At 60.9% G+C, this 56,358-nt stretch carries 57 protein-coding genes; 29 read left to right on the plus strand and 28 right to left on the minus strand.

Going from position 1 to position 56,358, the window contains the following annotated elements; all coding sequences use genetic code 11:
* Positions 1-123 precede the first annotated feature (123 nt).
* From EGI20_RS01280 to EGI20_RS01370, 19 genes are all read right to left on the minus strand, one after another.
* Positions 124-1,869: a FimV/HubP-related protein gene (locus tag EGI20_RS01280; protein ID WP_498628999.1), complete on the minus strand. Its 1,746-nt coding sequence runs from the start codon at positions 1,867-1,869 to the stop codon at positions 124-126.
* Positions 1,866-4,205: a motility hub landmark protein FimV gene (locus tag EGI20_RS01285; protein WP_498629001.1), complete on the minus strand. Its 2,340-nt coding sequence runs from the start codon at positions 4,203-4,205 to the stop codon at positions 1,866-1,868. Before EGI20_RS01285 ends, EGI20_RS01280 begins: the two co-directional genes overlap by 4 nt.
* A 164-nt stretch (positions 4,206-4,369) precedes the next feature.
* On the minus strand, positions 4,370-5,383 hold the full coding sequence (locus EGI20_RS01290; RefSeq protein ID WP_498629003.1) for an aspartate-semialdehyde dehydrogenase: 1,014 nt from the start codon (positions 5,381-5,383) through the stop codon (positions 4,370-4,372).
* 76 nt (positions 5,384-5,459) lie between these two features.
* Positions 5,460-6,572 (minus strand): aspartate-semialdehyde dehydrogenase, encoded by a 1,113-nt coding sequence (gene asd / locus EGI20_RS01295; RefSeq protein ID WP_498629004.1) that lies wholly within the window; start codon positions 6,570-6,572, stop codon positions 5,460-5,462.
* 114 nt (positions 6,573-6,686) lie between these two features.
* Positions 6,687-7,757, minus strand: a complete 1,071-nt coding sequence (gene leuB, locus EGI20_RS01300; RefSeq protein ID WP_498629087.1) for a 3-isopropylmalate dehydrogenase — start codon at positions 7,755-7,757, stop codon at positions 6,687-6,689.
* A gap of 22 nt (positions 7,758-7,779) precedes the next feature.
* On the minus strand, positions 7,780-8,418 hold the full coding sequence (gene leuD, locus EGI20_RS01305) for a 3-isopropylmalate dehydratase small subunit (protein WP_498629006.1): 639 nt from the start codon (positions 8,416-8,418) through the stop codon (positions 7,780-7,782).
* A 10-nt stretch (positions 8,419-8,428) separates the two neighbouring features.
* Positions 8,429-8,563, minus strand: a complete 135-nt coding sequence (locus EGI20_RS01310) for an entericidin A/B family lipoprotein (protein WP_249614691.1) — start codon at positions 8,561-8,563, stop codon at positions 8,429-8,431.
* Positions 8,560-9,975 (minus strand): 3-isopropylmalate dehydratase large subunit, encoded by a 1,416-nt coding sequence (gene leuC / locus EGI20_RS01315; protein ID WP_498629009.1) that lies wholly within the window; start codon positions 9,973-9,975, stop codon positions 8,560-8,562. Before leuC ends, EGI20_RS01310 begins: the two co-directional genes overlap by 4 nt.
* Positions 9,976-10,147: 172 nt before the next feature.
* The gene (locus tag EGI20_RS01320) at positions 10,148-11,308 is read right to left on the minus strand and encodes an MFS transporter (RefSeq protein WP_498629011.1); all 1,161 of its coding nucleotides are present in this window, start codon (positions 11,306-11,308) and stop codon (positions 10,148-10,150) included.
* A 242-nt stretch (positions 11,309-11,550) separates the two neighbouring features.
* Positions 11,551-11,904 carry a DsrE/DsrF/TusD sulfur relay family protein gene (locus EGI20_RS01325; protein ID WP_124735299.1) on the minus strand — a complete coding sequence of 118 codons (354 nt, stop codon included), beginning with the start codon at positions 11,902-11,904 and terminating at the stop codon, positions 11,551-11,553.
* Positions 11,905-11,930: 26 nt separating this feature from the next.
* Entirely contained in the window at positions 11,931-12,746 is an 816-nt protein-coding gene (locus EGI20_RS01330) for an energy-coupling factor ABC transporter ATP-binding protein (protein WP_498629013.1), read from the minus strand.
* A complete protein-coding gene (locus tag EGI20_RS01335; RefSeq protein ID WP_498629014.1) occupies positions 12,739-13,584 on the minus strand; it encodes an energy-coupling factor ABC transporter ATP-binding protein in 846 nt (281 codons plus the stop codon). Before EGI20_RS01335 ends, EGI20_RS01330 begins: the two co-directional genes overlap by 8 nt.
* A complete protein-coding gene (locus EGI20_RS01340) occupies positions 13,575-14,282 on the minus strand; it encodes an energy-coupling factor transporter transmembrane component T (RefSeq protein ID WP_498629016.1) in 708 nt (235 codons plus the stop codon). The genes EGI20_RS01335 and EGI20_RS01340 overlap by 10 nt, the downstream gene beginning before the upstream one ends.
* Entirely contained in the window at positions 14,282-14,857 is a 576-nt protein-coding gene (locus tag EGI20_RS01345; protein WP_124735303.1) for an ECF transporter S component, read from the minus strand. Before EGI20_RS01345 ends, EGI20_RS01340 begins: the two co-directional genes overlap by 1 nt.
* Complete coding sequence (locus tag EGI20_RS01350) at positions 14,854-15,333, minus strand: PPC domain-containing DNA-binding protein (protein ID WP_498629018.1); 480 nt, start codon at positions 15,331-15,333, stop codon at positions 14,854-14,856. Before EGI20_RS01350 ends, EGI20_RS01345 begins: the two co-directional genes overlap by 4 nt.
* A gap of 124 nt (positions 15,334-15,457) precedes the next feature.
* Entirely contained in the window at positions 15,458-15,724 is a 267-nt protein-coding gene (locus EGI20_RS01355; protein ID WP_124735304.1) for a hypothetical protein, read from the minus strand.
* An 81-nt stretch (positions 15,725-15,805) separates the two neighbouring features.
* On the minus strand, positions 15,806-16,216 hold the full coding sequence (locus EGI20_RS01360) for an RNA-binding S4 domain-containing protein (protein ID WP_498629019.1): 411 nt from the start codon (positions 16,214-16,216) through the stop codon (positions 15,806-15,808).
* The gene (locus EGI20_RS01365) at positions 16,216-16,866 is read right to left on the minus strand and encodes a fumarylacetoacetate hydrolase family protein (RefSeq protein ID WP_498629021.1); all 651 of its coding nucleotides are present in this window, start codon (positions 16,864-16,866) and stop codon (positions 16,216-16,218) included. The genes EGI20_RS01360 and EGI20_RS01365 overlap by 1 nt, the downstream gene beginning before the upstream one ends.
* 67 nt (positions 16,867-16,933) lie before the next feature.
* On the minus strand, positions 16,934-17,350 hold the full coding sequence (locus EGI20_RS01370) for an OsmC family protein (protein ID WP_160795256.1): 417 nt from the start codon (positions 17,348-17,350) through the stop codon (positions 16,934-16,936).
* A gap of 148 nt (positions 17,351-17,498) precedes the next feature.
* Between EGI20_RS01370 and tsaD the strand changes: the two genes are divergently transcribed.
* Positions 17,499-18,524 (plus strand): tRNA (adenosine(37)-N6)-threonylcarbamoyltransferase complex transferase subunit TsaD, encoded by a 1,026-nt coding sequence (tsaD, locus tag EGI20_RS01375; RefSeq protein WP_498629089.1) that lies wholly within the window; start codon positions 17,499-17,501, stop codon positions 18,522-18,524.
* Between the two features lie 94 nt (positions 18,525-18,618).
* A complete protein-coding gene (locus EGI20_RS01380; protein ID WP_498629023.1) occupies positions 18,619-20,532 on the plus strand; it encodes an ATP-binding cassette domain-containing protein in 1,914 nt (637 codons plus the stop codon).
* Positions 20,533-20,757: 225 nt separating this feature from the next.
* Here the strand turns inward: EGI20_RS01380 and cadR are convergent, their stop codons facing one another.
* Positions 20,758-21,189 (minus strand): Cd(II)/Pb(II)-responsive transcriptional regulator, encoded by a 432-nt coding sequence (gene cadR, locus EGI20_RS01385; protein WP_124735318.1) that lies wholly within the window; start codon positions 21,187-21,189, stop codon positions 20,758-20,760.
* An 80-nt stretch (positions 21,190-21,269) separates the two neighbouring features.
* On the opposite strand from cadR, the gene EGI20_RS01390 reads away from it, so the two are divergent.
* Positions 21,270-23,513, plus strand: coding sequence for a heavy metal translocating P-type ATPase (locus EGI20_RS01390; RefSeq protein ID WP_498629026.1), 2,244 nt, complete (start codon positions 21,270-21,272; stop codon positions 23,511-23,513).
* Positions 23,514-23,726: 213 nt separating this feature from the next.
* Here the strand turns inward: EGI20_RS01390 and EGI20_RS01395 are convergent, their stop codons facing one another.
* Positions 23,727-24,089 carry a hypothetical protein gene (locus tag EGI20_RS01395; protein WP_498629028.1) on the minus strand — a complete coding sequence of 121 codons (363 nt, stop codon included), beginning with the start codon at positions 24,087-24,089 and terminating at the stop codon, positions 23,727-23,729.
* Between the two features lie 378 nt (positions 24,090-24,467).
* Between EGI20_RS01395 and EGI20_RS01400 the strand changes: the two genes are divergently transcribed.
* On the plus strand, positions 24,468-25,046 hold the full coding sequence (locus tag EGI20_RS01400; RefSeq protein WP_498629029.1) for a flavodoxin family protein: 579 nt from the start codon (positions 24,468-24,470) through the stop codon (positions 25,044-25,046).
* Positions 25,047-25,135: 89 nt separating this feature from the next.
* Entirely contained in the window at positions 25,136-25,852 is a 717-nt protein-coding gene (locus EGI20_RS01405; protein ID WP_498629031.1) for a pirin family protein, read from the plus strand.
* A gap of 281 nt (positions 25,853-26,133) precedes the next feature.
* Here the strand turns inward: EGI20_RS01405 and EGI20_RS01410 are convergent, their stop codons facing one another.
* Positions 26,134-26,628, minus strand: a complete 495-nt coding sequence (locus EGI20_RS01410; RefSeq protein WP_498629033.1) for a disulfide bond formation protein B — start codon at positions 26,626-26,628, stop codon at positions 26,134-26,136.
* Positions 26,629-26,699: 71 nt separating this feature from the next.
* The gene (pmbA, locus tag EGI20_RS01415; protein WP_498629035.1) at positions 26,700-28,043 is read right to left on the minus strand and encodes a metalloprotease PmbA; all 1,344 of its coding nucleotides are present in this window, start codon (positions 28,041-28,043) and stop codon (positions 26,700-26,702) included.
* A 96-nt stretch (positions 28,044-28,139) separates the two neighbouring features.
* On the opposite strand from pmbA, the gene yjgA reads away from it, so the two are divergent.
* The 14 genes from yjgA (at position 28,140) to EGI20_RS01485 (ending at position 39,431) form a co-directional block, all read left to right on the plus strand.
* Positions 28,140-28,679 carry a ribosome biogenesis factor YjgA gene (gene yjgA / locus EGI20_RS01420; protein WP_498629037.1) on the plus strand — a complete coding sequence of 180 codons (540 nt, stop codon included), beginning with the start codon at positions 28,140-28,142 and terminating at the stop codon, positions 28,677-28,679.
* An 8-nt stretch (positions 28,680-28,687) separates the two neighbouring features.
* On the plus strand, positions 28,688-29,653 hold the full coding sequence (locus EGI20_RS01425; protein ID WP_498629039.1) for a YheT family hydrolase: 966 nt from the start codon (positions 28,688-28,690) through the stop codon (positions 29,651-29,653).
* Positions 29,654-29,680: 27 nt separating this feature from the next.
* Positions 29,681-30,475 carry an indole-3-glycerol phosphate synthase TrpC gene (gene trpC, locus EGI20_RS01430; protein WP_498629041.1) on the plus strand — a complete coding sequence of 265 codons (795 nt, stop codon included), beginning with the start codon at positions 29,681-29,683 and terminating at the stop codon, positions 30,473-30,475.
* A 93-nt stretch (positions 30,476-30,568) separates the two neighbouring features.
* Positions 30,569-31,006: a c-type cytochrome gene (locus tag EGI20_RS01435; protein ID WP_498629043.1), complete on the plus strand. Its 438-nt coding sequence runs from the start codon at positions 30,569-30,571 to the stop codon at positions 31,004-31,006.
* A gap of 71 nt (positions 31,007-31,077) precedes the next feature.
* Positions 31,078-31,509: a c-type cytochrome gene (locus tag EGI20_RS01440; RefSeq protein ID WP_498629044.1), complete on the plus strand. Its 432-nt coding sequence runs from the start codon at positions 31,078-31,080 to the stop codon at positions 31,507-31,509.
* Positions 31,510-31,789: 280 nt separating this feature from the next.
* Positions 31,790-33,103, plus strand: coding sequence for an NAD(P)/FAD-dependent oxidoreductase (locus EGI20_RS01445; RefSeq protein ID WP_498629046.1), 1,314 nt, complete (start codon positions 31,790-31,792; stop codon positions 33,101-33,103).
* Positions 33,100-33,852: a DUF1365 domain-containing protein gene (locus EGI20_RS01450; protein ID WP_498629048.1), complete on the plus strand. Its 753-nt coding sequence runs from the start codon at positions 33,100-33,102 to the stop codon at positions 33,850-33,852. Before EGI20_RS01445 ends, EGI20_RS01450 begins: the two co-directional genes overlap by 4 nt.
* 3 nt (positions 33,853-33,855) lie before the next feature.
* Positions 33,856-35,073: a class I SAM-dependent methyltransferase gene (locus tag EGI20_RS01455; protein WP_498629050.1), complete on the plus strand. Its 1,218-nt coding sequence runs from the start codon at positions 33,856-33,858 to the stop codon at positions 35,071-35,073.
* On the plus strand, positions 35,042-35,569 hold the full coding sequence (locus tag EGI20_RS01460; protein WP_498629052.1) for a chalcone isomerase family protein: 528 nt from the start codon (positions 35,042-35,044) through the stop codon (positions 35,567-35,569). Before EGI20_RS01455 ends, EGI20_RS01460 begins: the two co-directional genes overlap by 32 nt.
* Positions 35,569-36,804, plus strand: a complete 1,236-nt coding sequence (locus EGI20_RS01465; RefSeq protein WP_498629054.1) for an MFS transporter — start codon at positions 35,569-35,571, stop codon at positions 36,802-36,804. The genes EGI20_RS01460 and EGI20_RS01465 overlap by 1 nt, the downstream gene beginning before the upstream one ends.
* A complete protein-coding gene (locus EGI20_RS01470; RefSeq protein WP_498629055.1) occupies positions 36,801-37,334 on the plus strand; it encodes a DUF3833 domain-containing protein in 534 nt (177 codons plus the stop codon). The genes EGI20_RS01465 and EGI20_RS01470 overlap by 4 nt, the downstream gene beginning before the upstream one ends.
* A complete protein-coding gene (locus EGI20_RS01475; RefSeq protein WP_498629057.1) occupies positions 37,331-38,098 on the plus strand; it encodes an SDR family NAD(P)-dependent oxidoreductase in 768 nt (255 codons plus the stop codon). The genes EGI20_RS01470 and EGI20_RS01475 overlap by 4 nt, the downstream gene beginning before the upstream one ends.
* On the plus strand, positions 38,095-38,508 hold the full coding sequence (locus EGI20_RS01480) for a nuclear transport factor 2 family protein (protein ID WP_498629059.1): 414 nt from the start codon (positions 38,095-38,097) through the stop codon (positions 38,506-38,508). The genes EGI20_RS01475 and EGI20_RS01480 overlap by 4 nt, the downstream gene beginning before the upstream one ends.
* Before the next feature lie 29 nt (positions 38,509-38,537).
* On the plus strand, positions 38,538-39,431 hold the full coding sequence (locus tag EGI20_RS01485; RefSeq protein WP_498629061.1) for a MerR family transcriptional regulator: 894 nt from the start codon (positions 38,538-38,540) through the stop codon (positions 39,429-39,431).
* Positions 39,432-39,448: 17 nt separating this feature from the next.
* Here the strand turns inward: EGI20_RS01485 and EGI20_RS01490 are convergent, their stop codons facing one another.
* The gene (locus EGI20_RS01490) at positions 39,449-40,108 is read right to left on the minus strand and encodes a cytochrome b/b6 domain-containing protein (protein ID WP_498629063.1); all 660 of its coding nucleotides are present in this window, start codon (positions 40,106-40,108) and stop codon (positions 39,449-39,451) included.
* 169 nt (positions 40,109-40,277) lie between these two features.
* Between EGI20_RS01490 and tyrS the strand changes: the two genes are divergently transcribed.
* From tyrS to ahpF, 3 genes are all read left to right on the plus strand, one after another.
* Complete coding sequence (gene tyrS / locus EGI20_RS01495; protein WP_498629091.1) at positions 40,278-41,552, plus strand: tyrosine--tRNA ligase; 1,275 nt, start codon at positions 40,278-40,280, stop codon at positions 41,550-41,552.
* A gap of 311 nt (positions 41,553-41,863) precedes the next feature.
* On the plus strand, positions 41,864-42,427 hold the full coding sequence (gene ahpC, locus EGI20_RS01500) for an alkyl hydroperoxide reductase subunit C (RefSeq protein ID WP_124735338.1): 564 nt from the start codon (positions 41,864-41,866) through the stop codon (positions 42,425-42,427).
* A gap of 102 nt (positions 42,428-42,529) precedes the next feature.
* Positions 42,530-44,083 (plus strand): alkyl hydroperoxide reductase subunit F, encoded by a 1,554-nt coding sequence (gene ahpF, locus EGI20_RS01505; RefSeq protein ID WP_498629065.1) that lies wholly within the window; start codon positions 42,530-42,532, stop codon positions 44,081-44,083.
* Positions 44,084-44,154: 71 nt separating this feature from the next.
* On the opposite strand, the gene cysN is transcribed toward ahpF, so the two are convergent.
* Together cysN and cysD are read right to left on the minus strand one after the other, a co-directional pair.
* The gene (gene cysN, locus EGI20_RS01510; protein WP_498629066.1) at positions 44,155-45,588 is read right to left on the minus strand and encodes a sulfate adenylyltransferase subunit CysN; all 1,434 of its coding nucleotides are present in this window, start codon (positions 45,586-45,588) and stop codon (positions 44,155-44,157) included.
* Positions 45,589-45,692: 104 nt separating this feature from the next.
* Positions 45,693-46,619 carry a sulfate adenylyltransferase subunit CysD gene (gene cysD / locus EGI20_RS01515; RefSeq protein ID WP_498629068.1) on the minus strand — a complete coding sequence of 309 codons (927 nt, stop codon included), beginning with the start codon at positions 46,617-46,619 and terminating at the stop codon, positions 45,693-45,695.
* Positions 46,620-46,825: 206 nt separating this feature from the next.
* Between cysD and EGI20_RS01520 the strand changes: the two genes are divergently transcribed.
* From EGI20_RS01520 to EGI20_RS01530, 3 genes are read left to right on the plus strand one after another with little or no spacing between them, the layout of a single operon-like run.
* Complete coding sequence (locus EGI20_RS01520) at positions 46,826-47,929, plus strand: LD-carboxypeptidase (RefSeq protein WP_498629070.1); 1,104 nt, start codon at positions 46,826-46,828, stop codon at positions 47,927-47,929.
* Positions 47,930-47,953: 24 nt separating this feature from the next.
* Positions 47,954-48,712, plus strand: a complete 759-nt coding sequence (locus EGI20_RS01525; RefSeq protein ID WP_498629072.1) for a nitroreductase family protein — start codon at positions 47,954-47,956, stop codon at positions 48,710-48,712.
* A gap of 48 nt (positions 48,713-48,760) precedes the next feature.
* The gene (locus EGI20_RS01530; RefSeq protein ID WP_498629074.1) at positions 48,761-49,693 is read left to right on the plus strand and encodes an esterase/lipase family protein; all 933 of its coding nucleotides are present in this window, start codon (positions 48,761-48,763) and stop codon (positions 49,691-49,693) included.
* A 139-nt stretch (positions 49,694-49,832) separates the two neighbouring features.
* Here EGI20_RS01530 and EGI20_RS01535 read toward each other — a convergent pair whose 3' ends face one another.
* Complete coding sequence (locus tag EGI20_RS01535; protein WP_498629076.1) at positions 49,833-51,815, minus strand: SDR family oxidoreductase; 1,983 nt, start codon at positions 51,813-51,815, stop codon at positions 49,833-49,835.
* A 179-nt stretch (positions 51,816-51,994) separates the two neighbouring features.
* Between EGI20_RS01535 and EGI20_RS01540 the strand changes: the two genes are divergently transcribed.
* The 4 genes from EGI20_RS01540 to EGI20_RS01555 all read left to right on the plus strand — a co-directional run bounded on the left by EGI20_RS01540 (position 51,995) and on the right by EGI20_RS01555 (position 55,310).
* A complete protein-coding gene (locus EGI20_RS01540) occupies positions 51,995-52,600 on the plus strand; it encodes a phasin family protein (protein WP_498629077.1) in 606 nt (201 codons plus the stop codon).
* Positions 52,601-52,667: 67 nt separating this feature from the next.
* Entirely contained in the window at positions 52,668-53,840 is a 1,173-nt protein-coding gene (locus tag EGI20_RS01545) for a patatin-like phospholipase family protein (RefSeq protein WP_498629079.1), read from the plus strand.
* 39 nt (positions 53,841-53,879) lie between these two features.
* Positions 53,880-54,521, plus strand: coding sequence for a TetR/AcrR family transcriptional regulator (locus EGI20_RS01550; protein ID WP_498629081.1), 642 nt, complete (start codon positions 53,880-53,882; stop codon positions 54,519-54,521).
* A 12-nt stretch (positions 54,522-54,533) separates the two neighbouring features.
* The gene (locus EGI20_RS01555; protein WP_498629083.1) at positions 54,534-55,310 is read left to right on the plus strand and encodes a hypothetical protein; all 777 of its coding nucleotides are present in this window, start codon (positions 54,534-54,536) and stop codon (positions 55,308-55,310) included.
* Positions 55,311-55,315: 5 nt separating this feature from the next.
* On the opposite strand, the gene EGI20_RS01560 is transcribed toward EGI20_RS01555, so the two are convergent.
* Positions 55,316-56,358: WS/DGAT domain-containing protein (locus EGI20_RS01560; RefSeq protein WP_498629085.1), on the minus strand; the 1,043-nt coding region annotated here is incomplete at its 5' end.

Here is a 56,358-nt window from a genome sequence, read left to right on the forward strand (position 1 = left end):
CGCCAGAGCAGGCCTGCCGCCAGCACGGCTGTCAAGCCGCTCAGCCATAAGGGCGGCATCACCGCCAGCAGCAAAACCAGCGCCAGCCAGGCACACAGCCAGGCACCCGGTGCTAAAAACCACTCAGTCCGCTGCACGTACATCCCGAGCCAGATCTGCAGCCCCGTCACGCTCACCCATTTCGGCAAACAGGCGCGCCAAAGCCAGCTCGGCCGAATCGGCCTGTGCGGTCTGTTCAGCTGCAGCCACATCAGGCTCGGCCATACGGTACAAGGCATTCTCAGGATCCAGCCCCTGTCCCATGCGCACAACGGCGCCCCACGCCTCACCCTGACCCGCGCTATCGGCCAGCACTTCGTGCGCCAGCGCAGCAAAAGCGGCGCGTTCACCATTTAACGCCAGTTGCTGCAACTGCTGCAGCCGCGCATCAGGCACCGACTCCGGCGCAGCGGCAATATCCGGCTCTGGCTCTTCAGGGCGGCGCGGCGCGGCCTGAACTGCCGCCGGCACGCGCCCGCCCAGCCTTGCACGATTGCGGCGCGCCAATTGCCAGGCAAGCAGGCTCATCACGGCAATACCACCTGCCCCACCGGCAAGCCAGCGAGCCAGTTCCTCGTCCAGCGACGCATCCTCCACGACGCCGCTATCCTCAGGCACAAGCAGCGCAGACAGGCGCACGACCTCCTTTTCCAGCGCAGCCAGACGCGCCTGCGCCTGTTGCAGCTGTACAAGCTTGTGCTCGGCCAACGCCTTGTCCGCCGCGACTTGCGCCTCGATGTCCGCCCGCACAGCCACAGGGCCAGGGCCAGGTGCGGGTGCGGGTGCGGGTGCGGGTGCGGGTGCGGGTGCGGGTGCGGGTGGAGCAAGCTTAGCTGCGACAGCCGGTGAAGGCGCCGCTGCGCGCGTACTGATATCAGGCAGGCGTAATAACGCCCCTGCCCGCAAACGGTTGGCATTGCCTGCCACAAAAGCCTGCGCATTGGCCGCCAGCAGCGCGCGTACCGCAGTGTCCGGCGAGCGCGCCGGATAAAAGCGTCGCGCCAGCGCAAAAGCGCTGTCCCCGGCAACTACGCGATAATGCAAAGGCCGGGCAGCGGCAGTCGCCGGCAAAACAGAATAGCGGCGACCGGCCTTCGCCCCTTCAAATACGGCATCCAGCTCGAACGACAACGCATGACGCCCCATAGGGTGCGGGCTTGTCAGCAATAGAAAATGCTGTGCATCCTCCTGCCCCACTTCAAGGCGAACCCCGTTCAATACGGTACGCGCCGCAGCATCAAGCCCGCGCACGCTGAAAACCGCCTGCGTACGCGCCTTGTCGCTGGCCAAAGCGCCCAGCAACTCGATTTTCAGCGCCAGCGCCTGCGCAGGTTCTGACAAGCGGAACAAACGCCCTAGCGCCGGATCGGATGGGGTGTCGATAAAAGGCAGGGACGGGCTGGACAGATCGGCATCCGCCGGCTGCGGCCGTGCCGGCAGGTTGTAGCCATAAAGCCGGTATTCGCGCACCCAGCGCCCGCCCGGCCAGACATATTCGATGGCAAAGCGCAGTACATCGGTGCCCGCCAGAGCCGGCCCGGCCAGCTGCACCACTGGCCGGCCATTAGCATCGCTCTTGATCTCAAAGCGCAAGAGCGATGCATTAGCGCTATAAGGCTGCAACAGCGGATAGTCATGCAGGGCGGCTAGCCGCACCACGCCACCCTCTGCGCCCTCAGGCAGATCCAGCGCGACTTCTGCCTGCAAGGGTTCGCCCTGGGCGGATAAAGGCTTAAGCGCGCCCATTCCGGCCTGAGCCAGCGGCGCCGCCAAAACACCCAATGCCAGCGGCAGAGCCAGTGCCAGCTCAGAAAACGCCAAACGGTTCATAGTGTCGCCAGCAGTTTCCCGGCTTCGTCACGCAACGCACCTTCGGTTTCGCCAAGCAGTTCCAGCAGCACTTCGCGCGCGCCCTCCTTGTCCCCCATATCGAGATAGACACGGGCAAGGTCAAGCTTGGTGGAAAGCGGGTCATCCGACACACTCATGCCCTCGGTCGACACCGGCGCAAATTCGGCTTCAAGGTCGGCTGTCAGCGCATCAAACGCCGTATCCCCTCGTGCATCTGTGCTCGGCTCGGCCTGATCAAACTCGAACAGGCTGTCAAAATCGTCCGCAGCAGCCGCAGCAAGCGGTGCTGCCACAGGAGCCGGCTCGGACGCTGGCATCCCCATCTGGAAATCAAAGTCCAGCAAATTGCCATTGTCGGCATGATCAGCCGGCTGTTCCGCCTCAGCCTCGCTGACGGCCTTTACCACAGGCGCCGGTGTACCCAGGCCGCCCAGCATGGCATCCATATCGAAGTCCAGCATATTGCTGTCGTGCGCTACGACCGGCTCAGGCTCGACAGCGGCGGGCTCTTCACCAAACAGCGCGGCGCGCAGCGGATCATCCGCATCATGGTCAGCCATTGATGGGGGCGCAAGCGGCGCCACGGGGGTGACTGCGGGTGCAGGCATGGCGAAGTCAACATCCGCTGCCATTTTCTGCGAGGGCAGGGCATCAGCCACACCAGACAGTTCGGCATCCAGATCAATCGGCCCCGCCGCTATGGCAGGTGCGCCACCCAGCGCCTCTACGCTGGACGACTCATCGGCATACAGGCTGTTTTGCGGATCCAGCGCCAAGCCCAATGCTGCGGCCTTGGCCCACAAGACACCCCGGCCATCCTGCGCCAGCTTGAGTTCACGGGCATGGTGCTCAAACGTATCCTTATCGGCACGCGAGGCGTAAATCTCGAGCAATTTAAGCCTGACCTCATGTCGGGTCGGATCTTTTTGCAAGGCATCCAGCAGAATGTCTTCGGCCTGCTGGTCACGGCCATAAGCCAGATACACTTCAGCCTCAGCCACCGGATCCACCTCGCCCGCATCAATCGAACCCATACCGGAACGGGTAAAATCGGTCAGGAAGGAGTTGCCGCCCGCACCTTCGGTCTGCTGGGTACGCATCAAAGCGCCATGCTGCAAGGCGCTGGCCGCGCCCAGCGGTCTTCCTGCCAAAGCCGCATCGACACGCCCTGACTCGCGACGCTTGCGCACCCAGGTCACGCCAAGCAAAGCCAGCGCCAAAGCCGCTAGCCCGCCACCGATCAAAGGCAGTTGGGCAAACACGTCATCCAGCAGCGACGTCGTGTCTTCGTCCGGATTATTCAGCTGAGTACTTGCTGGAGCAGCCTGCATGGCTTTCAAGCGCGCCTCAAGCTGGACAATTTTCTCTTGCGTCTGGGCCAGCGTGCGATCGCGCGCTTCAAGCTCCTGCTCCAGCACCGACAAGCGCGCATCCGCCTCAGGACCGCCAGACTCTGGCGCGCTTAGCTTAACGGTCGGATTCGAGACCGGCGCTTGCACCTCGGTCAGCGGCTTGGCCGGCGCAGGGGTGGCTGCATCCGGAGCGGACTTAAGCTTAGGGGTCGGTATTGGTGCCGGGGCCGGAGTCACCGCCGCGACCTTGGCCGGCGGGATGCTGGCAGGCACCTCAGATGCTACCGCCCCGCCCGCTAACAAGCGCGACGCTTCAAGCGGATTGATCGCCCGGATACGGGCCGCACCCGGAATGGCCAGACGCGCGCCAGCCATCATCCGTTCAGGATTACCGGCAATAAACGCATGCGGGTTGGCTTTGAAGATCGCCGCCATGGCCTGGTTCAAACTGGCATCGGCTGGACGCGCACTGCGTGCCAGCGACATCAGCGTCTGACCCGGTGCTACCTCTACCATGCCCGGCTGCATGGGTTTGGCACGCGCCGCACGTGGTGAAGTCTTGGCAAGTAGTGGCAGATCCTGCTCCAGCACGGGCTGGCGCAAAGGATAATCGGCCGGATCCAGTAAAACGGTGTATTCACGCAGACTGCGACCGGCAGGACTACGCGCTTCGATCACAAAGCGCAGATACGGATCATGAATGGCTTGCGAAGATATCACCCGGATATAGGGTTTGCCGCCCTGATTGACCACGGCAAAGCGCAAAGAACCCAACACGGGCGCATAGTCGATATTCAAATCACGAAAGGCATCGGGACTGGCCAGGCTGACACGCAGCTTATCGGCATCCTGGGCATCCGCACCACTTAAGGCAATATTGGCGCGCAGACTCTCGCCCAGACTGGAGCGGACCTGAATCCCGCCAAGACCCGCCCAAGCCGATGAAGCAAAGACTAAAGACACCAGTACTACGCTTAGTTTTTTTGTATTACGCCTGGTCACAATCTGCCTTCCGGTCATTTAGTTTGGGTGCTTACGTTCAGGCACGACGTCCCCTTACCTTGCCTGCCCGCCCCGATAAAATCAAACAGCATGAATATTTGTCAAATATAACCCGAATCAATCACTCAGGCCAAATACCCCTTGGCGAGCATAGACTCGGCCAATTTGACAATATTCAATGCCGCCCCCGCGCGCACATTGTCGGCAGCCAGCCAGAACTGCACCCGCGCACCCTCTACCCGCAAGCGGCTGACCCAGACCAGATCATTACCGGTAGCTTCCATCGGCGTCAGATACGGACCAAAACTGTCGCTTTCTGTCACCACACGCAAGCCGGCCTGCTCCAGTTGCAATGCAACTTCATCACGATTCAGGGGCTGTTCCGTTGCCAGCGCCACCGACCAGCCATGACCGAAGAACACCGGCACCCGTACACAAGTCGCCTCGACTTCCAGACCTGGCAGCGCCAGCACGCGACGCAACTCATGCTGCACCGAGCGCTCTTCCTCGCTGACACCTGCCGTATCTACATCGCCGATTTGCGGCAGCACATTAAACGCGATGCGCTTGGCGAACACATTGACTTCGGTCTCGCGCTGGGCAAACAACGATGTTGTCTGAGTCGCCAGCTCTTCCATCGCAGCCTGACCGCTACCGGAGACCGACTGGTAAGTCGATACCGTCACCCGCGACAAACCCTTGGCCGCAAAAACAGCCAGCGCCTGCGCCAGTGGCGTCACCGTGCAATTAGGCACGGCAACCAGGCCAGTTTCGCCAGCATCCAGCAGCAAATTGTCATTAATACCCGACACCACCAGCGGCACGCCTTCGTCAGCGCGAAAAGCAGCACTGAAGTCGAGCACCACACAACCTGCCGTACGCGCATCCGGCACATAGCGGCGCGCCACTTCGCTACCCGCGACAAAGATGGCCAGCTGCACGTTTTCAAAGGCGAAATCCGCCAGCTGATGCACTTCCAGCTCGCGGTTACCGAAGGCGGCCACATCGCCCTCATAGTCTTCACCATCTACCGCATAGACCCGCCGGGCGGGAAAACGGCGCTGGGCCAGCAGTTCAAGGACGGCTTCGCCGATCAGGTTTTTGGCGCCGATTACGGCTACATTGATGGATTGTTGCATTTTCTGTCTTCCGAAATGACAAAAGGCGCCGTAGCGCCTTTTGTGGATAAATAGCGTTGACCGCCATTCTACCGTTTTATCGTTCGATCAGGATACGCAGCATGCGACGCAAAGGTTCGGCCGCGCCCCACAGCAACTGGTCACCCACGGTAAAGGCCGACAGATAATCGCCGCCCATCGCCATCTTGCGCAGACGGCCAACCGGCGTCACCAGCGTGCCGGTAACGGCCGCCGGCGTCAGATCCTTCATCGACGCTTCGCGTGTGTTCGGCACCACCTTGGCCCATGGATTGGCTGCAGCCAGCATGTCCTCGATCTCGGAGAGCGGAATATCGTTCTTCAGCTTGATGGTCAGCGCCTGGCTGTGGCAGCGCATGGCGCCGATGCGCACGCACAGGCCATCCACCGGCACAGGGTTCGCGCTGCGGCCGAGGATCTTGTTGGTCTCGACCCCGCCCTTCCATTCTTCCTTGGACTGGCCGTTACCCAGATCCTTGTCGATCCAAGGGATCAGACTGCCGGCCAGCGGCACGCCGAAGTTCTGGCTAGGGAAAGCATCGGAGCGCAGGAAATCGGACACCTTGCGGTCGATATCCAGAATCGCCGAGGCCGGATTGGCCAGCAGGTCTTTCACTTCGGCATTGACCGCGCCCATGCCCGAGAGCAGTTCGCGCATATTCTGCGCACCGGCACCGGAGGCCGCCTGATAGGTCATCGAGCTGACCCACTCGACCTGGTCGTTCTGGAACAGGCCGCCCAGCGCCATCAGCATCAGCGATACAGTGCAGTTGCCGCCGACGTAGTCCTTGACACCGCGCACGATGGCATCGTCGATCACCTTGCGGTTAACCGGGTCGAGAATGATCACCGCGTCGTCGGCCATGCGCAGCGTCGAGGCGGCATCAATCCAGTAGCCCTTCCAGCCGGCCGCACGCAGTTGCGGATAGACTTCACTGGTATAGTCGCCGCCCTGGCAGGTGACGATCACGTCCATAGCCTTAAGCTCGGCTATGTTTTTCGCGTCTTTCAGTGCCGGTACATCGCGACCGATGTCGGGGCCTTTGCCGCCGACATTGCTGGTGGTAAAGAACACCGGCTCGGTAATCACGGCGAAGTCGTTCTCTTCGCGCATGCGCTGCATCAGTACCGAACCCACCATCCCGCGCCAACCTACAAAACCTGCTCTCATCGTCGTTCTCTCTATCTCAATGAATTCTTATATCGTGCCGGTGGGTGACGGTTGCCTTGTCCGCCGGCAGCGTAGGGTGGGTTAGGCCGCAGGCCGTAACCCACCACGAGGTGATCACAGCGCCGCGATCACCGCGTCGCCCATGGCCGAGCAGCTCACCTTCTCGCAACCGGCCTCATAAATGTCGGCGGTGCGCAAGCCCTGGGCCAGCACCTTCTTCACCGCGCTCTCGACACGCACGGCTTCAGCTTCGGCCCCCAGACTGTAACGCAGCATCATCGCCACTGACAAAATGGTCGCCAGCGGGTTGGCCAGGTTCTGCCCGGCAATGTCCGGCGCCGAGCCATGAGACGGTTCGTACAAGCCCTTGTTGTTTTCGTCCAGCGAAGCCGAAGGCAGCATGCCGATCGAGCCGGTCAGCATCGACGCCTCGTCCGACAGGATATCGCCGAAGATATTGCCGGTCACCATCACATCAAACTGCTTGGGACGGCGCACCAGCTGCATCGCGGCATTGTCGACATACATATGTGTGAGCTCCACTTCCGGATACTCGCGCGCCACGTCGATCATGATCTCTTTCCAGAACTCGGTGGTCTCCAGCACATTGGCCTTGTCGACCGAGCACAGTTTCTTGCCGCGCTTCATCGCGGTGGCAAACGCCACATGCGCGATACGGCGGATCTCGCTCTCGCTGTAGCGCATGGTGTTGTAGGCTTCGCGCTCGCCCAGTTCGTTGACCGCGATACCGCGCGGCTGGCCGAAATAGATGTCGCCGGTCAGCTCGCGGATGATCATGATATCCAGCCCCGCCACCACCTCGGGCTTGAGCGTGGACGCATTGGCAAGCTCGGGGTAAAGAATCGCCGGGCGCAGATTGGCGAACAGGTTCAGATCCTTGCGAATCGCCAGCAGGCCGCGCTCGGGGCGCAGCGGACGATCGAGCTTGTCGTACTGCGGGCCGCCGACGGCGCCAAGCAAAATGGCATCGGCTTCGCGCGCCAGATTCTGCGTCAGCGACGGATAGGGCGAACCAAACGCGTCAACTGCCGCGCCGCCCAAGGGCGCAAACTCCCAATCAATGGCCAGACCATCGGCCTTGAGTACTTCCAGCACGCGCACCGCCTGCGCGATGATCTCGGGACCGATGCCGTCACCCGGTAATACTGCGATTTTCTTCATGATTTCTCTCTTGTCTTGTTATTTTTCAGGCAAACAGCCACGGCTGCGATGCGCGGCGCTTCGTTTCATAAGCGCGGATTTCGCCTGCGTGCTGCAGGGTCAGGCCGATTTCGTCCAGCCCGCCCAGCAGGCAATGCTTGCGGTGCTCGGTGATGTCGAACGTGAAGGCGGTACCGTCCGGCGTAGTGACCGTCTGCGCCGGCAAGTCGATATTCAGGCTGTAGCCTTCGTTCGCCTCGCACTCGGCAAACAGCCTATCCACCACATCGGCAGAGAGCACGATAGGCAACAGGCCGTTCTTGTAGCAGTTATTGAAAAAGATATCGGCGAACGACGGCGCAATCACCACGCGGAAGCCCTGGTCTTCCAGCGCCCATGGCGCATGTTCGCGGCTGGAGCCGCAGCCGAAATTCTCGCGTGCCAGCAGCACTTCGGCACCGGCATAGCGCGGGAAATTAAGCACAAAATCGGGGTTCAGCGGGCGCACGCTATTGTCCATGCCCGGCTCGCCATGATCGAGGTAGCGCCATTCATCGAACAGATTGGGGCCGAAACCGGCGCGTTTGATCGATTTGAGAAACTGCTTGGGAATGATGGCGTCGGTGTCGACGTTGGCCCTATCCAGCGGGCACACCAGCGCGTTCAGGCTATTAAATGCTTTCATTTCGTATCCGTCAGAATTTGTTGGCCACATCGCGGGCGGTATTGCTGATCACCTGCCCGCCCTTCTGGATATCCTGCCCCATGCCCTGCATGGTATTGCAGCCAGCAAGCAGGCCCAGTGTCAGGACAGTCAGCAGTGCTCTCATACCGCCTCCAGCTTGCGTACATCGGCAAAATGCCCGGTCACGGCAGCCGCCGCCGCCATCGCCGGGCTGACCAGATGGGTGCGTCCGCCCTGCCCCTGACGGCCTTCGAAGTTGCGGTTGGAGGTCGACGCGCAACGCTCGCCCGGCAACAGACGGTCGGCATTCATCGCCAGACACATTGAGCAGCCCGGTTCGCGCCACTCGAAACCTGCCGCGACAAACACCTTGTCCAGTCCCTCGGCCTCGGCCTGTTGCTTGACCAGACCCGAGCCTGGCACCACCAGCACCTGCTTGACGTTGGCCGCTTTCTTGCGGCCACGCGCTACGGCGGCAGCCTCGCGCAAGTCCTCGATGCGCGAATTGGTGCACGAGCCGATAAACACCACATCAACCGGAATATCGGTCATGGCGGTATTGGCGGTGAGGCCCATATATTCCAGCGCACGGATGGCACCGGCTTTTTTCACCGCATCGGTTTCCTGTGCCGGGTCGGGTACACGACCGTTGACATCGACCACCATCTCCGGCGATGTGCCCCAGGTCACCTGCGGGGCCACTTCTTCGGCCTTGAGTTCCACCTCGGCGTCAAAATGCGCGCCCTCGTCCGAATGCAGCGTATTCCAGTACGCTACCGCCGCATCCCACTGCAGAGCGCTTGGCGCGAGCGGCCTGTCCTTGACATAGGCAATGGTCTTGTCGTCAACCGCAACCAGGCCCGAGCGCGCACCGGCCTCGATCGCCATATTGCACAGCGTCATCCGCCCTTCCATGGAAAGGCCGCGAATGGCCGACCCGGCAAACTCGATGGCGTAGCCGGTGCCACCGGCGGTGCCTATCTTGCCGATAATCGCCAGCGCCACATCCTTGGCGCCCACGCCGGCGCCAAGCTGCCCCTCGACGCTAACGCGCATATTCTTCGACTTCTTGGCCACCAGGCACTGGGTCGCCATCACATGCTCGACTTCGGAAGTGCCGATACCGTGCGCCAGCGCGCCGAAAGCACCGTGGGTCGAGGTATGGCTGTCGCCGCACACCACGGTCATGCCCGGCAAGGTCGCGCCCTGCTCCGGCCCCATCACATGCACCACACCCTGGCCGATATCCTTGAACGGGAAATAGGCCAGCGCGCCGAAAGCCTTGATATTGGCGTCCAGCGTCTCGACCTGCAGGCGCGAGATCGGATCCTGGATGCCCTGGTCCCAGTGGTCGGTCGGGGTGTTATGGTCGGCGGTCGACACCACCGAATCCTTGCGCCACAAGGGGCGGTTAGCCAGTTTCAGGCCTTCGAAGGCTTGCGGACTGGTGACTTCATGCACCAGATGGCGGTCGATATACAAAAGGCAGGTGCCGTCGCTCTCTTCGCGCACCACGTGGGAGGCCCACAACTTGTCGTACAGGGTTTGTGCCGTCATGGTTTTTCTTGCCAGTGTTTGCAATAGGGATGATTCCATTCTGTCATATCGTCCGACCTTGTTACAAGCGGTGCATGCTGCAACGCGAAAGCCGGACATAAAAAACAGCAAAGCCTCGCAGCACAAGGCTTGCGAGGCTTCGGACAGAGCGTCCAATTATCGGACAAAGCGTCTAAACGACAGCGGGCTGTTTAACGGAACGCAAAAACAGCAAGGCCAATATCACACCGCCAAGCGCGGCCAGCGTCGACATGCCGAACACGGCCAATGCTCCGCCCATGGGCCAGAGCAAGCCGCTGATCAGCCCGCCGCTACTGCCCCCCAGCCCGAAGCCGGCAATGATGTAAAAGCCTTGCGCGCGCGCCTGATGGGCCGGCGCAAAATAGCGGTGCAACAAGGCCACGGCCGCCGCATGGTGCACGCCAAACGTGAGTCCATGCAGCAATTGGGCCAGCACCGCCAAGGCCGCTGTTTCCAGCGCCAGCGCGAGCAAGGCAAAGCGCGCCACCGCCGCCAGCAGCGACACCAGCATCAGGCGCTCGGCCGAGGCGCTACGCATCAGGCGCGGCATAAACCAGAACGCCGCCACCTCGGCCATCACCCCGATAGCCCACAGCCAGCCTATGCTGTCGCGTGCATAGCCCGCGTTTTTCAATGCAATCGAATAGAACACATAATACGGCCCGTGCGCGTAAGCCATCAAAAAGCAGCAGGCAAACAGCGCCAGCACCACCGGCTGGCGCAAGGTCGCCATAATCGGCTCTGGCGAGTCCGTCGCCCTTTCCGGCACCACATCCGGCACGGCCAGCGCGGCAAACACGATCAACACCAGCGTCGCAGTCACCACCCAGGGCATGATGGCAATCGACAGCCAGTCAAACAGATAGCCGCCGGCCACCGATGTCACGACAAAACCGACCGAGCCCCACAGCCGGATTCGGCTATAGCGCCCGGGTGTTGCGCGCGTTAAGTGGGCGCTGCTGGCCTCCACCAGCGGCAACGCCGCGGCCCAGAAAAAATGCGACAGCGCGAGAAAGGCAAACATCCACCAGAAAACCGGGCTAAGCCCGACCATGGAAAAAGCTGCTGCCGACACGATGGAGGTGCCAATCACGATGGGACGGCGCCGGCGCATATGGTCGGCCAGCCAGCCCCACAGCCCCGGCGCGGCAATACGCGCAAGCGTGGAAAGCGACATCAGCAGGGAAATTTGCCAGGCGCTGAACGACAGCGATTCGAGATACAGCCCCCAGAACGGGCTGAACAGGCCGAAAAAAGCGAAATAGCAGAAATAGAACGCCGCCAGCGGCGCGAAGGGAAGAGAAAGTTTCATGGGGGCGGATTATACGGAATCGCAACCCGCCACGTCTTAGCGCCTGTTCACAAGCTGCTGCGCACAGGCCGATGCAGATATACCCCCATTGCACATGGGTATTGATGGAATATGCTTCGCACTAGCCATGCATCAGCCCCCTTCACGGTGAAAGCTCCTGCCAGTGCAAAGCATGCAGACGGTTTGATTCCCCATGCTTCTGGCGTGGTGTCCACATGACAAGACCCCATGCCGGACCCTACTCAGAAGCTGAGCACCTTGTCCGCCGCCAGCGTCAGCGCAGCCAGAGACGGCATGGTACCGATCTCGACCCCAGGCAGCAGTTGTGCCGCGCCGATACCGCGCGCGTCCAGACAAGTGCGGCAAGCCTGCACGGTCACGCCTTGTGCCAGCAACTCTTCCAGCATCTGCCCCAGCGCCAGACCGGCAGCCACCTGCTGGCCGGACTGTGCGACCACGACGGCATCGGACAGCAAAAACAGGCTGAGCCTGGGCTCAGCGGCGTCGGCCGCCAGCGTAGTCGCCAGACGCAGCGCCGACAAGGTGCGCTCGCTGCCGTAAGGTGCCGCATTGAGAATAAACAGGATGTTCTGCATTCATGACTCCAAAGAAATAGAAAAAGCTATCCGCGCAGCCGCGCAAGCCAGGCGGCATCAAAAGCGTCCGCATCGGCAGTGGGCGGCAGACCCAGCGCCTGGCACAAGGCCGGCAAGGTCGGCGCCGGCAGCGCATCGGGCGCTTGCAGCGCCGGATGCAGCAATACCCGGCACGGCGGGCCATCCGCCACGATGGCACCACCGTCCAGATGCAGCACGCGGCTGGCGTGGCGGGCAATAAAGTCAAGATCGTGGCTGATAAACAGCAGCGCCCGCCCCTCGCTGCGCGCCAGCGCCAGCCATGCCTCGAAACACGCCAGCTGCGCAGCGTCAAAGTCGCGCGTCGGCTCGTCCAGCAACACCAGCGGCGTGTCCTGAGCAATCAGCGCCGCGAGCGTCAGCAAGCGCCGCTCGCCGGCGTTCAGATCGAAAGGATGGCAGCGCGCGTGCCCGGCAAGACCGGTCAGCTCCAGCGCACGCGCCACCTTCAGCGCCAGCTCGCTATCGTCCAGCCCGGCCAGACGCGGTGCGAAAGCGACCTCGGCCTCGACCAGGTCATGGCAGATCTGGCGCTCGGCCTCCTGGAACATCAGCGCGACCTGTCGCGCCAGTTGCGGCGCGCGCGCCTGCACCGTATCCAGCCCGCCTACCGTCACCTGTCCGGCCGCAGGCTTGAGCAGACCGCAGGCGAGCTTGAACAGGGTCGACGTGCCGGCACCGTTGCGCCCTACCAGCGCCAGGCACTCGCCGGGCGCGACGCTCAGGTTCAGGCCTGACAGCAAGGGCGCCGCATCCGTCCAGGAAAATGCGACATCGCGAAACTGCAAAACGGGTTCAGCCATGTAATACCTCGCCAAAACGGGCAGCCACGGTCGCAGTCGTCACCGGCGGCGGCACCTCGGCATGCCAGGCGCCAGCCTGACGCGCCCGGTGCGCAGCCCGCAGCGCGTCGCAGGCCCTCACCTGCGTCAGCGCCACATCGAACAATTCGACCGCACCACCCAAAGCCACCTGCTGCCCGCCATCGAGCAGCAGGATGCGCCCGGCGTGACGCGCGGCCAGATCGAACTGCTTGTCGAACAGCACCAGCGCCATCCCGTCGCGGCACAGATCATGCAAACGGCCCAGAAGGCTCGTGGCCGCCGCCGGCGTCAGCCGGCTGAACGCCTCGTCCAACAACAGCAGCTGTGGCTGCATCGCCAGCGCAGCCGCAATCGCGACGCGCTGCGCCTCTCCGCCCGACAATGAAGCCGGATGGCGCGCGGCCAGCGCGTCGGCCTCGCACAGCGCCAACGCCGCCGCAACGCGCCGGCGAATCTCGGCTTCAGCCAAGCCCAGGTTCTCCGGCCCGAACGCCACCTCGGCCGCCACGCTGAACGCGCAGCCGGTCAGCGCAGCGTACGGGTTGGCCTGCACCAGTTGCACCCGCTGCGCCCAAGCTGCCGGCTGCGCTCCGGCCAGGCTCTCAGCGCCCAGCACGGCCGTACCGTCGCATTGCGCCGGCAAGGCATGCGGCACCCAGCCCGCCATCCAGCAAGCCAGCGTACTCTTGCCGCTGCCGCTACCGCCCAGTACCGCCAGCACCTCGCCCGGTGCCAAAGAAAAGTCCAGCCCTGACAGCGCCGGCTGCGTGACGCCGCGCCGGGTCAGGCTCGCGCCGGAAAAACGCATCAGCGCCATAGCAGACTCCCGGCCAGAACCAGCGCCAACAGCACGCAGCCATACCACAGCCAGCGCTCCCAGATCGCTGGCTGTGGCGCGTCCAGCGTAGTGCGGCGCAAACGGCTGCGGAACGCCCGCGCGTCCAGCGCCGCCGCGCGCTCACCAACGTCACTCAACGTCCACACCACCAGCGGCGCGGCCAGTGCCAGCAAACTGCGCCAGCGGCGGAAAAACGGCGCTGCCACATCCACGCCACGCGCGGCCTGCGCCTCGGACACCGCCGCCAGCCTCGCTTTGAGCTGCTCGGACAACAGCAAGGGACTGGCCAGCAGATAGGCCACACCGGGCGGCAGGCGACTGGCAAACAGCGCGCGCGTCAGGCTGGCCGTGGTGATGCTGGACAACCACAGCAAGGCTGCCGCCAGCACGATCGCGACGCGCAACCACAGCCGTAACGCCGCCAGCAAGGCCGCCTGGCGGTTATCCACCACCTGCCCCAGCCAGCTGTCAAGATAGCGCCCATGCACCAGCGTCAAGCCCAGTGCCAGCGGCAGCAACACCAGCGCCCACTGCCGCAAACGTGCACCGCCTAGCGGCCGCATCCCTAGCGCCACCAGCAACAGTGCCAGAGCGACGGCGAGCAGAGACGGGAGATCGATACGCATGGCCAGCAGCCCCAACGGCAACAGCAGGGCCAAACCGGTGAACGGGTGCATCAGCGTACCTGAGCCGCGCCCGGGAACTGCGCGCGCACGCGCTCGGGCAGGCCGCGTACCAGCAACCAGGCGATCAGTGCACTGACCACCTTGTCGACCAGGTTGACGCCGAACACGGTAAATGCCACCGATTCGAGCAGCTTGCTGCCCAGCGCATTCATATAGGCCACGACAAAATCGGCACCGCTGCCGGTGGCTCCGCCGAACAGATAGGCGCGGATCGGGGTTGCCACCACGACGACCGCCAGCGTGACCAGCAGGCTGGACAACAGCACGCGCGGCAAAGAGCGAAAGCCGCCGGCGCGGGCACACAGCCCGGCAACCAGACCAATGACCGCCGCCACCGGTGCGAAGGCCGCAGCGACCGGGCTGGTAAGCACACCCCAGATCAGGTTGGTGACCAAGCCTGTCACCAGCGCAGCCAGCGGGCCGGCCAGCAGGGCCACCACGAAGGTGCCGATCGCATCGATAAAGATCGGCAGTTTGAGCATGGACGCGAGCTGGCCGAGCACCATATTGAAGGCGATACCGGCGGACATCAGGGTCAGGGTGCGGGTGGAAAACAATGGGTTCATCTCGGGTTCTCGTGTAAAGGATTCAAAAGGACAGGCTGCAACTCGTCATAGCCGGACAGCGGGCAAGGCACGCGACTGAACGCCACACCCGGCAACTCGCCCAGCACCAGCTCACAAGTGGTGCGCACGATGCAGCCTGGCATCACATGCCCGCCGCGCATCACGCCTTGCGCATCGGCCACCGACAGGTGCAAATGGGCACCATCCTGTCCCAGCGTGCCGGACAGGGCAATGATCTCGAAAGCATCCTGCAGCAGCGTGGCGTCCGGCTGCCCGGCAAAGCGCAGCGCGGCGGTGCTCAGGCTGCCGACCACGCCGGCAACCCAGCCTGCCTGCACCTGATGCTCGGCGACCCAGCTATCAAGTGCAGCCAGCAAGTCGTCTCCGGGACGCAAGCGCAGCACGGAAAAATGCGCGTGCTGCATGTGCACGCCCGGTAGCGGCAGCGCGTCTGGGCGGTGACTATCTGTATTCATGCAAAAGCCTCATATTCGTTTGCTGGAAATAAACAGGCGCTGGTGGAAGAACTGCGAGCGCTGGCGCAATACCCGCTTACAGTTTTTCTCTGACGATGCAGCTCAGAAAATCGTGAACACGCTGCTACACCAGCTGATTGCGCTGCAAGACCTTGTAGACCTTGCCGCTCAGGCGCGCGAGTTTGTCGATTTCGCCAAGCTTGGGCATTTCGCCGGCATCCAGCCGTGCCTGCCAGTCAAGCAGCTCGACATCAAGAAACTCCAGCAACTTTTTCGAGCAGCCATTGCATAGCCCCTGGCAGATGGCCGCCACCGGCAGATGAAACGGCATGGCCGCGCGCACCTGGGCAATCAGCGCGTACATGGCCGCACGGGTATCGGGTTTACGCATAGGACGTGCGCCGCAGCGCACAAGGGAAAGCTTATGAAGCGGTGCAGAATAAACCCGCCACGCACCGCAGGCAAGCGCACCTTAACCACCGCGAAACTTGTCGATCTCGCGCCGCGACCGCTTGGTCGGCCGCCCCTCGCCATGCGGAAAGCTGGCGTGCTCGGCTTTGAGCAGCAACATTTTTTCCTCGCGCGCGGCCTTGATTTCGGCGTCTTCGGCATACATCAGCTGCGCTTCCCTGGCTGGCCGGCGCTGGCCGGACAGTTGCAATACGGTGACCCGCCACGGCAATTGCTGGATTTTCATGTCCAGCACATCGCCCTCGCGCACCACGCGCGATGCCTTGACCCGCTCGCCATTCACTTCGATGCGCCCAAGCTCGATGGCCTCGTGCGACAGCGCGCGCGTCTTGAAAAACCGCGCCGCCCACAACCATTTATCCAGCCGCAAGCGGCTGTCGTCTTCCTGCTCTACCGCCTTGCCACGCGCCATTACGCCACCCTCCAGGCTGCACTCACCAGCCCATCAAGCTGCACGGCAACCGTGTCGCCCGACGCCAGAGCCGACACGCCGGCCGGTGTGCCGGTGTAGATCAGATCACCCTCGGTCAGGCCATAAATACGCGACAGCGTGCTGACAATGTTTGCCACCGAGAACAGCATCATGGCCGTGTCACCCTGCTGCCGTGTTTCGCCATTCACCGTCAGCGAAAAATGCAGGGCTTGCGGATCGGGCACGCGGCGCGCATCCACCAGTGCCGACACGCAGGCCGCCGTGCGAAAGCCCTTGGCCTTGACCCAGGGCAGGCCCTTGCGCTTGGCCTCGGCCTGCACGTCACGCGCAGTCAGATCCAGCCCGATGCCGTAGGCGGCGACATGTTGCAACGCCTCGGCCTCGGCAATATCGGCCCCGCCCTTGCCTATCAGCACCACCAGCTCGGCCTCGTGCTGCACATCCTGCGAATAGGCCGGCAGCGTGATGGGCGCGTCCTCGCCGATCAGCGCCGAGGTGGGCTTGAGAAACACCAGCGGCTCTTCTTCCAGTGCATTGCCAAGCTCGGCGGCATGGGCGGCGTAATTGCGCCCGATGCAGAAAATATTGCCCACCCGGAACGGGACGGTATCGACCAGCAATTCGGCCATGGCGCTTACCTCGTAGTTTGATACGGCCGATTATTCCACGAAGCCGCCCCCGCTATCGAGTGCCGGCTTAATCTTCGCGGATTTCGAAGTCATGCGTAATGTCGGCGCTCTTGCCCAGCATGATGGAGGCCGAACAGTATTTTTCCGCCGACAGGCGGATCGCGCGTTCGACGGCATCGCTTTTCAGGCCGCGCCCGGTGACGACGAAGTGGAAATGGATTTTGGTGAAGATTTTGGGCTCGGTTTCCGCACGCTCGGCCTCCATCTCCACCCAGCAGTCCGTCACTTCCTGGCGCGATTTTTTCAGGATGGACAAAACGTCATAGCTGGTGCAGCCGGCGGTGCCGACCAATAACAGCTCCATCGGACGCGGCCCCAGATTACGCCCGCCGCCTTCGGGTGCACCATCCATCACCACCGCGTGCCCGCTACCGGTTTCCGCCATAAAACACACCCCGTCTACCCACTTCAGCCTGGCTTTCATCTTTTCCCCTTTTGACAGGCGCAAAACCTGTATTTATCCGTATTTTACCAGCCAACATGGCCACCCGAATCGAATAGCCTATCACTCGGATTTGGGCTGGCAAAGAATCACCGGTAAAATGCTTAGATTGTTTTATCAAGAAGCCATCATGCTGGTATTGGGAATCGAATCGTCTTGTGACGAAACCGGGGTTGCACTGTACGACCTCGAAGCCGGGCTGATCGCCCAGCAACTGCATACGCAAATGGCGATGCATGCAGAGTACGGCGGCGTGGTTCCCGAACTGGCCAGCCGCGACCATATCCGCCGCGTCGTGCCGCTCACCGAGGCCTGCCTGAAAGAAGCCGGAAAAACGCTCTCCGACATCGATGCAGTCGCCTACACCCAGGGGCCGGGTCTTGGCGGCGCCTTGCTGGTGGGCGCAAGTTTTGCCAATGCACTGGCCTACTCGCTGAAAAAACCGGTGATCGAAGTCCACCATCTGGAGGGCCACCTCTTGTCGCCGCTACTGGCCGAATCGCGACCCGAGTTTCCGTTTCTGGCGCTACTGGTGTCCGGCGGCCACACCCAGATCATGGCGGTGCGCGGCATAGGCGACTATGAAATTCTGGGCGAAACGCTGGATGATGCCGCCGGCGAAGCCTTCGACAAGACAGCCAAGCTACTGGGGCTGGATTACCCGGGTGGCCCGCGCCTGTCGCAACTGGCCGAGTCCGGCGACCCGGACCGCTTCACCCTGCCGCGCCCGATGCTGCATTCGGACAATCTGGACATGAGCTTCTCCGGCCTGAAAACGGCGGTACTGACGCTGACGCGCCAGGTAGAAGCCAGCGAAGGGGAAATCGGCGAGCAGGCGCGCATGGACATCTGCCGCGCCTTTCAGAACGCCATCGTTGACGTGCTGGTGCATAAATGCCTGAAGGCAATGAAAAAAGCCGGCATGAAGCGCATCGTGGTCGCCGGCGGCGTCGGCGCCAACAAGCAGTTGCGTGCAGGTTTGAATGCTGCAGCGGCCAAATACCGCTTCGCCGTGTTCTATCCGCCCATGGCGCTATGCACCGATAACGGTGCCATGATCGCCTTTGCCGGTGCCATGCGCCTGAAGTATGCCCATGCCGCCGGCGGTTTCAGCGTCAAGCCGCGCTGGGATCTGGCCACCTTGCCCAAAGCCTGAACGCCCCGACCTTAATGCCGCCGCATGCCCTGCCAACATGGTTGGGGTACGCGGCGCAGCGGAATTTCTGCCGGAAACGGCATAGCGGAAACCCATGATCCAACTGAAGAACGTCAATCTGCGTCGCGGCCTGAAAGAGCTGCTGATTAACGCCAGCCTTACCCTTAACCCCGGCAACCGTATCGGCATGGTCGGCGCCAATGGTGCCGGCAAATCCAGCCTGTTTGCGCTTTTAATGGGCCAGTTGCAGCAGGATGCCGGCGAAGTCGAGGTGCCGGCCCACTGGACGGTAGCCCATGTGGCACAGGAAACACCTGCGCTTAACAGAAGCGCGCTGGATTATGTGCTGGATGGCGACCATGAGCTGCGCAACTTGCAGGCAAAACTCACGATCGCCGAGCAGGCCAACGACGGCGTCGAAATCGGCCACTTGCATGGCGAGCTGGAACATATCGATGCCTATACCGCCGAGTCGCGTGCCGCGCGCCTGCTCACCGGCCTGGGTTTTAGCCAGGAAGGCCAGACGCGGCCGGTGTCCGATTTTTCCGGCGGCTGGCGCATGCGTCTGAATCTGGCGCAAGCACTGATGTGCCGCTCCGATTTATTGCTGCTGGACGAGCCGACCAACCACCTCGATATCGAAACCGTGCTGTGGCTGGAAGACTGGCTGGTGGCCTACCCCGGCACCTTGCTGGTGATCTCGCACGACCGCGATTTTCTCGACGCGGTCACCACCCATATCGTCGAAGTGGCGCAGCAGACGCTGACGCTATACACCGGCAACTACAGCAGCTTTGAAGTCATGCGTGCGGAAAAGCTGTCGCGCCAGCAATCCGACTTCCAAAAGCAGCAAAAACAGATTGCCCACCTCGAGTCCTTTATTACCCGCTTCAAGGCCAAGGCCAGCAAGGCGCGTCAGGCGCAAAGCCGGGTCAAGGCGCTGGAAAAGCTGGAACGCGTGGCGCCGGCGCATACCGACTCGCCCTTCGACTTTTCTTTCGCCCCACCGGACAAGCTGCCTAATCCGCTGCTCAAGCTGGAAAATGTCAGCGTCGGTTATGGCGACACGCCCATACTTCGCAATCTGACGCTATCGGTCGAAGCCGGTGCGCGCATCGGCCTTCTGGGCGTCAACGGCGCGGGCAAGTCGACGCTGGTCAAATTGCTGGCGGGCGAACTCAAGCCGCAACAGGGCGAACTTGTCGGCGCACAGATGCTGCAGATCGGCTATTTCGCCCAGCACCAGCTGGAAACGCTGCGCCCGGACGAGTCGCCGTTGTGGCATTTGCAAAAACTGGCACCCACCGTGCGCGAGCAGGAGCTGCGCACCTTCTTGGGCGGCTTCAATTTCCGTGGTGATGAAGTTTCTGCCCCGGTCGGGCCTATGTCGGGCGGTGAAAAATCGCGCCTCGCGCTCGCGCTCATCGTATGGCAAAAACCCAATTTGCTGCTCTTGGATGAACCGACCAACCATCTGGATCTGGAAATGCGCCATGCGCTGACGCTGGCCTTGCAGGACTTTGGCGGCGCCCTGATCGTGGTCTCGCACGACCGCTCCTTGCTCGAGGCTACCACCGATGTATTCTGGCGCGTGGGCGGCGGCGCGGTCACGCCGTTTGATGGCGACCTGGAAGACTACCGCCAGCAGCGCATCGCCGAACTGGCCGATAGCGGCAAGCCCAGCAGTGCCGATAGCAGCAGCGGCATCACGCGCAAGGAAGAAAAGCGCCTGCAAGCCGACGAGCGCAAACGGCTCAATGCGCTGAAAAAACCGCTGACTACGCGTCTGGACAAGCTGGAAAAGGAGATGGACAAGCTTAACCGCGAGAAAAACGAGCTGGAGGCTTTTCTTGCCAGTGAAGACGCGTATAGCGCCGCCAACAAGAGCCGGCTGACCGAAACCCTGCAAAAGCAGGGTGAAACCGTCGCCCGTATCGAGCAGGTCGAGGAAGAATGGATGGATGTGCAGGAGCAGCTGGAGCAGCTATCCACAGAAATACAGGGATAATCCTGTGGATAAATGAAATTAACCCGGTCTAACCTATTAAAAAACAAGGGTTTGGCCGAGTTGCACATTTAAAAAGCAGTACACACCAGCACGCACCCCTGCCACCAGGCAAACCGGGACTGTCCCCGGTAAAACCGTCGTCAACACCTTGTTTTGACGACGGTTTTTTCATAAAGACAAAATCCGGGGCGCAATCCAACCCCATGAAAAAGCCGAGCATCCGCTCTAGCCAAGATGGGTGTGACGCCCGTTTTTTTCCCCGGCATCCATCTGCGCCAGCCCCTGCAAAATACCGCAGGCGGACACCGCTTGTTCGCTGTGGCATTGCCGGCGTACATCCGTCAGCTGCGCCCTCAGTTCGGTCAGTTCCTGTATGCGGGCATCGACATGGCCGATATGCGCATCCAGCAACTGGTTGACCTCGCCGCAATGCGCTGCCGGCGTATCCATCAGCCCGAGCAAGGCACGGATTTCTTCATGAGTCATATCCAGCGCCCGGCAGTTGCGGATAAAACGCAAACGCTCGACATGCGCCGCGCCATAGTGGCGGTAATTGGCCGCATTGCGCTCGGGTGTGGCCAGCAAGCCCGCCTTCTCGTAGTAACGCACCGTCTCTACCGTGCAACGGCCCAGTTGCGCCAATTCACCTATTTTCATCTTCTGCCTCGATTCATGCTTGACCCTGTAGTCGCTTCAGGGTGTGCAATACACCATAACAGAATCCAGCGGATGTCATCATGCATTACCGTACTCACCATACTGCCCCGCACTCGCCCCTAACGCCTGACACCACCAGACACGAGCGCGCCACTTGCTGCAGCGGCGCCTGCCATGACGCGGCGCCAGAAGCGCCCGAAACCAGGCCAGCCGTTCCACCCGGCCACACTCGCAGCCGCTTTTATATCGCGGCGATGGATTGTCCGGTTGAAGAAGCGCTGCTGCGCAAGAAACTGGGCAGCATGAGCGGCATTGCCACGCTGCAATTCAACCTGATGCAGCGGGTGCTGACCGTGGTGCATAACGGCGAAATGCAGGACGCAATCGTGCAGGCCATCAGCACGCTGGGCATGCAGGCCGAGCCATTACCGGACGATGCGCCCGCACAAGAAAGCCCGGTCGTCAAAACCGCCTGGTGGCCGCTCTCTGGCGCCGCCCTGATGGCGCTATTGGCAGAAGTCGCCCACTGGACAGGGCAAAGCACGCTGCTGGCCGCTGCCTGCGCCATCGCTGCCATCGCCCTGTGCGGCCTGTCGACCTACAAAAAAGGCTGGATCTCGCTGCGCCATGGCGAACTCAACATCAATGCCCTGATGAGCATTGCCGTCACCGGCGCGGCACTGATCGGCCAGTGGCCGGAGGCGGCCATGGTCATGGTGCTGTTTACCCTGGCCGAACGCATCGAGGCGCTATCGCTGGACAGGGCGCGCCATGCGCTGCGCGCGCTGATGCAGCTGAGCCCGGAAACGGCCACCGTACAGGGCGAAGACGGCATATGGCAGATACGCGACGCCAAAACGCTGGAAGCGGGATGCCTGATACGGGTACGCCCCGGCGAGCGTATCGCGCTGGATGGCGTGGTGACGGCCGGGCAGTCCACCATCAACCAGGCCCCCATCACCGGCGAGAGCCTGCCGGTGGAAAAAGGCATAGGCGACAACGTATTTGCCGGCACCATCAACCAGGCCGGCGAGCTGGAATACCGCGCAACTAGCCGCGCCGACCATTCGACACTGGCACGCATCGTGCACGCGGTCGAACAGGCACAAGGCGCGCGCGCACCGATGCAGCGCTTTATCGACCGCTTTGCCCGCGTTTACACCCCGCTCATCTTCGCGCTGGCGCTCGCAACCGCCCTGCTCCCGCCGCTGCTACTGGATGGCAACTGGCATGACTGGATCTACAAGGCACTGGTCTTGCTGGTAATTGCCTGCCCGTGCGCGCTGGTGATTTCTACTCCGGTCACCATCGTCAGCGCGCTCACGGCGGCGGCACGCGCCGGCATCCTGATCAAGGGCGGTGCATTTTTAGAAGCCGGACGCAAGCTCAAGTGGCTGGCACTGGACAAGACCGGCACCCTCACCCATGGCCGCCCCGAGCTGACCGACACCCTGTTTTTCAATGCGCACGACGAAGCCGCCATTCGCGAGGTAGCGCTCAGCCTGGCCACGCGCTCCGATCACCCAGCCTCGCGTGCCATTGTGCAGGCGCTGGCAGATGATGGCGCGCCAGCGCTTGGGGTCAGCGATTTTTCCGCCTTACCCGGGCAAGGCATCAGCGGCACGCTCGCAGGCAAAAGCTACACCCTTGGCCAGCACCGGCTGATGCAGGAGCGAGCACTGAGCAACGCCACAATCAACGGCGAAATCGCCAAACTGGAGCAGCAAGGCAAAAGCGTGACCCTGCTTGCGGATGAGACGCGGGTACTGGCGCTGTTTGCCATGGCCGACACCATCAAAGCAGGTAGCCGGTCCGCCATTGCCCAGTTGCACGATCTGGGGGTCAAGACCGTAATACTGAGCGGCGACAATGCCCACACCGTACGCACCATCGCTGATGTGGCAGGCATAGATGACGCTCGCGGCCAGTTGCTGCCGCAGGACAAGCTGGATGCGGTCGCCGCCTATTGCGCACTAGGCGTGACCGGCATGGTGGGCGACGGCATTAACGATGCGCCGGCGCTGGCGCGCGCCGATATCGGCTTTGCCATGGGCGCAGCCGGCACCGACACCGCCATCGAAACCGCCGATGTGGCACTGATGGATGACGATCTGGCCAAACTGCCGGCCTTTATCCGCCTGTCGCGCCGCTGCCATGCCGTGCTGCTGCAGAACATCGCACTGGCGCTGGGCATCAAGGCGGTGTTTTTGCTACTTACCCTCGCCGGCATGGGCACCATGTGGATGGCGGTGTTCGCCGATATGGGTGCAAGTTTGCTGGTAATTGCCAACGGTTTGCGCCTGCTGCAAAAACAGGTGGGGTAAAGACGGCACGCTATCCACACTCACCCACAAAGACAGCGCACAAAGCTGGGGGCAGGCTGTGGATAAGCGCGGCCAGGCCTTGCCACGACAAGGCTTGGCAGAAACTGACTAAAAAACAGGCAAGCCTTTAAAACATACCCGCCAGTACCAACTGCCGGCATGATTTGATGGTCAAGCGCTATTGCACCACAGCGATAATGACTTGCTAGCCCGTCAGCCATAGCGCCGGCGCAGCCCAGGCATGCCCCAGGCAAGGACACCGAGCACCAGCATCACCCCGCCCAGCCAGTCAGGCGGAACGGCATAGCACTCCCCAGTCACTGCAAGCGGCAAATATGGCATCAGCCATGCAGGCAGCGAGACCGCCAGCGCCAGCAGCCGGTTAAGATGCGGCCGCTGCAAGGTCAGCAACGCCAACGCCAATAGATAAAGCGGTGCGAACAGCAGTAGCTGAAACAACAGCGACAGCGTACCCGGGCCACCGCAATCGGCAGGAATAAACATCCGCCCCACCCAGAGCGCACAGGCAAGACATAAAAGCAGGCATAGCGCATCCATCAACACGCGTGCGCTCATGACAGCACCTGCAGCTTGAAAAAGCCGAGCTGCCGCAAAGCACGCAGTGCCATCGACAACAGAATCCGGCGCATCGCCAAAATCAAGCTAATTTTCATGACAACGTATCGCCTGGACAAAATCAGGGATATTAGACGCTTTCCTGGACGTTTTCAGGCGGGCTTGATCTTGTAAATGTTGAAGAGAACAACACTCAAGCCGGAGCGCACCGACGATACTGCGGGTGGCGGCATCCTGCGGGTGCATCAGCAGGCAATCGGCATTTGCCCGGAAAATGTCATACAACGATGAGGGCAGCACACCATGAGCATGCCGACGCGCGCGGATACCGGCGCGCCATAAGCGCCTATCTACTCCATCTCGAGCAGGAGCATCCCAATGCCTAAACTGGCAATCGTTTATCACAGTGGTTATGGCCATACCGCCAAGCTGGCCGAGGCCGTCGCAGCAGGTGCCGCCAGCGTTGCCGGCATCGATCTTGCACTGCTCGCGCTGGACGCACAGGGCGAGTTAAGCGATGAAGCATGGACGCGGCTTGACGGCATGGACGGGATTATCTTCGGCAGCCCGACCTATATGGGCGGGGCGTCCTGGCAGTTCAAGAAGTTTGCCGACACCAGCAGCCGGCGCTGGTTTGGGCAGGTGTGGAAAGACAAGCTGGCCGCCGGCTTTACCAACTCGGCCAGCGTCAACGGCGACAAGCATTCGACCTTGCACTACTTCATTACGCTGGCCATGCAGCACGGCATGCTGTGGGTGGGCTCGGGCATGCTGCCCTCCAATAGCAAGGCCGCCCAGCGCAACGACATCAACTGGCTGGGTTCCTACGCCGGCGCCATCGCCCAGTCGCCCTCGGATGCCAGCCCCGACGAGGGACCTTTGCCCGGAGACCTCGCAACCGGCCACCAGTTCGGCATCAGGGTAGCGAATGCCTTGCTGCGCTGGCATGCTGCTTGAAGATATGCGCCAGCAAATAACGGACGGGCTCGGCAGATAAAGATCGGCCGGAGGACTGGCTTGCCGGCCGCAACCCAAAGGAGGACAGCATGATCGAATTTCGACGCGCCAAGATGCGCGGACTATCGCAACTGGGTTGGCTGCATTCGTACCACACCTTCTCTTTCAGCCATTACTACGATGCGCAACAAACCGGTTTTTCCGACCTGCTGGTAATCAACGACGACACGGTCGAACCGGGTCAGGGCTTTGGCACCCACCCGCACCGCAATATGGAAATTTTTTCCTATGTGCTGTCCGGCGGGCTGGCGCACAAGGACTCGGCCGGACACGAGGAAGTGTGCCGACCGGGCGATGTGCAGATGATGAGCGCCGGCAGCGGCGTGTTTCATAGCGAATACAACGCCTCGGATAACGAGCGCGTGCATTTTCTGCAGATATGGATCGTCCCCGACCGTAAGGGCGGGCCGGTACGCTACCAGCAGCGCCACTTCCCGCCAGAGGAACGCCGTGGCCGTCTGCGCCTGATCATTTCGCCTGACGATGCCGACGATGCCTTGCCGGTCTGGCAGGATGTGCGGGTGTATGCCGGCCTGTTTGATGCCGGTGAGACGGCCAGCCTGCCGCTTGACCAGCGCTATGCCTATGTTCACGTCGCGCGCGGCACACTCAGCGTCAATGGCCAGCCTTTTTCCGCCGGCGATGGTGCCCGTATCCGCGATGAAACCTTGCTGACTTTCAGCGACGGCGAAGATGCCGAGGTGCTGGTATTTGATCTGCGCCCAAACGAAGGTCCCGAGCGCTGAAGACAACCATGCCAGAGGAAGAGCAGCCTGCGTCAGGATTCTGCTGTCGCGCCCGGCGCGCGTGAAGCGAGCCGGGCGAGCGCATCGTAAGCCCTAAAAAATGGCCCCTATCTGGGGTACGAGAAGCCACCACTCATCCAGCCGTTCATCCGCAAAACAAGCCGTCCTGCGATGGCAGCCATGCAGCCAAAACGTGGAACGACAAGCGCGGGCAAGACGGCCTGCCGCCCAAAGACACAGCAAGTGAGCAAGGATAGTCCAAGACCGGCAGACGATTTGCCTTAGCTGCGGCTACGCCACAAAAGAAACAGGGTAAAGCCCAGCGAGGCGGCAAAAAACAGGCCACTCCACATCGGCATCGACAGGCCGAACAAGGTCCAGTCAACAACGGCGCACTCGCCCGAGCCCTTGAGCACCTTGGAAAACACGCTCCACAAAGGCATGGTTTCCAGCATATAGTCCAGCCCCGGCCCGCAAGCCGGCACCTGATCCCACGGCAGTTGCTGCAACCACACCTGGCGCGCGGCCACCGCGCCGCCGGCCAGCGACGACAAGAGTGCCAGCACCCCGGCTAACCGCGCCTGACACAAGGGCAACAAAGCCGCGAGCAGGGCAAAGATCCCGGTCGCGATCACCGCGATGCGCTGCATGATGCACATCGGACATGGCTCCAGTCCCAACACATACTGCGCAAACAGGGCAAAGCCCATGGCACCGGCGCAGGCCAGCGCCAGCAACAAGAAGCCGGCACGCCGGCTGAACAAATCCAATTTCATACCCCCTCCCAACACAGAAAAGCCGGCTCGCGCCGGCCTCGTATTTTTTATTTTGTCATGACGGGCAACATTTACTCGCTGCCGGCCACCATCATGCGCTCCAGCAGAATCGAGCCGCAATGCTTGCCGCCACGCACCATGACATCGCTACCGATGGCGCTGATGTGCTTGAACATATCGGCCAGATTGCCGGCAATGGTGATTTCTTCCACCGGGTAGGCGATCACGCCGTTTTCCACCCAGAAACCGGCTGCGCCGCGCGAATAGTCGCCGGTCACCAGATTCAGGCCGTGACCCAAGAGCTCGGTCACCAGCAAGCCCGTGCCCATATTGCGCAGCAGCTCGTCAAAGCTCTCGCCAGTGGTATGCACCAGCAGGTTGTGGCTGCCACCGGCATTACCGGTGCTTTGCATGCCCAGCTTGCGTGCAGAATAAGAACCAAGGAAATAGCCGTTCAGCACACCCTGATCGACCAGACGGCGCGCATGAGTGGCTACCCCTTCGCTATCGAACGGGGTCGAGGCAAAGCCGCGCATTACAAACGGGTCTTCATCGATGGTGACGCAAGGCGCGAGCACTTGGGTTCCCAGCGAATCCAGCAGGAAGCTGGATTTGCGGTACAGGCTGCCACCGCTGACCGCACTGACCAGATGGCCGATCAGGGACGAAGCCACTGGTGCTTCGAACAGGACCGGATAACTGCCGGTCTTGATGCTGCGCCCGCCCAAACGGCGCACGGCGCGCTCGCCGGCAATGCGTCCGACGGCATCGAAAGCATCCAGATCACCGGCATTACGCGCCGAGCTGTACCAGTAGTCGCGCTGCATCGCGCCCTGGTCGCTGGCTATCACGGCGGCGGAAATGCTGTGGCGCGAACCGGGGAAGCCGGCCATAAAGCCGTTGCTATTGGCGTAGACAAACTGGCTGACCTGACTGGAAACACCTGCGCCTTCGGAATTGCTGATGCGCGCATCCACGCCGCGGGCGGCGTTTTCGCAGGCCAGCGCATGGGCAATGGCCTCTTCGACCGGAAGATTCCACGGGTGATACAGATCAAGCTCGGGAAAGTCACTGGCCAGCAAGGCCGGATCAGCCAGACCGGCACTTTCATCCTCGCCGGTAAAGCGCGCAATATTGATCGCGGCAGCTACCGTATCGGCCAGCGCCGTCTCGGAAAAATCGGAGGTGCTGGCGTGGCCTTTTTTCTGCCCCAGATACACGGTGACGGTCGCCCCCTTGTCCTGGTTGTACTCGATGGTTTCGACTTCGCCCAGACGGACATTGACCGACTGGCCGCAGGCTTCGGATACATCGACCTCGCAAGCACTCGCGCCTGCCTTGTGGGCCAGATCAAGCACACGCGCACTCACGGCCTCCAGAGCCGCACGACTGAAACTGAACGCAGAGTCTGCCATATTAACCTTTGTGTAGTGGGAGCCGGCACCACGGCGAATCGGGCGCCGGTATTTTCGGGTATCATACCAGCCTTGAATGGAATCACAGCGACAAGCATGACTAACCTTTACAACGATAGTGCAGACGAAGGCCTGACCAGCAAATCCGAAAAAAAGCGCCAGATGGACGCGCTGCAGGAGCTGGGCAAGGCACTGACCGAACTCTCCACCGACAAGCTCAAGAAAATCGAGCTGGACGAAGACCTGCGCGTAGCCGTGCTCGAGCACAAGCGCCTCACCAGCCACGGTGCGAAAAAGCGACAGGAACAATATATCGGTAAGTTGATGCGCAGCATCGACCCCGAGCCTATCCGCCAGCAACTGGCCATCGTACGCGGCGACTCTTCGCAGCATGCGGCCTGGCTGATGCTGCTGGAACGCTGGCGCGACCGGCTGATGGCGGACGATGCCATGCTGGCCGTGTTCATCACCGAGCACCCTGAAGCCGATGTGCAGCAGATGCGCACCACCATCCGCAATGCACGCAAGGACTTGGCCGAGCAGAAAACGCCCAAGGCCTACCGCCAGCTGTTCCAGACCCTGAAAGACTTCCACCCGGAACCGGGCAAGAAGATTCTCAAGGAAGAAAACACTTAAGCCCGACCATGACCGCTCCTCTGCCTTATCACGCTCCGCGCTGGCTGCGGGGCGGCCATGCCCAGACTATCTGGCCGGCGCTATTCATGCGCCCGCCCCGCCCTGCCTACCAGCGAGAATTGTGGGCCACACCGGATGGCGCACAGATCGCCGTAGACCGTATCCACGGCCAAAGCGGCCAGCCGCTGGTCGTTTTGTTTCACGGGCTGGAAGGCAGCAGCGACAGCCACTATGCGCGCGCGCTGATGCTGGCAGTGCAAGCGCGCGGCTGGCATGGTGTCGTACCGCATTTTCGCGGTTGCGGCGGCATGCCCAATCCCTTGCCACGCGCCTACCATGCCGGCGATTCGGCAGAAATCGCCTGGATACTGGCGCGTCTGGCTCAGGAACGGCATCCCTTGTTTGCCGCCGGCGTATCGCTAGGCGGCAATATGTTACTCAAGTATCTGGGCGAATCCGGCACAGCGGCACTGGCCCAGGCAGCGGCAGCCGTTTCGGTACCGCTGGACTTGGCCGCTGCCAGCACCTGTCTGGACCGAGGGTTGGGGCGCGGCATCTATACCCGCATGTTCCTCGACACGCTCAAGCCCAAGGCGCTGGCGCAACTGGTGGCACACCCGGGCCTGTTTGACGCTAAACGGGTCAGGGCCGCACGCACTTTTGCCGAATTCGACGATCTGGTCACCGCGCCGCTGGCCGGCTACCGCGACGTGCACGACTATTGGGCGCGCGCCAGCAGCAAGCCTTTGCTGCCGGCCATCTGCCGCCCAACGCTGATAATCAACGCCAAAAACGACCCCTTTCTGCCAGCCAGCGCCTTGCCCGACGCGGCACAAGTCAGCGGCTATGTCACGCTGGAGCAGCCCGAACACGGCGGCCATGTCGGCTTTGCCAGCGGCCGCTTCCCCGGCCATCTGGCCTGGCTACCCGAACGCCTGCTGCGCTTTTTCGAACACACACACGCGCCAGAATAAAAAACAACAGACCTTGCAGGAGAAACCATGTCCGACATTCTGAACCAGATTCTGGCCACCAAAGCCGAAGAAGTCGCCCGCGATAGCGCCCGCCGCCCGCTCGCTTCGCTGCGCGCCGAAGCCGAAGACCGGCGCGAAGACCGGCGCGACTTTGTCGCAGCCATCCGTGCCAAGCACGCGGCAGGCGACGCGGCCGTGATTGCCGAGATCAAGAAGGCCAGCCCGAGCAAGGGCGTGATCCGCGCCGATTTCCGCCCGGCAGACATCGCCCAAAGCTATGCCGAACATGGCGCCGCCTGCCTGTCGGTTCTGACCGATGTGCCCTATTTTCAGGGCGATAGCGCATTTTTGCAGCAGGCGCGCAAAGCGTGCGCCTTGCCGGTACTGCGCAAAGACTTTTTGATTGGCGACTACCAGATCTATGAAGCCGGTGCCATGGGCGCCGACTGCATCTTGCTGATCGCCGCCGCGCTTGAGAGCGCCCAGATGCGCGATATGGAAGCGCTAGCACAGGAACTGGGACTGGCCGTGCTGGTGGAAGTGCATAACGGCGCCGAACTGGACAATGCGCTGACGCTCAAGACACCGCTAATTGGTGTCAACAACCGCAACCTGCGTACTTTCGAAGTCGATCTGGCCACCACACTTGCGCTATTGCCGCAAATCGGCAGCGAACGCATCGCCGTCACCGAAAGCGGCATCGTCAACGCCAGCGATGTCGCGCGCATGCGCGAGCATGCCGTGCATACCTTCCTGGTCGGCGAAGCCTTTATGCGCGAAGCCGATCCCGGCGCAGCGCTGACACGGGTGTTTGCCGGCTAATAAATATTCATTAACACTCACCCGAATGTGGCCTTTACCCAAAAATGATATGCTGCTAGCTATCTTTTCCCTGACCACAATGGAGCCCGATCTATGAATGCCGGAAAACTGCTGCTAAGTGCCGTCCTTGCTGCGAGTTGCTCGCTGGCTTTTGCTGCCGACCCTGTGACCCAGCGCCAGGACGTTTTCAAGGATTACAAGAAAACCTTCGGCCCTATGGGTGACATGGTCAAAGGCAAGACCGCCTACAATCAGGCCGAATTTGCCAAGCTGGCCGCGCATCTGGAAGAAATTTCCAAGCAGCCATGGCAGTACTTCACCCCGGGCACGGACAAGGGCAAGACCGGAGCCAAGGCCGAAATCTGGTCCAAGCCTGCCGATTGGAAAAAGCAGATCACGGCGCATGAAGCCGCGACGGCTGAACTGGCCAAGGTTGCCGCCACCGGCGATATGGCCGCCATCAAGCCCGCCTTCGGCAAAGTCGGTCAGAGCTGCAAATCCTGCCACGACAGCTTCCGCAAGGCCGATTAAGCCATCACCAGACGCAAGCTGCCCCGCCCTTATCCGGGCGGGGCTTTTTTATCCATACGATTACCCAAGCCATGAAATCCAGCCTTCTTTTGCTTTGCACCTTGCTGTGCGCCCAGAGCGTCCTTGCCGACACGCCGGCACAAACCCGCGTCAAGGAGTTCAAGACCCTGCTGCGCAGCTTCGAATCCATGGGCACAGTCGTGCGCGGACGCGACGCTTACCGGCCTGATGTTTTTGCCCGCCAGGCGGCGACCCTCAAGGCCGATGCCGGCAAGCCCTTTGCCAACTTCCCTGCCGGCAGCCAAGCAAACAGCCGTGCCAAAGCCGAAATCTGGAGCCAGAACGCGCGCTTCAAGAACGAGCAGACCACCTTTTTGCAGCGTGTGGACACGCTGGATGCCGCTGCCCGCGCCAAAGACATGGCAGCCATACGCATCAGTTACGGTGCCGTCGCACAAAGCTGCAAAAGCTGCCACGACGCATTCCGCGGCCCGGCAAAATAACCCCCTTTGCCGGGCAAGCCCGGCATCGGTGTGCTCACTAGCCTGACTACCTCTCTGAGTCAGGCCGGCTGCCACGCCAATATTTCCCGCCCCCTGCTCACCGTGGCACATCCGCCACCGCACCCACACGCCTGCTGCCTGACGACCCATACGTTTTTATAAGGCTTTGCCTTGGCACATAGGGGCAGGCGCTTAACTGTTCATTTTTGTACTATACAAAAACTTGACTAAATCTATCGGATACAGGATAAAGACAGCAAACCAATAGAGGGAAGCCGCTATGAAGATTGCCATTGTCGGGTCGGGCATTGCCGGCTTGTCCTGCGCCTGGTTACTGGAGCGCGCCGGGCATGCAGTCACGCTGTTCGAAGCAGCTGGCTATGCCGGCGGTCACAGCAATACGGTCGACGTCACGCTGGATGGCCTCACCCACCCGGTCGACACCGGCTTTCTGGTGCACAACACGCACACCTATCCCAACCTGATTGCGCTGTTTGGCCAGCTGGGCGTACAAACCTGTCCCAGCGAAATGACCTTTTCGGTTGCGCATGAAGCGGACGGCGTCGAATGGGCCGGCAGCAGCATCGCCACCTTGTTCGCCCAAAAGCGCAATCTGCTGCGCCCGCGCTTCTGGGGCATGGTGCGTGACATTCTGCGCCTGCACCGTCTGGCCCCCGCCTTGCAAGCAGAAGCAAGGCAAGATGGCGCCACCCTGAGCGAGATACTTGACCGCCACCACTTTGGCGATGCCATGCGCCGCTGGTATCTGTTACCGATGGGAGCTGCGATCTGGTCGACCTCGACCCGCGGCATGCTGGACTTTTCCGCGGCGGCCTTCTTCGAGTTTTGCGCCAACCACAGCCTGCTGCAGGTAGGTGACCGGCCACAATGGCGCACGCTGGTGGGTGGCTCACGCCAGTATGTGCAAAAGATTTGCGCCGGCCTATCCGATTTGCGCCTGAACTGCCCGGTCATGCGCGTTCGCCGTGACCACGAAGGCGTATGGGTCGACAGCCAAACCGGACGCGAGCACTTCGACCAGATTGTGTTCGCCTGCCACACCGACCAGACATTGGCGCTGCTTGAGTCACCCACGCACGCCGAACACGCGCTACTGGCCGCCATCCGCTATCCGAAAAACCGTACGCTGCTGCACACCGATACATCTTTTCTGCCGGACAGAAAAGCACTCTGGTCGGCGTGGAATTACCGCATGGCACGTCATGGCCGCGACACCGACGCGGTCACCGTCAGCTATCTGATCAACCAGCTGCAGCCGTTGCCCTTTAGCAGCCCGGTCATCGTGACGCTCAATCCGCACCGCGAACCCAAAGGCGTGCTGGCCGAATTCGACTATGCCCACCCCCTGCTTGACCAGCATGCCAGCGCAGCCCAAACCCGGCTGGACAGCATCCAAGGCCAGGGCGGCGTCTGGTTTGCCGGCGCATGGACCGGCAACGGCTTTCACGAAGACGGTCTCAAGGCCGGCATGCGCGTGGCCATCGCACTGGGTGCCAGCATCCCGTGGCCACACCAGCTCAAACCCATCGCCCTGGCAAGCACAGCAAAAAACCTTGAGGCCGCACCCGCATGAAAGCGCTGGCACAGCTCTTTGTCGGTCATGTCTGGCATGGCCGGACAGCACCGGTCAAACACAGCTTTCGCTATCCGCATGCCTGGCTTGCGCTGTCCCTGCCCGAATGCGATGTCGAGCGCCTGCCGCTGGCACCCGGCATTGCCTGGCAGCGCAAGCGCCATGGTCCGCGTGACGGTAGCCCCCTGTTTCCCTGGCTATGCGCGCGCCTGGCTGAACACAACATCCACGACATCGCCCGCATCCGGCTGCATACCCTGCCATCCGTGCTGGGCTATGTATTCAACCCGGCCAGCTTCTATCTGGCCGAAGACACGCAAGGCCGGCTGCTGGCGGCATGGGTTGAAGTCAACAATACCTTTGGTGCGCACCACGATTACTGCCTGCCGGCACCCGCCATACCCAGCGCGAGCGCACTTTACGGGCGCGCGACCAAGGCGCTGCAAGTGTCGCCGTTTTACCGCATCGAGGGGCAGTATGACTTCCGCTTTTTGCAAACCGGCCAGCAGCATTTCTCCGTGCGTATCGACTACAGCCCGCAAGAAGCACCGCCCTCCTTCTGTGCCTTGCTAAGCGGTGAGGCACGCCCTGCTTCTGCCGCCAACTGGCTGCGTATCGCCTTGGCCTGTTCTTCGCTGACCTTTGCCGTCTGGCTGCGCATCCACTGGCAAGCCTTTCGCTTATGGCGCAAGGGCGTGCCTTTTATCGGTAAAGACGGGCACCACCCACCCCAACCTCACGAGGAGTGAAGCATGAACACTGCCAGCCAGAGCCTGACTCGCCAGACTCCCGGCCTGCCGCTTGCGGCCCGCCCTTTGCTGCTGGCGCTGCCGCGCATCAGCCACGGCACACTGACCCTTATCGACCCGCAAGGGCAAAGCCAGCATTACCGGGGAACGCAGGGCACGCTGCACGCGACCTTGCAAGTACACGACTGGCAGGCGCTGACCCGCATTGCGCGCAGCGGGGACATTGGGCTGGCCGAAGCCTACCGTGACGGGCTGGTCGACAGCCCGGACTGGGTCGCGCTGATGCATCTGGCTACCGTCAATGAGCATGCGCTGGAGCAGGCCATCCATGGCAGCTGGCTGGGGACGCTGGCCTACTGGCTGCGCCATCTGACGCGCGCCAATACCCGCGCCGGCAGCCGCCGCAATATCCACGCCCACTACGATCTGGGCAATGCGTTTTACCGGCTCTGGCTGGATGGCAGCATGACCTACTCGTCGGCCTTGTTCGAAGGGGATCACAGCCGCTCGCTGGAAGATGCACAAACAGCCAAATACGAGCGCATCCTGGCGCGGCTGAATCCGGCACCTGGCGCGCGCATCCTCGAAATCGGCTGCGGCTGGGGCGGCTTTGCCGAGTATGCGATCCGCAGCCGTGGCGTCCACGTCACCGGCGTGACGCTATCGATCGAGCAACTTGCCTATGCACAGGCAAGGCTGGAAGCGGCGGGCGTAGCGCAAATGGCCAGTCTGAGCCTGACCGACTATCGCGATGTGGGCGGCCAGTTCGACCATATCGTATCGATTGAAATGCTGGAGGCGGTGGGCGAGCGCTGGTGGCCCGGCTATTTTGCCACTTTGCGCGAACGCTTAAAGCCAGGCGGCAGCGCACTGGTGCAAGTCATTACCATCGCCGACGAATACTTTGCCCGTTACCGCAAAGGCACCGACTTTATCCAGCAATACATCTTCCCCGGCGGCATGTTGCCAAGCCCCGCTGCGCTCAAGCGTGAAATTGCCCGCGCCGGCCTGAGTCTTGCCGACGACTACCGTTTCGGCGCCGACTACGCCGAAACGCTGCGCCGCTGGCATACGCAATTCGAGGAACAGCTACAGCGGATACACGTCCAGGGCTTTGACGAGGCTTTTGTCAGGCTGTGGCGTTTTTATCTGGCTTATTGCATTGCAGGATTTGATACGGAGCGAACCGATGTCTGCCAGCTTGAAATTCATCGTTCTTAGTGCGCTATGCCTGGCAACCACCCTCGCGCAAGCGCTGCCCGCCAGCGTGACGCAGACGCTGCCGGATCTGGAGGCAAGGGGCAGCGGCAATATGCGCTGGTTCGGCCTGCGCCTGTATCAGGCGACGCTGTACACCCCGGGCGGGCGCGAATTTGCCTGGCAAGCGCCGTTCGCACTGGAAATACGCTACGCGCGCGCCTTTAGCACCGACGAGCTGGCCGCCTCCAGCCGTGACGAGATGGCACGTTTGGGCACACCCAAAGCGGAACTGCCGCAGGTGTTCAGCACGCTGCGCCGCGTTTTTCCCAGCGTCAGCGAAGGCGATGTGATCGTCGGCGCACAGGATGCCAACGGCCATACCCGCTTCTGGCACAACGGCAGGGAAACCGGGCAGATTACCGACCCGGGCTTCGGACGCCGCTTTTTCAGCATCTGGCTCAGCCCACAAACACGCGAGCCGGCGCTACGCAGCGCGCTACTGGCCAAGGCTCGCTAATGCTTGGCACACGCGCGCGACTGAATGCAGGCCTGCCCGGGCTGCCGCTGGCGATGGCGGCCCTGCCGGTTTATGTCTTCACACCCATGCTGTATGCCAGCGAATACGGCATGTCGCTCACCCTGATCGGCGCCTTGCTGTTTGGGGCCCGGCTGATCGATACCGCGCAGGACCCGCTCTTGGGTGTCTGGCAGGACAAACTCTCAAACACGGCCTTGCGCCGCGTGACCCTGTTAATGACCGCGCTGGGTCTGGCCGGATTTTTCTGGCTGCTGCTCCCCGTGACCGGCCTCTCGCTTGCCTGGCAGATGGCAGCATCCTTGCTGCTGGTCTACACCGCCCACGGCTGGGTCAGCATCGCGCTTTTACGCTATGGCGCAGCCTTAAGCCGCCACAAACACGAGCGCGAGCGCATCGTTGCCTGGCGCGAAGGCTTGTCCGTGGTCGGCGTCTTGCTGGCAGCCGCACTGCCAGCCACCTTGAGCGCCCGCTACGGCATCAAGACTGGCCTGGCTGCTTTTGCCGCCTTGCTGGTGCTGGCAAGCTTGCTTGCGCTATGGGCTTTTAACCGCGCCCCGCTTGCGCCTGCAGTGCCCGCCGCCCGTCCCGACTGGCGCATTGTTCTGGCCGACAAGCGCTTTCTCGCCCTCTTGCTGGTGCTGCTGCTAAACGCCATGGCGATGGCGCTGCCCGCCACCCTGTTCAATTTTTATGTTGCCGATGTGCTGCGCGCACCCGAACTGGCGGGCGGATTTTTGCTCAGCTACTTTTTGTGCGCAGCGGCCAGCCTGCCCTTATGGCTGCGCCTGGCCGTCCGGCTGGGCAAGGTGCGCGCATGGTATGTCGGCATGGCGCTGGCGCTGGCTGGCTTCGTGCTGGTGCCCTGGCTAAACCAAGACAATCATGCGGCCTTCTGGCTGGTCTGCATCGCGACCGGCACCGCACTGGGGGCAGACCTGGCCTACTCCACCGCCATGGTGGCCGACATTATCGATGAGAAAGTCCATGGCAGCGGTGGCGCCTACTTTGGCGCTGTCAGCCTGGTCGGCAAGCTGGCGCTGGCGCTGGCAGCCGGCACAGCCTTGCCACTGGCGGCATTAGCCGGCTACACCCCGGGCAATAGTGCCAACACCAGCGCGCTGATCCTGCTCTACGCCGGCCTGCCTTGCACCGTCAAACTGATTGCCTGGGCCTGGCTTGCGCGCTTGCGACCCCAACTGGAGGGCACACCATGATCCGCTCTTTTACCCTGCTGCTGTGCGCCCTGCTGCTTTGTGCATGCAGCAGCCCGAAACTGGCCGACTACCAGGCCACCACACCTGCGCTCAAACTCGAACAGTTTTTTGCCGGGCCGCTACGCGGCTGGGGCATGGTGCAGGACAGGAACGGCAAGGTGCTGCGCCGTTTTGTCGTTGATATCGACGCCAGCTGGCAAGGCACACACGGCCAGCTGGATGAGCGGTTTGTGTTTGACGATGGCGAACGCCAGCGCCGCGTCTGGACACTGGCGCGACAACCAGATGGCAGCTATCTGGGCCGTGCCGGCGATGTAGTGGGAGATGCCCGCGGCGCGGGGTCTGGCGCCGCATTCAATCTGGCCTACACCTTGCGCATCAAGGTCGATGGGCGCGAATGGGATGTGGCGATTGATGACTGGATGTTCCAGATCGACGACAAGCAACTGCTGAACCGCTCGGTCATGAGCAAACTCGGCATCGAGGTAGGCACCATCACCCTGATGCTGCAAAAAGGAGCGGTGCAATGAGCCTTAACCCGCGCATAAGCAACTGGCACGGCAAACGCGTCTGGCTGATCGGTGCCGGCCACGGCATAGGCGCTGCGCTGGCTTCCAGGCTGCAAGGTGCAGGCGCAACGCTTGCACTGTCCGGGCGCAACCGTCAGGCACTTGAGGAGGAGGCAGGACAAAGCGCCATCGTTTTGCCGTTCGATGCCACCGACGCGGCGGCATGGCAGCATGCCTGCGACACACTAAGCACCCAATGGGGCCGCATCGACCTGATTATCCTGCTGGCCGGCGACTATCAGGCGCTGCGCGCCTGGGAGCTGACACCGGACAGCGCGCGCCGCCTGACCGACATCAACCTGATGGCACCGTTTTACGCCGTTGCTGCCTGCGTGCCGCAACTGCTGCGCCAGCAAAACGGCGGCCTCGCACTGGTGGCCAGCGTCGCAGGAGCCGGCGGCATGCCCAATGCGCTGGTTTATGGTGCGACCAAGGCAGCGGTCAATCATCTGGCGCAAACGCTGTATCTGGATCTTGCCCCGCGTGGCATCGGGGTGTGGGTAATCAACCCGGGCTTTGTCAAAACCCGGCTCACCGCCGGCAACGCCTTTACCATGCCCGCGCTGATCAGCCCGGAACAGGCGGCTGACGAAATTCTGGCCGGCTTTGCCGCTGGCAACTTCGATATCCATTTCCCCAAACGCTTTACCCGCTGGGTCAAACTCGCCGCACATCTGCCTTACCGCGCCTGGTTTTACCTGATGCACAAGGTCACCGGACTATGAATAGTCGTTTTGCCGCACATCTTGACTGGTTTGCCCGTTTAAGCCCGGAGAGTCTGGCCGATATCGGCCACGTTTATGCCGCTAACGCCAGCTTTAGCGACCCGTTCCAGCGTATCGAAGGGCGGGATGCGATCACTCAACTCTATACGCGCATGTTCGAAAAACTGCAGGCACCACGCTTCACGATTATCGAGACGGTATGCGAAGGCAATCGCGCCTTTGTCACTTGGGATTTCAGCTTTTCACTGTTTGGCCGCGCACGCCTGATTCATGGCGGCAGCCTGCTGCAACTGGACGAAGCTGGCCTGATTGCCGAGCATCGCGACTACTGGGATGCCGCCGGTGGCGTCTACGAAGCCCTGCCGCTACTGGGCACGCTATTGCGCTGGCTCAAGCGGCGCATGGCATAATCCGCCTCCTTCAGATCAAGGACACGTCCATGAGTATGCCAGGCTTGCCAATTGCGGCCGTCGAGCGCGAAACCGGCATTGCCCGCCAGCTACTGAGAATGTGGGAACGCCGCTACGGCTACCCGATGCCAGCGCGCGATGCGCAAGGCGACCGCCTTTACCCGCCCGAGCAGGTGGCGCGCCTGTGCCAGATTCGCCGGCTGATGGATATGGGTTTGCGCCCGGGCCGGCTGATGGCGCTGACACCGGCACAACTGGAGGAGATGGCCGAACTGCATCTGCCCAAACGGGAAACCCCGCCCTTATGCGATGGCCTGATCGATCTATTGCGCCATCAGGATGGGCAAGCCCTGCGCCAAGACTTGCAGCAGCGGCTGCAAGAGATGGGGCTGGCACACTTTGTTTGTGTTTTCCTGCCGCAAGCCAATGCCCTGGTGGGCGATGCCTGGTCACGCGGCGAAATCCGCATTTTCCACGAGCACCTCTATACCGAAGAGCTGATCCGGCTGCTGCGCGAAGCGCTATCCGCCCTACCCTCAAGCACAGGCCGGCCGCGCATCATGCTCACCAGCACCCCGGCCGAACCGCACACGCTTGGGCTATTGATGGCTGAGGCCCTGCTGCGACTGGCCGGTTGCGAATGCCTGGCATTCGGCCCGTGCATGCCGTTTTCCGAGATGGGCGAGGCGATGATCCAGCACCGTATCGATGTGCTGGCCCTGTCGTTTTCCGCGGCCTACAGCGGGCCGCTGGATGACGAAATCGGCCAGCTACTGACCAGCATCCCGACTGCGAGCCAATTATGGGTCGGCGGTGCCGGCACCCGGCGCCTGAAACCGCAAGCGCTCAGGCTGCACATCATGCAGGGGCTGGATCAGATTGAGCTGCAAGTCGCGCAGTGGCGCAGCGCACATCCCGTCTAAGCAGCAGACATGCAGGCTCAAAAACGCGTCAGCACGAAATACACCGCGCCACAGGCGACCACCAGCGTCACCAGCGCAATCACCGTCGGAGCGAAATACAGCGTCGGCGCCTCGCCCTCTATGCTCTTGTAGCCGGTGAGCATGGCCTTGACCAGATTCTGCTTTTTCAACACGCGGTAAAGCACAATCGCCGTCAGATGCAGGCCGACCAGGGCCAGCAGCAGATTGAAGTTCAGGCGATGCCAGCTATTCATCTGCTCGGCCAGTTCGCTGCTGATGCTGCTGGCCAAGGGGCCGTCATACAGATAGGCGTTCACATCGGCTGAAAAAAGGCCGGTGACCACTTGCGTGCCAAGCACGAGCAGCATCACAAGCACCATCCAGCCCCCCATGGGGTTATGACCGGGCTGTTCGCTTTCCTTGAGTTCACCTTTGAGATAACGGCGTATCGCCTGCGGGCCCTTGATAAAATCGCTGAAGCGGGCGGTTTCACTGCCCAGCACGCCCCAAATCACGCGATACAACAGCAAAGCAGCCAGCGCCACACCACCACGCAGATGCCACTCCATCCAGTTGCCCGACTGGTTACCGGTAAACCACATGCCGGCAAACAGCAAGACCAGCACCCAGTGGAATACACGGGTCGGTAAATCCCAAACCTTCACCAATTGCTTCATATGAAACCCCCTGCTTTCTAATGCCGTTATTCTACGCTAGCCACGCTGCGGTCAAACAGGCACTTTTCGGGTAAGATTGTTAATCTTTTTAGCCATGGCCGGCATGGCCGGTGCCGAAGCGCACGGTTTTCAGCCATGGTGCCACACCCAAGAATTGGAGAATCAGCAGATGCACCCGTCCACCCTGATCCAGGACATGCAGGCCCGGGGCCTGATCGCACAGGTTACCGACGCCACCGCCCTGGACGAAATACTGGGCAAAGAGCAGGTGACCCTGTATTGCGGTTTTGACCCGACGGCCGACAGCCTGCATCTTGGGCACTTGGTGCCGGTGCTGGTACTCAAGCGTTTCCAGATGGCGGGCCACAAGCCTATCGCCCTGGTTGGCGGCGCCACCGGCATGATTGGTGACCCAAGCTTCAAGGCCAATGAGCGCAAGCTCAATACCCCGGACATCGTCGCTGACTGGGTCGGCAAGATCCGCAAGCAAGTCGAGCCGTTTTTGAGCTTCGAAGGCGAATCCGCTGCCATCATGGCCAACAACCATGACTGGTTCGGCCGCATGAATGTGCTGGATTTCCTGCGCGACATCGGCAAGCACTTCTCGGTCAATGCCATGATCAAGAAGGAATCGGTACAGCAGCGCATCAACCGCGACGACGTGGGCATCTCGTTTACCGAATTCACCTACAGCCTCTTGCAGGGCTATGACTTTGTCGAACTTAACCGCCAGCACGGCTGCCGCTTGCAAATCGGCGGCTCGGACCAGTGGGGCAATATCACAGCCGGTATCGACCTGACCCGCCGCATGAACCAGCAGCAAGTATTCGGCCTGACCCTGCCACTGGTGACCAAGAGCGACGGCACCAAATTCGGCAAGACCGAAGGCGGCGCAGTATGGCTGGACCCGAAAAAGACCTCGCCCTATGCCTTCTACCAGTTCTGGCTGAATACCGCCGACGCCGATGTCTACAAATTCCTGCGCTTCTTTACCTTTATGTCTGCCGCAGAAATCGATGCCATCGAAGCGGCCGACAAGGCACGGGAAGGCAAGCCGGAAGGCCAGCGCATTCTGGCCGAACAGGTCACCGCACTGGTGCATGGCCAGGCCGCCGTCACTGCGGCGCAGCGCATCAGCCAGTGCCTGTTCAGCGAGAATCTCGACAGTCTGACCGAAGACGACTTCGCCCAACTGGCACAGGACGGCATGCCCTCGGTTCAAATCGACCGCAGCCAGAACAATCTGATCGAAGCCTTGTTCGCCGGCTCCCTGGCCAAGAGCAAGAGCGAGGCGCGCACCTTTATCCAGAGCGGCGCGGTCAGCATCAACGGCGTCAAGGGTGCCAGCCTTGAACATGTGTTTAGCGACGCTGAACGCCTATTCGGCCAGTACACCCTGCTTAAGCGCGGCAAGAAGAACTACTGCCTGGTGCGCTGGCACTAAGCGAGACACAACAAAGGCCGCGCCCAGTGCGCGGCCTTTTTCATCACGTCCCCCCGCCTTAACTTCCCCGCCCAGTTTCGTCCCCGCTCTTAAATTGTCACATCTGGCAAAGAGTGCATGGAATTTGATACGCATCATCCAAATTTAATCATATTGCGATATCATTTAGTCGCTTAAGCTCGACAATCCAGCGTGCTGCGGCATTTGATAGCAAATTGCAATCGATATTATATTGATATTTAATTTGTTAAATGTAGGCTTCAAGTTTAAGATTCGTCTGTCTTCACCGCCAACATAAAAGGAAAAACCACATGTCCATCATCAACACCGTCATCAAGCCATTTACCGCCCAGGCCTACCACGAAGGCAAGTTCGTGACTGTTTCCGATGCTGACCTGAAGGGCAAGTGGTCGGTTGTGTTCTTCTACCCGGCTGACTTTACCTTTGTTTGCCCGACCGAACTGGGTGATCTGGCTGATGTTTACCCTGAGTTCCAGAAGCTGGGCGTTGAGTGCTACTCGGTTTCCACCGACACCCACTTCACCCACAAGGCTTGGCACGACGCGTCCGATACCATCAAGAAAATCAACTACCCGATGATCGGCGACCCAACCGGCACCATCACCCGCAACTTCGACGTAATGATCGAAGAAGAAGGTCTGGCACTGCGCGGCACCTTCGTGATCAACCCGGAAGGCGAAATCAAGGTTGCCGAAATTCACGACCTGGGCATCGGCCGTGACGCCAAGGAACTGCTGCGCAAAGTGCAGGCTGCCCAGTACGTTGCAGCACACCCGGGTGAAGTTTGCCCAGCCAAGTGGACTCCAGGCGAAGCGACGCTGGCTCCATCGCTGGACCTGGTCGGCAAGATCTAAGCCTCAGGCCCGCTAAACAGACCGCCCCGCCCGGGGCGGTTTGGATTTCAGCGGAAAGCCCGATTCCGCCTTTCCAGTGAAATTCATTTAAGGAATACCGACATGCTCGACGCCAATATCCAGACCCAGCTCAAAGCCTACCTCGAAAAACTGCAGCGTCCGATCGAACTCGTTGCCAGCCTGGATGACAGCGCGGCCGCACAGGAAATGCACGCCCTGCTACAGGATATTGCCGCACTCTCGGACAAGGTTAGCCTGCGTGACAACGGCGACGCCGTTCTGCGCCCATCGTTCAGCGTCGGCGCCGTCTCTGACAGCGCCCGCATCAGCTTTGCCGGCATTCCGATGGGCCACGAATTCACCTCGCTGGTGCTGGCCTTGCTGCAAAGCGGCGGCCATCCACCCAAGGTGGATGCAGCCATTATCGAACAGATCCGTGCCCTGCCTGCTGGCGCCCATTTCGAGACTTTTGTTTCCCTGTCCTGCCACAACTGCCCGGACGTGGTGCAGGCGCTGAACCTGATGGCCGTACTCAACCCCGGCATCAGCCATACCATGATCGATGGCGCGCTGTTCCAGGACGAAGTAGCCCGCCGCAAGATTATGGCGGTGCCAACCGTGTTTATGAACGGGGCCGAGTTCGGCGCCGGACGCATGACGCTGGAAGAGATTATTGCCAAGCTGGACACCGGCGCAGCGGCGCGCGAAGCGGACAAGATCAAGAGCAAAGACGTGTTTGATGTGCTGGTCATCGGCGGTGGCCCGGCCAGCGCCTCGGCCGCCATTTACGCCGCCCGTAAAGGCATACGCACCGGCATCGTGGCCGAGCGTTTCGGCGGCCAGGTGCTGGACACCATGGCCATCGAGAACTTCATCTCGGTCAAGGAAACCGACGGCCCGAAACTGGCCATGGCACTGGAACAGCACGCCAAGGAATACGAAATCGACATCATGAACCTGCAAAAAGCCAATGCGCTGGTGCCGGGTGAACTGATAGAGATCAAGCTGGAAAACGGCGCCTCGCTCAAGAGCAAGACGGTGATTCTGGCCACCGGCGCGCGCTGGCGCGAAATGAATGTGCCGGGCGAGAAGGAATACCGCAGCAAGGGTGTGGCTTACTGCCCGCATTGCGACGGCCCGCTGTTCAAGGGCAAGCGTGTCGCTGTCATCGGTGGTGGTAACTCCGGCGTGGAAGCAGCCATCGATCTGGCCGGCATCGTCGCCCATGTCACCCTGCTCGAGTTTGATGGCCAGTTGCGCGCCGATGCCGTGCTGCAGAAAAAGCTGTTCAGCCTGCCTAACGTCACCGTGATCACCAAGGCGCTGACTACCGAAGTGACCGGCGACGGTCAGAAGGTGAACGGTCTGTCCTACAAGGACCGCGACAGCGGCGAGATCAAGCATGTGGAACTGGAAGGCATCTTCGTGCAGATCGGCCTGTTGCCCAACACCGACTGGCTCAAAGGCACAGTGGAATTGTCGCCACGCGGCGAAATCGAGATCGATGCCCGTGGCCAGACTTCGGTACCCGGCGTGTTTGCTGCCGGTGACTGCACCACAGTGCCGTACAAGCAGATCATCATCGCCATGGGCGCAGGCGCAACCGCCTCGCTAGGCGCTTTCGACCACCTGATCCGCACATCGGCACCGGCCTGATTTATTCAGCCGTGCAAGACAAAAGCCCCCGTTGCTACAACGGGGGCTTTTTTATCTGCATCAAACTCGCCTCAAGGCTTCAGGGCCGAAATATCCTTGGCATCCCAGTGCGGGAAATAGCGCCGCACCAGGCTATTGAGCTCCACCTCGAAAGCACGATAGTTTTCCAGCTCGTCAGTCTTGGCTTCTTTGGCCTCTGCCAGCACGCCCTCTACCATGCCGCCACCAGAGGTGGCATTGCTCAGGCGGTCAATCACGATAAAACTGCCGGTCGCACGGCAATCGGCGTAAGCATCGACCACGACCGGTGCATTCAGGCTGACCTGCACACGGGCAATTTCATTGAGTTGCAGGCTGTCAGCCGCCACCGTTTCCAGGGTATTCACATCCTGACGCGCCAGAATGCGGCTGACGCGCCCGGCTACCGTCTTGCCGGAAAACTTGAACAGATACTCGCGCCCGCAATGCAAGGGGGCCTCATCCATCCATACCAGTTGCGCTTCCAGCTCGCGCCCCAGAGCCGGTGCCGGCGCATCGGCGTGCACGATCATATCGCCGCGCGACACATCGACTTCATCTTCCAGTGTCAGCGTGATGGCCTCGCCTGCCTGCGCCGAGGCCAGCTCGCCGGCGTACGTAACGATAGCCTTGACGCGGCTGGTTTTGCCCGATGGCAAAATGCGCACTGCATCACCAGGAGCCACGCTGCCGGCGGCAATGGTGCCGCAGAAACCGCGAAAATCCAGATTGGGCCGGTTGACATACTGCACCGGCAAACGCAGCGCCCCAAGGCCGGTGTCGTGCGCCACTTCCACACTTTCCAGCAACTTCATCAGCGTCGCCCCCTGATACCACGGCGTACGCGTGCTGGCCTCGACTACATTGTCGCCCCTGAGCGCCGAAATCGGCACGAAGCGGATGTCGGGAATGGCGAGACGTTCGGCAAAATCCAGATAGTCGTCACGGATGCGGTTGTACACCGCCTCATCGAAGTCCAGCAGGTCCATCTTGTTGATGGCGACGATCACATGCTTGATGCCCAACAGGCTGACGATAAAGCTGTGACGCCGGGTCTGCGTCTGCACCCCGTAACGCGCATCGATCAGGATGATGGCGAGATTGCAGGTCGAAGCGCCGGTGGCCATATTGCGGGTGTACTGCTCGTGCCCCGGGCAGTCGGCAATGATGAACTTGCGCTTGTCGGTGCTGAAATAGCGGTAAGCCACATCGATGGTAATACCCTGCTCGCGCTCGGCAGCCAGCCCGTCAACCAGCAGCGCCAGGTCGATGTCGTCATCGGTGGTATTGAATTTCTTCGAGTCGCGCGCAATGGCGGCCAGCTGGTCTTCAAAAATCAGCTTGGAGTCGTGCAGCAAGCGCCCGATCAGCGTGGACTTGCCGTCGTCGACATTGCCGCAGGTGATGAAACGCAGCATATCCTTGTTTTCATGGGCAGCCAGATAGGCATGGATATCGCTGTTAATCAGTTCGGACTGGTGACTCATGGTGTGCTCCTTTGGGGGAATGGGGACGCGTGAAAGGTGAACGGAGCAGACATCCGGCAGCATCACGGTGCCTTCCCCCCTCCCTGCTCACCATTCCCCTGATTTCAGAAATACCCTTCGATCTTTTTCTTTTCCATGGAGGCGCTCTGGTCGTGATCAATCACGCGCCCCTGACGCTCGGAGGTACGGGTCAGCAGCATTTCCTGAATCACATCGGTCAGGCTGTCGGCCTCGGACTCGACCGCGCCGGTGAGCGGATAACAGCCCAGCGTACGGAAGCGCACTTTTTTCTTGTGGATGCGCGCCTTTTCCTCATCCGTCAGATAAGTCAGGATGCGCGCGTCGTCTATCATGATCAGCGTGCCATCGCGCTCGACTACCTCGCGCTCGGCGGCAAAATACAGCGGTACGATGTCGATGTTTTCCAGATAGATGTATTGCCAGATATCCAGCTCGGTCCAGTTGGAAAGCGGGAACACGCGTATGCTCTCGCCCTTGTTGACGCGGCTGTTATAGATATTCCACAGCTCGGGGCGCTGGTTTTTCGGGTCCCAGCGGTGCTTGCTATCGCGAAAGGAATACACCCGCTCCTTGGCGCGCGACTTTTCTTCGTCGCGGCGCGCCCCGCCAAAAGCGGCATCAAAACCATACTGGTCCAGCGCCTGCTTTAAGCCTTCGGTTTTCATCACATCGGTATGCTTGGCCGAGCCGACGGTGAACGGGTTGACATTGTTGCGTATGCCTTCCTGATTGATATGCACGATCAGGTCCAGACCGAATTTCTTCGCGACCTGATCACGAAAAGCCACCATCTCGCCAAACTTCCAGGTGGTGTCCACATGCAGCAAAGGGAAAGGCAGCTTGCCCGGATGAAAGGCCTTAAGTGCCAGATGCAGCATCACGGCCGAATCCTTACCTATCGAATACAGCATCACCGGATGGTCAAACTCTGCCGCCACCTCGCGAATGATATGGATGGACTCGGCCTCGAGTTGCCGCAGATGGGTCAAGCGTGCGCTATGGATCTTCATCGTCTTCTGCCTTTACAGCCGGTTGCGGGTCACATCACCCTGTCATGACAAGTAATCTACCCAAGCCTTGGCCGTGCTGCAAAATCAACTGGATATATCGTTATGCTGTATTTTCTTGAAAGCTTAGTGCATTACGGAATAACAGCATTGCGGCAATTCGCATCTAGACTGTTATCATCCTGTCTGCAAGCAATACACCCATCATCATGCCCAAGCTACCCGATCCGACCCGACGCTCCCTGATGCAGGCTCTGGCCGTTTTCGGCACACTGGGGCTCTTGCCAGGATGCAGCACCCGAGTGAAACCGACGACAGCCCCTCTCCCCACACCGGCCCCCATCCAGCCTCTGTCCATCACACCGCTGATTCGCGTCGTTGCACCTTCCGGCCTGTTGCCGCAAAGCATACGGGCCGAGTATGGCGTGCAGCGGCTGAGTCAGGCCGGCTACCGGCTGGACAATATCGCCTGCCTGAGCCGCCGCTTCCAGCGCTTCGCCGGCACCGATGCCGAGCGTCTGGCCGACTTCAACGGCATCAGCAATGCTGCCCCCCCCAAGATCGTGTTGTCGGCCCGCGGCGGCTATGGCGCGATGCGCCTGTTGCCCTACATCGACTGGAAACGGCTGTGTCCGCTATTCAAGGAGGCCGGCACCCTGGTGATGGGCTACAGCGACTTCACCGCCATCCAGCTGGCGCTGCTATCGCAAGGCGGCATCCCCAGCTTCGCCGGGCCTATGCTGTACAGCGATTTTGGCGCGCCGGTGCCCAGCATCGACACCATGAATGCCTTTGTCCGCACCAGCACCCAAAAGCCACTGAGCATCCGCGTGAGCAATTACCCCGCCCATAGCCTCAAGGCCGAAGGCCTGTTCTGGGGCGGCAATCTGAGCGTGCTCTCGCATCTGGTCGGCACCCCTTATTTTCCGGTCATCGAAGGCGGCATCCTGTTTCTGGAAGATGTAGGTGAACAGCCCTACCGTATCGAACGCATGCTGCAACAACTGAATCTGGCCGGCGTACTCAAGCGCCAGCGCGCCATCGTGCTGGGGGATTTTTCGCTGGAAAACATCAAGGACCACTACGATCCAGGCTACACACTGGAAACCGTGGCCGATCATGTACGCAAGGTCACCGGCGTGCCGGTATTCACCGGTTTTCCGTTCGGTCATATCCGCAACAAGGCCACCTTCCCCTTGGGCGCGATGGCCACACTTGCGACCGATGGCTGGGGCTATAGCGTCACCTTCCCCGATTACCCGATCAGCAGCACAAGCGGTCTGGATTTTTCCGCGCTGACCACCGTACTCTGACCACTAAAACAACAAGGACACGCCATGCCCAATCCTGTGATTCAACAAATGCTGGAGCGCCGCTCCATCCGCAATTTCTCCGGCGCGCCAGTCAGCGACAAAGACCTGCAGATCATTCTCAGCGCAGCGCAACAGGCACCGACTTCGGTCAACGGCGAACAGATTTCGCTGATTGTCACCCGCGACAAGGACACCATACGCAAAATTGCCCAAATCGCCGGCGGCCAGCCGCAGGTTGCCTCGGCCGAAGTCTTTATCACCATCCTGATCGACTTCAACCGCACCGCCAACGCCGTGACCATGGCCGGCGAAAAACAACTGATAGACCAATGTGCAGAAGGCCTGATCGTGGGGGCAGTCGACGCCGGCATCATGCTGCAGGCGCTGCAAATGGCGGCAGGCTCGCTGGGCTACGGCACCACAGCCATCGGCGGCATACGCAATAACCCGCAGGCGCTGATTGAACTATTCGGCCTGCCACCGCGCACCTTCCCGCTGGTCGGCACCACCTTGGGCGTCGCCGACCCTGACAAGTTGCCGCGCATCAAGCCGCGCGTACCGCTGGAATCTTTCGCCCTGAACGAGCGCTACGACAACGACAAGGTCTGCGCCGGCATACGCGACTACGATGCCACCCTGCGCCACTGGTGGGATGCACAAGGCCAGTTCGATATGCCTTCCTATATCCAGTCCACTACGAACTACTACAAAGTTGACTACTTCCCGACCGTGGGCGAAGCACTAAAGCGCCAGGGCTTTGGCCTGATCGACATCAAGAGCTAAAGCACAAGACACATTGACGCAGGAAACAAAAGACGGGATGCTCAGATCATGAACATCCCGTCTTCCCTTCTGCTTTTGCTACTGGCCGAACTGGCCTTGGACAGCGCGCTGATTCACCACCTGGCCGACACCAGCCTGATGCACACCCTGCTGCTGGCGCTCTTGGCCATGCTGGCGCTGCGCATGCTGACCATGGCTTTTATCTGGGGCTTTTCCCGCCTCTACGGCTCTCCCGCAGCACCGCTTGGCCTGATGCGCTGGCTGAATATGCTGCTGCATGAATATCTGGCCTATGTCTTTACCTTCAGCCTGCTGCTGCCGTTCGAGAAACTATGGATGCGCGCCGACCGTTTGCGTCCGTGCCGCAGAGTCGTTTTGCTGGTACACGGTTATGGTTGCAGCCGGGGCGTATGGTGGAAGATACGCCGCGAACTGGAAGCTGCCGGCCATGTCGTCGCTACGCTTAGCCTGACCCCGCCACTGGCAAGCATAGACACGCTGGAAACTCAGCTGGATCAGCGCATACGCGAAGTCTGCGCCGCAACCGGTGCCCCAAGTGTGCATCTGGTCGGGCATAGCATGGGCGGGCTGGTCAGCCGCGCCTACCTCAAGCGTCATGGTGCCGGCCGTGTCACCCAGCTGATCACGCTGGCAAGCCCGCATCGCGGCAGCGAACTGGCTCGCCTTGGCATGGGAGAAAATGCGCGCCAGATGCAGCCGCACTCACCATGGCTGGACGCACTGGGCGAAACGCTGCCTGCCATTGCCGCGATTTCGGTACGCACCAGCCACGACAACTTTGTCACGCCGCAAGACAGACAGCGCCTGAACGGCGCTGTCGATATCGAGATGCCGGCTACCGGCCATCTCGCCCTGCTTTACACCCGACAGACATCGACACTGCTTTGCCAACTGCTGGCCGGCAAAATCTCCCCGGCCAGCACGGATGACAGTGCCGAACACCGCCACCGTCTGGCTTAGAGCGTGTTCACGATCTCGCGAGCGAGGGCGAGACAAGGCGAAAACGGCTGAGAAAGCGGAATGTACAGGTGGTACATGAGCATTTCGAAACCGTTTTCAACGCCGTATCGCTGATGCACAGCAGATCGTGAACAGGTTCTTAGAAGTAAATCCCGCGCATCATCTCGGACAAGGCCGTCTGATTGCCCGTCGGACGTGCCGGCTTGCTGCCGTCTTTCGACTTGGGCGCATCGGCAAAGGTGCGGAAGCTTGTGTTCATAATCACCTGTGCCACACGCGGCGCAACGGCATGCAGCACCTGCCCCAAAGTACCCAGACGGGTCGCCAGACGCACCTGCTTATTGATGATGGTGTCGCAGATCATGTCGGCCGCCTCTTCCGGTGTCAGCGTCGGCACCTGATCGTATAGCTTGGTCGGCGCAATCATCGGTGTCTTGACTAAGGGCATATTGATGCAGGTGAAGTGCACCCCCTTGTCGGCAAACTCCGATGCGGCCGTGCGTGCCCAGGCATCCAGCGCCGACTTGGATGCAACATAGGCCGCAAAGCGCGGCGCATTGGTCAACACGCCAATGGACGAGATATTGATGATATGGCCGCGCTTTTGTTCGATCATCCCGGGCAGCACACCCATGCTGACCTTGAGTGCACCGAAGTAGTTAAGCTGCATGGTGCGCTCGAAATCATGGAAACGGTCGAAGGAATCCTCGATTGCACGCCGGATCGAGCGCCCCGCATTATTGACCAGAATATCCACCGTGCCATGATCCGCCAGAATCTGTGCCGTCAGCGCCTCGGCTTCGGCCATATCGGCAATATCGCCCTGATAAACATGCAGGGTAAAGCCCGCCTCGGCAAACTCGCGGCACGTTTCTTCTATCTTCTGCGGGTCGCGCGCAATGGTCAGTACAATGGCGCCGGCTTCCAGCAGCTTGAGCGCCGTCGCCTTGCCGATACCCGAAGTCGCCCCGGTCACCAGCACCACGCGCCCTTCGACCTGGCCTTTGAGTGAACGGTCGACAAACAGCGCCGGATCCAGATGGCGCTCCCAGTAATCCCACAAACGCCAGGCATAGGTATCCAGTGGCGGTACGCTGATATCGGTGCCCTTAAGCGCACGTCGGGTCTCGCGGCAATCGAAGCGCGTCGGGTAGTTAATGAAACCGAACACATCTTCCGGCAAGCCCAGATCCTGCATCAGTGCATCGCGCATGCGGCGTACCGGTGCCAGCGCCATTACCATTTTCACCAGATGGCGCGGAATAAAGCCGAACAATGCCGCATTAATCCGAAGTGCCATTTCCGGCGCATGCGCGGCACGGGCAAAGGTATTGAGCAGGTCGCCCACGCGCATAGGCGACGGATCGGTCAGATGGAAGCACTGGCCATTTTCACCCTCTAGGTGAGCGATATGGTCGACCGCATTCACGACAAAATCGACCGGCACCACGTTGATGCGCCCGCCTTCCACCCCTATGGTCGGCATCCACGGTGGCAACAGGCGGCGCAGCTTCTGGATCAGCTTGAAGAAGTAATAAGGCCCGTCTATCTTGTCCATCTCGCCGGTTTGCGAGTCCCCCACCACCATGCCCGGACGATAGATGCGCCACGGCAATTTGCACTCGCGCCGCACAATGCCTTCCGAGTCATGCTTGGTGCGGAAATAAGGATGGTCGAGATGTTCGGCCTCGTCGAACATGTCTTCACGGAACAGCCCTTCAAACAGGCCGGCCGCGGCAATCGAGCTGAACAAATGGAAATGGCCGGCCGCGATGTCTTCGGCAAAGCGCACCGTCTGGCGCGTACCTTCTACATTGGTGCGCTGCTGGGTTTCGGCATCTGCACTGAGGTCGTAAACGGCGGCCAGATGGAAAAAGTGATCCACTTTATGTTGCAAACGAACAACATCTTCGGCACTCACCCCCAGAAGCGGCTGGGTCAAATCACCCGCTATGGCAATAACGCGGCTGTCATCGACACCCCAATAGGTTCTGAGCTCTTCAACACGCCCCTGATCGCCATCGCGCATCAGGAAATACACCACGCTACCCTCGCGCTGCAGCAACTTGCGCACCAGACGTTTGCCGATAAAGCCGCTGGCACCGGTAATAAAATACTGCATATTGTTTTGACTCCTCGTGTTGTATTTAGCTACTTACACTGCTACGCCTGTATATGCTAATGCAATATGCCATATTTCTCGTCAGGTGTGCTGATTAGGCTGATCCCTCTAACTTTCCCCCCTACACTGCAAGCAGAAACAAAGAACTCCCCAACAAGCAACGCACCTAGGAGGTCATCATGGCCAAGAAACTCAAAGCTCTCGCAAGCTCGGTAACCGAAAACCAGCTGGCTTCGACTATTCGTGAATCCGCCCAGCAGATCTGGCTGGCCGGTCTGGGTGCTTATGCCAAGACCCAGGAAGAAGGCGGCAAGGTGTTTGACGCACTGGTAAAAGAAGGCGAAGTGCTGCAAGCCAAAACCCGTCAGGTCGCCGACGAGAAAATCGCCGAAGTTGCCGACAAGACCGTCGGCACTTGGGGGCGTCTGGAACAGGTATTCGAAGACCGCGTTGCACGTGCCGTGTCCAGTCTGGGCATGCCGACACGCAAGGATGTAGAAAAGCTGAGCAAGCGTGTCGCCGAGCTGACCGAAGTCGTCCAGCAGCTGACCGAAGCCAAACAGGCAGAGGAAGCACCCCGCGCCAAGCCGGTAGCGGCCAAGGCCGTACGCACCAGCAAGCCTGCTGCAGCCGCTGTTGCTGCTGTCGCTGCACCCGCCGAAAAAAAGCCGGTGCGCGCTAAAAAACCGGTTGCTGAAGTTACACCAGTCGCTGAGCAGGCGGCAGAAGCCCCGGCCAAAGCAGAAGACAGCAGCGCCGGCAAGACCGAAGCCGCAACCGCTTAAAGAAACACTGCACCATCGTGCACAAGCCCGGCCTTCGTGCCGGGCTTTTTAACGGGAGGGGAAACAGATGAGCAAAATCGGTATTGCCCTGGCCGGAGGCGGGCCCTTGGGCGGCATTTACGAGGTGGGGGCCTGCGCGGCGCTGGCCGAAGCCATAGACGGTCTGGATTTTAGCCATGTCGATTTTTATGTCGGCGTAAGCTCGGGGGCACTCATCGCCTCGATACTCGCCAACAATATTCCGCCTGCGCGTCTGGCCCGCATCCTGATCAACGATGACGCCGCCGTGATGTTTGACCCGGGCACATTGCTACACCCTGCCCTGACCGAATATCTGACCCGTCTGGGCATGCTGCCTAATCTGCTGGCCTCTTCACTGCAGCACTATCTGGCCGCACCTTGCCGCCATGGCCTGTTCGAATCGCTACAACAGCTGAATCAGGCCATACCAACCGGATTGTTTGACGGCCAGGGCATAGACCGCATATTGACCGAACTATTCAGCAAGGACGGCTTTAGCAATAGCTTTCACGCATTGCATCACCGCCTGTCCATCATTGCAACCGACCTTGACTCCGGCCAGGCCGTCGCCTTTGGCTCGCCCGGCTTTGACGACATCACGGTATCCAAAGCGGTACAAGCCAGCACCGCCCTGCCCGGCCTGTTTCCCCCGGTCAAAATCAAGGATCGCTATTATGTGGACGGTGCCCTGGTCAAGACGCTGCATGCTTCGGTTGCGCTGGAGCAAGGTGCCGATCTGGTGTTCTGCGTCAATCCGCTGGTGCCTTACCGGGCACCAAAAGAACAGGCCAACACCCACAAGCTGTACGAGCGCGGCCTGCCCGGCGTGCTGTCGCAGACCTTTCGCGCCATCATTCACTCACGCCTGCATACCGGTATGAGCCGCTACAAACATGAATACCCACACGCAGACGTGTTGCTGTTCGAACCAGCCCGCGACAACGAGGCGATCTTTTTTGCCAATGTATTCAGCTATCGCGACCGCCGCAGCCTGTGCGAGCACGCCTACCAGCACACCCGCACCGACCTGTACCGGCGGCGCCAGACGCTGGCACCGCTACTGGAAAAACACGGCCTCAAGCTGAATATGGAGGTCATCACCGATAAAAACCGCAGTTTGCTGTTGCCGAAAAAAAAGGGGCTAAGCGGCACCTTGCAAAATCTGGAGCGCACGCTGGATAAACTTAAATATAAGCTGGACGACAAAATACCCATATAGGGTATGCTTGTAGCGTCAATCGGCCCCCGGAAAAAGCAAATGGAGAAAAAACCCAGCCGCCAGACGCGCGAGCGCATTCTTGCGACTGCTTTGCGCCTATTCAATACGCTGGGCGAGCCTGGCGTCACGCCGGCCGCGATTGCTGTCGAAATGGAGATCAGCCCGGGCAATCTCTATTACCATTTCCACAGCAAGACCGACATCGTCAACGCGCTGTTCGCCCGCTACGAAGAGGAAATCGGCCGTTTGCTGCTGGCCGTCGATGACCATGCGCAGGAGCCGGAAGACATCTGGCTGTTTCTGCACCTGTTATTCGAAACCATCTGCCAGTACCGCTTTTTCTACCACGACATCAACAACCTGTTGCTATCCAACCGGCTGGTCGAAACCCACTTCACCCGCATTCTGCGGCGCAAGGAAGAAGCAGCCGCCACCTTGTGCCACAACCTCGCCCGCGCAGGCGTACTGCAAGCGGGCGACAGCGAGATTCAAGCGCTGGCCGTGAATATGGCGCTGGTTTGCACCTTCTGGATTTCCTATGAGCATGCGCGCAGTCCTCGAACCGAACCGGATATCGGTCGCGGCGCTTATCAGGTCATGCAATTGGCTGCGCCCTATTTGCAAGGCGAGGCGCGTACCTTGCTTGAGCGCATTTCACATCATTATGTTGCCGGACAATAAAAGGAGATAGCAATGCCCAACTGGAAAGCCTTTCCCTATGCAGAGCCTGCCTACGCTTACACGCTGGCCAGCCTGAAAAAACACTGGCAGCGCCTGCATCAGGGCGATTGCGAACCCTGGCCACAAGACAAGGCGGCACAGGAGGCGTGGCGCGCCTACCATGCCGGCGACTTTGCCCGTGCTTACGACACAGGCCTCACGGCGGGCCCCTCGGGCATCAATGCCGCCAACAAGGCCGCCATGATCTATTTCACCTATCTGGACGAGGACGAAGAGCGCAAGCTTGAAGGCTTCCAGGACATTGCCAAGCGCTGCGAAACCCTGCAGGCACAAGCGCCGGACAATGCCAATGCCTGGTATATCCACGCTTATGCGCTGGGACGCTATAGCCAGGGCATTTCGATTGCCCGTGCCCTCGCGCAAGGGCTGGGCGGCAAGGTGAAGGCCAGCCTGGAGCGTACGCTCACGCTGGCGCCAGAACACGCCGACGCCATGATCGCGCTGGGCACCTGGCACACCGAGATTGTCGTCAAAGTCGGCGCCATGATGGCCGGTATCACTTATGGCGCAAAAAAAGACGAAGCCGTTCGGCTATTTGAGCAGGCGCTCGCGTTCAACCCCGAGTCGGCCATTGCCCGTACCGAGTACGCCAATGCGCTGGCTGCCCTGTATGGCAAAAGCCGGCTGAAAGACGCGGAAAAGCTGTATGAAGAAGCGGCCGCCTGTCAGGCGGCCGATGCGATGGAACGGCTGGACATCGAAGCCGCCCGCGCCGAGCTGGAAGAGTAAGGCAATCAGCCGGCCCTGAGTGCAGCCTCCACCGCCTCGGGGTCGGCCAGCCGCTCAGGCGGCTCCATCAGCACCAAAAGCAGAAGCTGGCTGAATTCGTCGTTGAAACGGTTCGCAATATGTTCAGGGTCCGGTATCAGCCCCTTGTCGGTAACCAGACCAATCTGCACATTGCCGTCGTAGGACAGAATGGACACGCCAACGCCGATATTGCCCGACTGCGGCACCCAGAACATGGGCTGTGCCAGCCGTGCGCCGCCCAGATACAGGCTCTTTTGCGGCCCCGGCACATTCGTCATCACCGCGCTGGTCTTATTGGCCAGCAGATCGAGTATCTGCTGCTGCACAAGCTTAGGCGCCATGCCCACCACGCCCAGAATACCCAGCGCCAGCACAGCCTGATAAGAGCCTTTGAGCGCCTCCATGCGCTCGCGCACCGTATACAGGCGCGCAAGCGGGTTGGCGATGCCGACCGGCAACTCCAGCGCCACCAGACCAAAGCGGTTGCCCAGCGTCCCCCGGTCTCCCTCGCCGCGCAGATTGACCGGCACCATCACCCTGACTTCAAGCCCTTCGACCGGATCGCCCTTGGCCAGCAGATAGGCACGGATGGCGCCGGCGGCAGCAGAAAGCAGCATATCGTTGACCGAACAGGACAGCACCCGCCCGACCGCCTTCACTTCGGGCAAAGGTAAAGGCTCGGACCAGGCAACACGCTTGACCGGGCCGGGCTTGCCCTTGAGCCGGGTCGGCGAATCATTGGCCATCAAGGCAAGCTTGGCCGCTTCCGCCGCAACATCGTAGCCAATGCCGATATAGTCCATCGCCTTACGCGGATTACTGACCAGCTCCATGTATTTGAGCCATAAATTGCTCGACACTTTCATCGAAGTCAGCATCGCGGTGCTGACCGGTGCCCAAATCATATCGAGGAAGTGCCGCTCGCCCCCATCCTTGCGCTTATCCGGCAGTTTGCGCGGCTCGGCCCCGCCACCGGACACACCGCTTGCGTCATCCATCATCGACAGCAGGACATCGACCAGCGCAA

The organism is Aquitalea sp. S1-19 (genome assembly GCF_024343515.1).

Bases quoted from the DNA above. Each gene is read 5' to 3' on its own strand.
- EGI20_RS01280 (WP_498628999.1), bottom strand. From the start codon at position 1,869: ATGAACCGTTTGGCGTTTTCTGAGCTGGCACTGGCTCTGCCGCTGGCA.
- EGI20_RS01290 (WP_498629003.1), bottom strand. From the start codon at position 5,383: ATGCAACAATCCATCAATGTAGCCGTAATCGGCGCCAAAAACCTGATC.
- asd (WP_498629004.1), bottom strand. From the start codon at position 6,572: ATGAGAGCAGGTTTTGTAGGTTGGCGCGGGATGGTGGGTTCGGTACTG.
- leuD (WP_498629006.1), bottom strand. From the start codon at position 8,418: ATGAAAGCATTTAATAGCCTGAACGCGCTGGTGTGCCCGCTGGATAGG.
- EGI20_RS01310 (WP_249614691.1), bottom strand. From the start codon at position 8,563: ATGAGAGCACTGCTGACTGTCCTGACACTGGGCCTGCTTGCTGGCTGC.
- leuC (WP_498629009.1), bottom strand. From the start codon at position 9,975: ATGACGGCACAAACCCTGTACGACAAGTTGTGGGCCTCCCACGTGGTG.
- EGI20_RS01320 (WP_498629011.1), bottom strand. From the start codon at position 11,308: ATGAAACTTTCTCTTCCCTTCGCGCCGCTGGCGGCGTTCTATTTCTGC.
- EGI20_RS01325 (WP_124735299.1), bottom strand. From the start codon at position 11,904: ATGCAGAACATCCTGTTTATTCTCAATGCGGCACCTTACGGCAGCGAG.
- EGI20_RS01330 (WP_498629013.1), bottom strand. From the start codon at position 12,746: ATGGCTGAACCCGTTTTGCAGTTTCGCGATGTCGCATTTTCCTGGACG.
- EGI20_RS01335 (WP_498629014.1), bottom strand. From the start codon at position 13,584: ATGGCGCTGATGCGTTTTTCCGGCGCGAGCCTGACCCGGCGCGGCGTC.
- EGI20_RS01340 (WP_498629016.1), bottom strand. From the start codon at position 14,282: ATGCACCCGTTCACCGGTTTGGCCCTGCTGTTGCCGTTGGGGCTGCTG.
- EGI20_RS01345 (WP_124735303.1), bottom strand. From the start codon at position 14,857: ATGAACCCATTGTTTTCCACCCGCACCCTGACCCTGATGTCCGCCGGT.
- EGI20_RS01350 (WP_498629018.1), bottom strand. From the start codon at position 15,333: ATGAATACAGATAGTCACCGCCCAGACGCGCTGCCGCTACCGGGCGTG.
- EGI20_RS01355 (WP_124735304.1), bottom strand. From the start codon at position 15,724: ATGCGTAAACCCGATACCCGTGCGGCCATGTACGCGCTGATTGCCCAG.
- EGI20_RS01360 (WP_498629019.1), bottom strand. From the start codon at position 16,216: ATGGCGCGTGGCAAGGCGGTAGAGCAGGAAGACGACAGCCGCTTGCGG.
- EGI20_RS01365 (WP_498629021.1), bottom strand. From the start codon at position 16,866: ATGGCCGAATTGCTGGTCGATACCGTCCCGTTCCGGGTGGGCAATATT.
- EGI20_RS01370 (WP_160795256.1), bottom strand. From the start codon at position 17,350: ATGAAAGCCAGGCTGAAGTGGGTAGACGGGGTGTGTTTTATGGCGGAA.
- tsaD (WP_498629089.1), top strand. From the start codon at position 17,499: ATGCTGGTATTGGGAATCGAATCGTCTTGTGACGAAACCGGGGTTGCA.
- EGI20_RS01380 (WP_498629023.1), top strand. From the start codon at position 18,619: ATGATCCAACTGAAGAACGTCAATCTGCGTCGCGGCCTGAAAGAGCTG.
- cadR (WP_124735318.1), bottom strand. From the start codon at position 21,189: ATGAAAATAGGTGAATTGGCGCAACTGGGCCGTTGCACGGTAGAGACG.
- EGI20_RS01390 (WP_498629026.1), top strand. From the start codon at position 21,270: ATGCATTACCGTACTCACCATACTGCCCCGCACTCGCCCCTAACGCCT.
- EGI20_RS01395 (WP_498629028.1), bottom strand. From the start codon at position 24,089: ATGAGCGCACGCGTGTTGATGGATGCGCTATGCCTGCTTTTATGTCTT.
- EGI20_RS01400 (WP_498629029.1), top strand. From the start codon at position 24,468: ATGCCTAAACTGGCAATCGTTTATCACAGTGGTTATGGCCATACCGCC.
- EGI20_RS01405 (WP_498629031.1), top strand. From the start codon at position 25,136: ATGATCGAATTTCGACGCGCCAAGATGCGCGGACTATCGCAACTGGGT.
- EGI20_RS01410 (WP_498629033.1), bottom strand. From the start codon at position 26,628: ATGAAATTGGATTTGTTCAGCCGGCGTGCCGGCTTCTTGTTGCTGGCG.
- pmbA (WP_498629035.1), bottom strand. From the start codon at position 28,043: ATGGCAGACTCTGCGTTCAGTTTCAGTCGTGCGGCTCTGGAGGCCGTG.
- yjgA (WP_498629037.1), top strand. From the start codon at position 28,140: ATGACTAACCTTTACAACGATAGTGCAGACGAAGGCCTGACCAGCAAA.
- EGI20_RS01425 (WP_498629039.1), top strand. From the start codon at position 28,688: ATGACCGCTCCTCTGCCTTATCACGCTCCGCGCTGGCTGCGGGGCGGC.
- trpC (WP_498629041.1), top strand. From the start codon at position 29,681: ATGTCCGACATTCTGAACCAGATTCTGGCCACCAAAGCCGAAGAAGTC.
- EGI20_RS01435 (WP_498629043.1), top strand. From the start codon at position 30,569: ATGAATGCCGGAAAACTGCTGCTAAGTGCCGTCCTTGCTGCGAGTTGC.
- EGI20_RS01440 (WP_498629044.1), top strand. From the start codon at position 31,078: ATGAAATCCAGCCTTCTTTTGCTTTGCACCTTGCTGTGCGCCCAGAGC.
- EGI20_RS01445 (WP_498629046.1), top strand. From the start codon at position 31,790: ATGAAGATTGCCATTGTCGGGTCGGGCATTGCCGGCTTGTCCTGCGCC.
- EGI20_RS01450 (WP_498629048.1), top strand. From the start codon at position 33,100: ATGAAAGCGCTGGCACAGCTCTTTGTCGGTCATGTCTGGCATGGCCGG.
- EGI20_RS01455 (WP_498629050.1), top strand. From the start codon at position 33,856: ATGAACACTGCCAGCCAGAGCCTGACTCGCCAGACTCCCGGCCTGCCG.
- EGI20_RS01460 (WP_498629052.1), top strand. From the start codon at position 35,042: ATGTCTGCCAGCTTGAAATTCATCGTTCTTAGTGCGCTATGCCTGGCA.
- EGI20_RS01465 (WP_498629054.1), top strand. From the start codon at position 35,569: ATGCTTGGCACACGCGCGCGACTGAATGCAGGCCTGCCCGGGCTGCCG.
- EGI20_RS01470 (WP_498629055.1), top strand. From the start codon at position 36,801: ATGATCCGCTCTTTTACCCTGCTGCTGTGCGCCCTGCTGCTTTGTGCA.
- EGI20_RS01475 (WP_498629057.1), top strand. From the start codon at position 37,331: ATGAGCCTTAACCCGCGCATAAGCAACTGGCACGGCAAACGCGTCTGG.
- EGI20_RS01480 (WP_498629059.1), top strand. From the start codon at position 38,095: ATGAATAGTCGTTTTGCCGCACATCTTGACTGGTTTGCCCGTTTAAGC.
- EGI20_RS01485 (WP_498629061.1), top strand. From the start codon at position 38,538: ATGAGTATGCCAGGCTTGCCAATTGCGGCCGTCGAGCGCGAAACCGGC.
- EGI20_RS01490 (WP_498629063.1), bottom strand. From the start codon at position 40,108: ATGAAGCAATTGGTGAAGGTTTGGGATTTACCGACCCGTGTATTCCAC.
- tyrS (WP_498629091.1), top strand. From the start codon at position 40,278: ATGCACCCGTCCACCCTGATCCAGGACATGCAGGCCCGGGGCCTGATC.
- ahpC (WP_124735338.1), top strand. From the start codon at position 41,864: ATGTCCATCATCAACACCGTCATCAAGCCATTTACCGCCCAGGCCTAC.
- ahpF (WP_498629065.1), top strand. From the start codon at position 42,530: ATGCTCGACGCCAATATCCAGACCCAGCTCAAAGCCTACCTCGAAAAA.
- cysN (WP_498629066.1), bottom strand. From the start codon at position 45,588: ATGAGTCACCAGTCCGAACTGATTAACAGCGATATCCATGCCTATCTG.
- cysD (WP_498629068.1), bottom strand. From the start codon at position 46,619: ATGAAGATCCATAGCGCACGCTTGACCCATCTGCGGCAACTCGAGGCC.
- EGI20_RS01520 (WP_498629070.1), top strand. From the start codon at position 46,826: ATGCCCAAGCTACCCGATCCGACCCGACGCTCCCTGATGCAGGCTCTG.
- EGI20_RS01525 (WP_498629072.1), top strand. From the start codon at position 47,954: ATGCCCAATCCTGTGATTCAACAAATGCTGGAGCGCCGCTCCATCCGC.
- EGI20_RS01530 (WP_498629074.1), top strand. From the start codon at position 48,761: ATGAACATCCCGTCTTCCCTTCTGCTTTTGCTACTGGCCGAACTGGCC.
- EGI20_RS01535 (WP_498629076.1), bottom strand. From the start codon at position 51,815: ATGCAGTATTTTATTACCGGTGCCAGCGGCTTTATCGGCAAACGTCTG.
- EGI20_RS01540 (WP_498629077.1), top strand. From the start codon at position 51,995: ATGGCCAAGAAACTCAAAGCTCTCGCAAGCTCGGTAACCGAAAACCAG.
- EGI20_RS01545 (WP_498629079.1), top strand. From the start codon at position 52,668: ATGAGCAAAATCGGTATTGCCCTGGCCGGAGGCGGGCCCTTGGGCGGC.
- EGI20_RS01550 (WP_498629081.1), top strand. From the start codon at position 53,880: ATGGAGAAAAAACCCAGCCGCCAGACGCGCGAGCGCATTCTTGCGACT.
- EGI20_RS01555 (WP_498629083.1), top strand. From the start codon at position 54,534: ATGCCCAACTGGAAAGCCTTTCCCTATGCAGAGCCTGCCTACGCTTAC.